Source organism: Nocardiopsis sp. CNZ308 (assembly GCF_004217075.1).
In genome coordinates, this window is the sequence record NZ_SHKJ01000001.1 from 2,589,961 (window position 1) to 2,644,833 (window position 54,873).

Annotated in this window: 58 protein-coding genes and 2 tRNA genes (2 of these 60 cut by a window edge); 32 read left to right on the plus strand and 28 right to left on the minus strand. The window is 70.7% G+C overall.

Annotated elements, in window-relative coordinates:
- Together EV372_RS11210 and pheA are read left to right on the plus strand one after the other, a co-directional pair.
- Positions 1–449, plus strand: the 3' end of a protein-coding gene (locus EV372_RS11210) for a DUF4446 family protein (RefSeq protein ID WP_486483968.1). The gene continues 766 nt to the left of window position 1, outside the view; the window shows 449 of its 1,215 coding nt (coding positions 767–1,215); its start codon lies beyond the left edge, outside the window; the stop codon is at positions 447–449.
- A gap of 101 nt (positions 450–550) precedes the next feature.
- A complete protein-coding gene (gene pheA / locus EV372_RS11215; protein WP_130395958.1) occupies positions 551–1,498 on the plus strand; it encodes a prephenate dehydratase in 948 nt (315 codons plus the stop codon).
- Between the two features lie 134 nt (positions 1,499–1,632).
- Here pheA and EV372_RS11220 read toward each other — a convergent pair whose 3' ends face one another.
- Positions 1,633–1,806, minus strand: coding sequence for a mechanosensitive ion channel (locus tag EV372_RS11220; protein WP_130395959.1), 174 nt, complete (start codon positions 1,804–1,806; stop codon positions 1,633–1,635).
- 111 nt (positions 1,807–1,917) lie between these two features.
- On the opposite strand from EV372_RS11220, the gene serS reads away from it, so the two are divergent.
- Positions 1,918–3,189, plus strand: coding sequence for a serine--tRNA ligase (gene serS, locus EV372_RS11225; protein WP_019610591.1), 1,272 nt, complete (start codon positions 1,918–1,920; stop codon positions 3,187–3,189).
- 98 nt (positions 3,190–3,287) lie between these two features.
- Here the strand turns inward: serS and EV372_RS11230 are convergent, their stop codons facing one another.
- Together EV372_RS11230 and EV372_RS11235 are read right to left on the minus strand one after the other, a co-directional pair.
- Positions 3,288–3,833, minus strand: coding sequence for a bacterial proteasome activator family protein (locus EV372_RS11230; protein WP_130395960.1), 546 nt, complete (start codon positions 3,831–3,833; stop codon positions 3,288–3,290).
- Positions 3,834–3,866: 33 nt separating this feature from the next.
- On the minus strand, positions 3,867–4,841 hold the full coding sequence (locus tag EV372_RS11235) for an NAD(P)H-quinone oxidoreductase (RefSeq protein WP_130395961.1): 975 nt from the start codon (positions 4,839–4,841) through the stop codon (positions 3,867–3,869).
- 180 nt (positions 4,842–5,021) lie between these two features.
- Between EV372_RS11235 and EV372_RS11240 the strand changes: the two genes are divergently transcribed.
- The 3 genes from EV372_RS11240 to EV372_RS11250 all read left to right on the plus strand — a co-directional run bounded on the left by EV372_RS11240 (position 5,022) and on the right by EV372_RS11250 (position 9,184).
- Positions 5,022–7,106, plus strand: coding sequence for a nucleotide-binding protein (locus EV372_RS11240; protein ID WP_253795812.1), 2,085 nt, complete (start codon positions 5,022–5,024; stop codon positions 7,104–7,106).
- A 94-nt stretch (positions 7,107–7,200) separates the two neighbouring features.
- Positions 7,201–8,109: a universal stress protein gene (locus EV372_RS11245; protein WP_130395962.1), complete on the plus strand. Its 909-nt coding sequence runs from the start codon at positions 7,201–7,203 to the stop codon at positions 8,107–8,109.
- A gap of 148 nt (positions 8,110–8,257) precedes the next feature.
- A complete protein-coding gene (locus EV372_RS11250; RefSeq protein WP_197044246.1) occupies positions 8,258–9,184 on the plus strand; it encodes a universal stress protein in 927 nt (308 codons plus the stop codon).
- Positions 9,185–9,236: 52 nt separating this feature from the next.
- Here EV372_RS11250 and EV372_RS11255 read toward each other — a convergent pair whose 3' ends face one another.
- From EV372_RS11255 to EV372_RS11270, 4 genes are all read right to left on the minus strand, one after another.
- A complete protein-coding gene (locus EV372_RS11255) occupies positions 9,237–9,611 on the minus strand; it encodes a VOC family protein (RefSeq protein ID WP_130395963.1) in 375 nt (124 codons plus the stop codon).
- Between the two features lie 72 nt (positions 9,612–9,683).
- Positions 9,684–9,887, minus strand: a complete 204-nt coding sequence (locus tag EV372_RS11260; protein WP_130395964.1) for a hypothetical protein — start codon at positions 9,885–9,887, stop codon at positions 9,684–9,686.
- The gene (locus tag EV372_RS11265) at positions 9,877–10,119 is read right to left on the minus strand and encodes a winged helix-turn-helix domain-containing protein (protein ID WP_130395965.1); all 243 of its coding nucleotides are present in this window, start codon (positions 10,117–10,119) and stop codon (positions 9,877–9,879) included. Before EV372_RS11265 ends, EV372_RS11260 begins: the two co-directional genes overlap by 11 nt.
- A gap of 31 nt (positions 10,120–10,150) precedes the next feature.
- Positions 10,151–10,396 (minus strand): GntR family transcriptional regulator, encoded by a 246-nt coding sequence (locus EV372_RS11270; protein ID WP_026338583.1) that lies wholly within the window; start codon positions 10,394–10,396, stop codon positions 10,151–10,153.
- Positions 10,397–10,565: 169 nt separating this feature from the next.
- Between EV372_RS11270 and EV372_RS11275 the strand changes: the two genes are divergently transcribed.
- Both EV372_RS11275 and EV372_RS11280 read left to right on the plus strand, forming a co-directional pair.
- Complete coding sequence (locus tag EV372_RS11275) at positions 10,566–10,907, plus strand: hypothetical protein (RefSeq protein ID WP_486483969.1); 342 nt, start codon at positions 10,566–10,568, stop codon at positions 10,905–10,907.
- Positions 10,904–11,137 (plus strand): hypothetical protein, encoded by a 234-nt coding sequence (locus EV372_RS11280; protein WP_486483970.1) that lies wholly within the window; start codon positions 10,904–10,906, stop codon positions 11,135–11,137. The genes EV372_RS11275 and EV372_RS11280 overlap by 4 nt, the downstream gene beginning before the upstream one ends.
- A gap of 536 nt (positions 11,138–11,673) precedes the next feature.
- On the opposite strand, the gene EV372_RS11285 is transcribed toward EV372_RS11280, so the two are convergent.
- The 6 genes from EV372_RS11285 to EV372_RS11310 form a co-directional block, all read right to left on the minus strand.
- Entirely contained in the window at positions 11,674–11,913 is a 240-nt protein-coding gene (locus tag EV372_RS11285) for a hypothetical protein (RefSeq protein ID WP_130395966.1), read from the minus strand.
- A gap of 990 nt (positions 11,914–12,903) precedes the next feature.
- Complete coding sequence (locus EV372_RS11290) at positions 12,904–13,515, minus strand: HEPN domain-containing protein (RefSeq protein ID WP_130395967.1); 612 nt, start codon at positions 13,513–13,515, stop codon at positions 12,904–12,906.
- Between the two features lie 10 nt (positions 13,516–13,525).
- A complete protein-coding gene (locus EV372_RS11295; RefSeq protein ID WP_130395968.1) occupies positions 13,526–14,713 on the minus strand; it encodes a DUF262 domain-containing protein in 1,188 nt (395 codons plus the stop codon).
- Between the two features lie 138 nt (positions 14,714–14,851).
- A complete protein-coding gene (locus EV372_RS11300) occupies positions 14,852–15,316 on the minus strand; it encodes an NUDIX domain-containing protein (RefSeq protein WP_130395969.1) in 465 nt (154 codons plus the stop codon).
- A 32-nt stretch (positions 15,317–15,348) separates the two neighbouring features.
- Positions 15,349–15,897 carry a flavoprotein gene (locus tag EV372_RS11305; protein WP_197044247.1) on the minus strand — a complete coding sequence of 183 codons (549 nt, stop codon included), beginning with the start codon at positions 15,895–15,897 and terminating at the stop codon, positions 15,349–15,351.
- Positions 15,890–17,302 carry a helix-turn-helix domain-containing protein gene (locus EV372_RS11310; protein ID WP_130395971.1) on the minus strand — a complete coding sequence of 471 codons (1,413 nt, stop codon included), beginning with the start codon at positions 17,300–17,302 and terminating at the stop codon, positions 15,890–15,892. The genes EV372_RS11305 and EV372_RS11310 overlap by 8 nt, the downstream gene beginning before the upstream one ends.
- A 414-nt stretch (positions 17,303–17,716) precedes the next feature.
- On the opposite strand from EV372_RS11310, the gene EV372_RS29405 reads away from it, so the two are divergent.
- The 9 genes from EV372_RS29405 (at position 17,717) to EV372_RS11355 (ending at position 25,066) form a co-directional block, all read left to right on the plus strand.
- On the plus strand, positions 17,717–18,040 hold the full coding sequence (locus tag EV372_RS29405) for a hypothetical protein (RefSeq protein WP_231391571.1): 324 nt from the start codon (positions 17,717–17,719) through the stop codon (positions 18,038–18,040).
- The gene (locus EV372_RS11320; RefSeq protein WP_047867836.1) at positions 18,037–18,468 is read left to right on the plus strand and encodes a hypothetical protein; all 432 of its coding nucleotides are present in this window, start codon (positions 18,037–18,039) and stop codon (positions 18,466–18,468) included. Before EV372_RS29405 ends, EV372_RS11320 begins: the two co-directional genes overlap by 4 nt.
- Before the next feature lie 226 nt (positions 18,469–18,694).
- Positions 18,695–19,435: a GntR family transcriptional regulator gene (locus EV372_RS11325; protein WP_017568165.1), complete on the plus strand. Its 741-nt coding sequence runs from the start codon at positions 18,695–18,697 to the stop codon at positions 19,433–19,435.
- A gap of 116 nt (positions 19,436–19,551) precedes the next feature.
- A complete protein-coding gene (locus EV372_RS11330; protein ID WP_047867835.1) occupies positions 19,552–19,962 on the plus strand; it encodes a hypothetical protein in 411 nt (136 codons plus the stop codon).
- Between the two features lie 95 nt (positions 19,963–20,057).
- A complete protein-coding gene (locus EV372_RS11335; protein ID WP_130395972.1) occupies positions 20,058–20,312 on the plus strand; it encodes a hypothetical protein in 255 nt (84 codons plus the stop codon).
- Positions 20,309–21,739 (plus strand): FtsK/SpoIIIE domain-containing protein, encoded by a 1,431-nt coding sequence (locus tag EV372_RS11340; protein WP_130395973.1) that lies wholly within the window; start codon positions 20,309–20,311, stop codon positions 21,737–21,739. Before EV372_RS11335 ends, EV372_RS11340 begins: the two co-directional genes overlap by 4 nt.
- 208 nt (positions 21,740–21,947) lie before the next feature.
- Entirely contained in the window at positions 21,948–23,639 is a 1,692-nt protein-coding gene (locus EV372_RS11345) for a replication initiator (RefSeq protein WP_130395974.1), read from the plus strand.
- Positions 23,636–23,845, plus strand: a complete 210-nt coding sequence (locus EV372_RS11350; protein ID WP_013156279.1) for a helix-turn-helix transcriptional regulator — start codon at positions 23,636–23,638, stop codon at positions 23,843–23,845. The genes EV372_RS11345 and EV372_RS11350 overlap by 4 nt, the downstream gene beginning before the upstream one ends.
- A 21-nt stretch (positions 23,846–23,866) precedes the next feature.
- A complete protein-coding gene (locus EV372_RS11355; protein ID WP_130395975.1) occupies positions 23,867–25,066 on the plus strand; it encodes a site-specific integrase in 1,200 nt (399 codons plus the stop codon).
- A 123-nt stretch (positions 25,067–25,189) separates the two neighbouring features.
- Here EV372_RS11355 and EV372_RS11360 read toward each other — a convergent pair.
- A tRNA-Ser gene (locus tag EV372_RS11360) sits at positions 25,190–25,278 on the minus strand.
- 144 nt (positions 25,279–25,422) lie between these two features.
- Here EV372_RS11360 and EV372_RS11365 point away from each other — a divergent pair.
- Positions 25,423–25,881, plus strand: coding sequence for a hotdog fold domain-containing protein (locus tag EV372_RS11365; protein ID WP_130398875.1), 459 nt, complete (start codon positions 25,423–25,425; stop codon positions 25,879–25,881).
- A gap of 260 nt (positions 25,882–26,141) precedes the next feature.
- Entirely contained in the window at positions 26,142–27,284 is a 1,143-nt protein-coding gene (dnaN, locus tag EV372_RS11370) for a DNA polymerase III subunit beta (RefSeq protein ID WP_486484128.1), read from the plus strand.
- Between the two features lie 212 nt (positions 27,285–27,496).
- Here the strand turns inward: dnaN and EV372_RS11375 are convergent, their stop codons facing one another.
- The 3 genes from EV372_RS11375 to EV372_RS11385 all read right to left on the minus strand — a co-directional run bounded on the left by EV372_RS11375 (position 27,497) and on the right by EV372_RS11385 (position 29,518).
- On the minus strand, positions 27,497–28,300 hold the full coding sequence (locus EV372_RS11375; RefSeq protein ID WP_094800287.1) for a DUF2786 domain-containing protein: 804 nt from the start codon (positions 28,298–28,300) through the stop codon (positions 27,497–27,499).
- Positions 28,301–28,387: 87 nt separating this feature from the next.
- Positions 28,388–28,807 (minus strand): hypothetical protein, encoded by a 420-nt coding sequence (locus EV372_RS11380; protein ID WP_130395977.1) that lies wholly within the window; start codon positions 28,805–28,807, stop codon positions 28,388–28,390.
- Between the two features lie 198 nt (positions 28,808–29,005).
- Entirely contained in the window at positions 29,006–29,518 is a 513-nt protein-coding gene (locus tag EV372_RS11385; protein WP_130395978.1) for an NUDIX hydrolase, read from the minus strand.
- Between the two features lie 867 nt (positions 29,519–30,385).
- On the opposite strand from EV372_RS11385, the gene EV372_RS29025 reads away from it, so the two are divergent.
- Complete coding sequence (locus EV372_RS29025; RefSeq protein ID WP_165435980.1) at positions 30,386–30,562, plus strand: hypothetical protein; 177 nt, start codon at positions 30,386–30,388, stop codon at positions 30,560–30,562.
- A 132-nt stretch (positions 30,563–30,694) separates the two neighbouring features.
- On the plus strand, positions 30,695–33,685 hold the full coding sequence (locus EV372_RS11390; protein ID WP_486483971.1) for an AfsR/SARP family transcriptional regulator: 2,991 nt from the start codon (positions 30,695–30,697) through the stop codon (positions 33,683–33,685).
- 9 nt (positions 33,686–33,694) lie between these two features.
- Here the strand turns inward: EV372_RS11390 and EV372_RS11395 are convergent, their stop codons facing one another.
- The 3 genes from EV372_RS11395 to EV372_RS11405 all read right to left on the minus strand — a co-directional run bounded on the left by EV372_RS11395 (position 33,695) and on the right by EV372_RS11405 (position 36,744).
- Positions 33,695–34,552 carry an oxygenase MpaB family protein gene (locus EV372_RS11395; protein ID WP_130395979.1) on the minus strand — a complete coding sequence of 286 codons (858 nt, stop codon included), beginning with the start codon at positions 34,550–34,552 and terminating at the stop codon, positions 33,695–33,697.
- Between the two features lie 202 nt (positions 34,553–34,754).
- Positions 34,755–35,810 (minus strand): DUF4037 domain-containing protein, encoded by a 1,056-nt coding sequence (locus EV372_RS11400; RefSeq protein ID WP_130395980.1) that lies wholly within the window; start codon positions 35,808–35,810, stop codon positions 34,755–34,757.
- A gap of 40 nt (positions 35,811–35,850) precedes the next feature.
- Positions 35,851–36,744: a transposase gene (locus EV372_RS11405; RefSeq protein ID WP_130395136.1), complete on the minus strand. Its 894-nt coding sequence runs from the start codon at positions 36,742–36,744 to the stop codon at positions 35,851–35,853.
- A 596-nt stretch (positions 36,745–37,340) separates the two neighbouring features.
- On the opposite strand from EV372_RS11405, the gene EV372_RS11410 reads away from it, so the two are divergent.
- A complete protein-coding gene (locus EV372_RS11410) occupies positions 37,341–37,859 on the plus strand; it encodes a lytic polysaccharide monooxygenase auxiliary activity family 9 protein (RefSeq protein ID WP_130395981.1) in 519 nt (172 codons plus the stop codon).
- Positions 37,860–38,113: 254 nt separating this feature from the next.
- Positions 38,114–39,655, plus strand: coding sequence for a serine hydrolase domain-containing protein (locus tag EV372_RS11415; RefSeq protein WP_130395982.1), 1,542 nt, complete (start codon positions 38,114–38,116; stop codon positions 39,653–39,655).
- Between the two features lie 226 nt (positions 39,656–39,881).
- Here the strand turns inward: EV372_RS11415 and EV372_RS11420 are convergent.
- Together EV372_RS11420 and EV372_RS11425 are read right to left on the minus strand one after the other, a co-directional pair.
- Positions 39,882–39,955: transfer RNA gene (locus tag EV372_RS11420), tRNA-Pro, on the minus strand.
- Between the two features lie 73 nt (positions 39,956–40,028).
- On the minus strand, positions 40,029–40,949 hold the full coding sequence (locus EV372_RS11425; RefSeq protein WP_130395983.1) for a metallophosphoesterase: 921 nt from the start codon (positions 40,947–40,949) through the stop codon (positions 40,029–40,031).
- A 159-nt stretch (positions 40,950–41,108) separates the two neighbouring features.
- Here EV372_RS11425 and EV372_RS11430 point away from each other — a divergent pair, with 159 nt between their 5' ends.
- On the plus strand, positions 41,109–41,564 hold the full coding sequence (locus EV372_RS11430) for a GatB/YqeY domain-containing protein (RefSeq protein WP_013156293.1): 456 nt from the start codon (positions 41,109–41,111) through the stop codon (positions 41,562–41,564).
- Between the two features lie 93 nt (positions 41,565–41,657).
- Here the strand turns inward: EV372_RS11430 and EV372_RS11435 are convergent, their stop codons facing one another.
- Entirely contained in the window at positions 41,658–44,027 is a 2,370-nt protein-coding gene (locus tag EV372_RS11435; protein ID WP_130398877.1) for a penicillin-binding protein, read from the minus strand.
- 439 nt (positions 44,028–44,466) lie between these two features.
- On the opposite strand from EV372_RS11435, the gene EV372_RS11440 reads away from it, so the two are divergent.
- Complete coding sequence (locus EV372_RS11440; protein ID WP_019610625.1) at positions 44,467–44,790, plus strand: WhiB family transcriptional regulator; 324 nt, start codon at positions 44,467–44,469, stop codon at positions 44,788–44,790.
- 17 nt (positions 44,791–44,807) lie between these two features.
- On the opposite strand, the gene bagB is transcribed toward EV372_RS11440, so the two are convergent.
- Positions 44,808–45,953 carry an ArsA family ATPase gene (gene bagB, locus EV372_RS11445; protein ID WP_130395984.1) on the minus strand — a complete coding sequence of 382 codons (1,146 nt, stop codon included), beginning with the start codon at positions 45,951–45,953 and terminating at the stop codon, positions 44,808–44,810.
- On the minus strand, positions 45,950–46,996 hold the full coding sequence (gene bagA / locus EV372_RS11450) for an ATPase BagA (protein WP_130395985.1): 1,047 nt from the start codon (positions 46,994–46,996) through the stop codon (positions 45,950–45,952). The genes bagB and bagA overlap by 4 nt, the downstream gene beginning before the upstream one ends.
- A 151-nt stretch (positions 46,997–47,147) precedes the next feature.
- On the opposite strand from bagA, the gene sp36 reads away from it, so the two are divergent.
- The 4 genes from sp36 to EV372_RS11470 all read left to right on the plus strand — a co-directional run bounded on the left by sp36 (position 47,148) and on the right by EV372_RS11470 (position 49,620).
- The gene (sp36, locus tag EV372_RS11455; protein WP_013156298.1) at positions 47,148–47,321 is read left to right on the plus strand and encodes a Sp36 family protein; all 174 of its coding nucleotides are present in this window, start codon (positions 47,148–47,150) and stop codon (positions 47,319–47,321) included.
- Positions 47,321–47,782, plus strand: a complete 462-nt coding sequence (locus EV372_RS11460; RefSeq protein ID WP_130395986.1) for a RidA family protein — start codon at positions 47,321–47,323, stop codon at positions 47,780–47,782. The genes sp36 and EV372_RS11460 overlap by 1 nt, the downstream gene beginning before the upstream one ends.
- Before the next feature lie 71 nt (positions 47,783–47,853).
- Positions 47,854–48,732, plus strand: coding sequence for an NUDIX hydrolase (locus tag EV372_RS11465; protein WP_130395987.1), 879 nt, complete (start codon positions 47,854–47,856; stop codon positions 48,730–48,732).
- Positions 48,733–48,813: 81 nt separating this feature from the next.
- Entirely contained in the window at positions 48,814–49,620 is an 807-nt protein-coding gene (locus EV372_RS11470; RefSeq protein WP_019610629.1) for an MBL fold metallo-hydrolase, read from the plus strand.
- Between the two features lie 380 nt (positions 49,621–50,000).
- On the opposite strand, the gene EV372_RS11475 is transcribed toward EV372_RS11470, so the two are convergent.
- A complete protein-coding gene (locus EV372_RS11475; RefSeq protein ID WP_013156302.1) occupies positions 50,001–50,687 on the minus strand; it encodes a Crp/Fnr family transcriptional regulator in 687 nt (228 codons plus the stop codon).
- 289 nt (positions 50,688–50,976) lie between these two features.
- Between EV372_RS11475 and nth the strand changes: the two genes are divergently transcribed.
- From nth to EV372_RS11490, 3 genes are all read left to right on the plus strand, one after another.
- Entirely contained in the window at positions 50,977–51,723 is a 747-nt protein-coding gene (nth, locus tag EV372_RS11480; protein ID WP_013156303.1) for an endonuclease III, read from the plus strand.
- 363 nt (positions 51,724–52,086) lie between these two features.
- Positions 52,087–52,740, plus strand: coding sequence for an NUDIX hydrolase (locus EV372_RS11485; RefSeq protein WP_019610630.1), 654 nt, complete (start codon positions 52,087–52,089; stop codon positions 52,738–52,740).
- A 21-nt stretch (positions 52,741–52,761) separates the two neighbouring features.
- Positions 52,762–53,940 carry a MarP family serine protease gene (locus EV372_RS11490; RefSeq protein WP_130395988.1) on the plus strand — a complete coding sequence of 393 codons (1,179 nt, stop codon included), beginning with the start codon at positions 52,762–52,764 and terminating at the stop codon, positions 53,938–53,940.
- A gap of 277 nt (positions 53,941–54,217) precedes the next feature.
- Here the strand turns inward: EV372_RS11490 and EV372_RS11495 are convergent, their stop codons facing one another.
- Both EV372_RS11495 and EV372_RS11500 read right to left on the minus strand, forming a co-directional pair.
- Complete coding sequence (locus EV372_RS11495; protein WP_130395989.1) at positions 54,218–54,766, minus strand: ATP-binding protein; 549 nt, start codon at positions 54,764–54,766, stop codon at positions 54,218–54,220.
- Between the two features lie 13 nt (positions 54,767–54,779).
- Positions 54,780–54,873 carry the 3' portion of an STAS domain-containing protein gene (locus EV372_RS11500; protein ID WP_013156307.1) on the minus strand. The gene runs 254 nt beyond the window's last position, so the window shows 94 of its 348 coding nt (coding positions 255–348); its start codon lies beyond the right edge, outside the window; the stop codon is at positions 54,780–54,782.

A 54,873-nucleotide genomic window follows, 5' to 3' on the forward strand; every position in this document is an offset into this window, starting at 1 on the left:
TCACCGGAGCTGCTTCGGCCCCGTCCACCCGGGCCGCCTCCACCGGCACGTTCGCCGCGGGTGCCGACCAGGAGGCGGCGGAGGCCGCCCCGGCAGCCCCGCGGGCCCGGACCGTCCCGACGGCGTCAGCCGACACGGCTGCCACGGGCGGGGACCGCGAACCCCGCGGCCTCGTCTCCGTGATCCGCAGGACCATCGGGCGCGCCGGCGCCGACCGTCGGCCCCCCGTCGAGGCCGTGCGGTCGGGTGTCGGAGCGGCGAGGCCGATCGCCTCCGCCAACGTCACGGTGCGGCCCGGGCCCTCCGCCGCTTCGGCGGGGAGCACGGGGACTCCGGCCGCCGGGACCGCGACGGCCGCCGAGCCGCGCCCGGAGGCCCCGACCGACGAGGAGACCGGCGGGGAGGGCACCCGGGAGGCGGAGGCCCCCGCGTCGGAGGCGCGCGGGTGACCGATCCGACGCGGCCCGGACCCCGGTCCGACCCCGGGCCCGGGCCCGCGTCGTGTCCCGAACCGCCGCTCCCGGCGCACCGGTCCGTATAGCCTGGTGTTATGCCCAACCGCTACGCCTACCTCGGCCCCGAGGGCACCTTCACCGAAGCCGCGCTGCGCGACTTGCGTCCGGACGCGCCCGACGAGGCCCGCGTCCCCTGCGAGGGGGTAGCCGCGGTCTTCGACGCGGTCCGCTCCGGCGCGGTCGACGGCGGAGTCGTCCCCCTGGAGAACTCGGTCGAGGGCGGTGTCACCGCGACCATCGCCGAACTCGTCAACGGCGACCCGCTCCTCGTCACTGGTGAGACCGCGGTCCCGGTCGAGTTCTCCCTGTTCGGGCGGGGCGGGACGGTGCTGGAGGACGTCAAGCGGGTGGCCACCCACCCCCACGCCCTCGCCCAGTGCCGGGGCTGGCTCTCCCGCAACCTGCCCGACGCGGACACGCACACCGTCTCCTCCACGGCAGCCGCCGCGCGCGCCGTCTCCGAGCCCGGCGCGCCCTACGACGCGGCCATCTGCGCCGTGATCGCCGGTGAGCGCTACGGCCTGCACGCCCTGGCCTCCGGTATCGGCGACCGCTCCGACGCGGCCACCCGCTTCATCTACCTGTCCCGGCCCGGCGTCCTGCCCGAGCCCACCGGGGCCGACCTGACCTCGCTCGTGGCCTTCATCGCCGACGACCACCCCGGCGCCCTGATCGAGGTGCTCAACCAGTTCGCCGTGCGCGGGGTCAACCTCACCCGGCTGGAGTCGCGCCCCACCGGCGACCGGCTCGGCAGCTACTGCTTCTGCATCGACGCCGAGGGACACGTGGCCGAGGCCCGGGTCGGCGAGGCCCTCATGGGCATCCGGCGGGTGTGCCGGGACGTGCGCTTCCTGGGCAGCTACCCCCGCAGCGGCCGGACCACCGAGAACGACCCGCCGCTGCGGCCCCGACCGGCCACCGACGCCGACTTCGCCGAGGCCGAGCAGTGGCTGGCGCGCATCCGCTCCGGTCAGGTCGACTGAGGCCGGGGCCCGGCCCCGCGCACGGCTCCCTCGCCCAGGCGCGCGAGCGCGGGCGGCCCCGACCGCTGGCCGCCCGTCCCCCGGGCCCCGCTCCCCGGGCCTGGCGGCCTCCGGGGCCCCGGGATCGGCGCTCCTCAGATCCAGGCCGCCTCCCTCGGGGCGCCCCGGCGGACCTCCTCTCCCGCGTCCGCGCGGTCCAGCTCCAGGCACAGCGCCAGCCTCAGCGCGAAGTCCTCAGGACGCGTCGCCCCCAACACCTCCAGCACGCACGCGAGCTCCTCCGCGGTCATCTCGTTCAACGGCTTCACGATCGTCCCCCTCCTCGGTCCTTCATAAGAATGACGAGGTCACCGGCTATCCATGACGCGGTTGCGGAAAAGATGTCGGGAGGATGGGGCCCGGACGGTAACCTGCAAGACGTGATCGACCTTCGCGCTCTTCGAGAAGACCCCGAACGACTCCGCGCCTCGCAGCGGGCCCGGGGGGAGGACCCCTCCGTCGCCGACCGCCTGCTCGGGCTCGACGCCGACCGCCGCTCCGCGCTGTCCCGGTTCGAGACCCTGCGCGCCGAGCAGAAGAGCGTGGGCAGGTCCGTCTCCAAGGCCTCCCCGGAGGAGCGCGAGGAACTCCTGACCCGCGCCAAGGCGCTGGCCGCCGAGGTCAAGGAGGCCGAGGCCGAGGCCGGACGCCTCGCCGACGAGCTGGACGCCCTCCTGTCCGGCGTGCCCAACCTCGTGGAGGAGGGCGCGCCCGAGGGCGGCGTGGACGACTTCGAGATCCTGGAGACCGTCGGCACCCCGCGCTCGTTCGACTTCACCCCGCGCGACCACCTGGAGCTGGGCGAGATGCTCGGCGCCATCGACATGGAGCGGGGCGCCAAGGTCTCCGGGGCCCGGTTCTACTTCCTCACCGGCGTGGGCGCCCAGCTGGAGCTGGCGCTGCTCAACATGGCCATGAACCAGGCCGTCCAGGCGGGCTTCACGCCGATGATCCCGCCGGTGCTGGTGCGGCCCGAGACCATGGAGGGCACCGGTTTCCTCGGTGCGCACGCCGACGAGGTCTACCACCTGCCCGCCGACGACCTCTACCTCGTGGGCACCTCCGAGGTGCCGCTGGCCGGGTACCACTCGGGGGAGATCCTGCCGGCCGACGCCCTGCCCAACCGCTACATCGGCTGGTCGCCGTGCTTCCGCCGCGAGGCGGGCTCCTACGGCAAGGACACCCGCGGCATCATCCGCGTCCACCAGTTCAACAAGGTGGAGATGTTCGTCTACACCCACCCCGACCAGGCGCACGAGGAGCACAAGAGGCTGCTCGCCTGGGAGCGGGAGATGCTGGACAAGCTGGAGCTGCCCTACCGCGTGGTGGACATCGCCGGCGGCGACCTGGGCACCAGCGCCGCCCGCAAGTACGACTGCGAGGCGTGGGTCCCCACGCAGGAGACCTACCGGGAGCTGACCTCCACCTCCAACTGCACCGAGTTCCAGGCCCGCCGCCTCAACGTGCGGTTCCGGGACGAGGACGGCAAGCCCCGCTTCGCCGCCACCCTGAACGGCACGCTGGCCACCACCCGCTGGATCGTCGCCATCCTGGAGAACCACCAGCGCGAGGACGGCTCCGTGGTGGTCCCCGAGGCGCTGCGCCCCTACCTGGGCCGCGACGTCCTGGAGCCGGTCGCCAAGGGCAGGTAGGCGCCCGGCCCCCGGCACCGGACACCCGGGACCGACGGCCCCCGCACCGGACACGCGAGGAGCCCGCCCCCGGCCGGGGGCGGGCTCCTCGCTCGGTGCTACAGGTACGGACCGGAGCCGTGCCGCTCCTCGTCCAGGCCGCCGGGGGCGCCGGGCGCCTGGGCCTGAAGACCCGCGATGCCGGGCGGCAGGGCCTTGCGCATGTTCTCCAGCTGGGCGCGGGCCGCCATCTGCTGGGCGAACAGGGTGGTCTGGATGCCGTGGAACAGCCCCTCCAGCCAGCCCACCAGCTGCGCCTGCGCGATGCGCAGCTCGGCGTCGCTGGGGGCCGCGCCCTCAGCGAACGGCAGGGTCAGCCGCTCCAGCTCCTCGATCAGCTCGGGGGCCAGACCGTCCTCCAGCTCCTTGATGGACGAGGTGTGGATCTCCTTGAGCCTGGCCCGGCTCGCCTCGTCCAGCGGAGCGGCCTTGACCTCCTCCAGGAGCTGCCGGATCATGCTGCCGATCCGCATCACCTTGGCGGGCTGCTCCACCATGTCGGCGAGGGTGCGCGGCTCCTCCGCGCCCTCCTCGCCGTCCCCGTCGCGGTCGGTTCCCATGACCAGGATCCGAGCCTGCTCCTCCGGGTTCTCTGCGCTGCTCATCAGTCCCCTTACGTGGATGTCACCGGCACGCCGTCAACGGGGAAGAAGGATCTTTCCGGTGTGCGCGCTCGTTTCCATGACGCGGTGCGCCTCCGCCGCGTTCCGCATCGGGACCGAGCGGTCGACGACGGGGCGGACGACTCCCTGTTCTACCAACGGCCACACCTGCTCGAGTACTCCCGAGACGATGGCCGCTTTCTCCTCCAGGGGGCGGGAACGCAGGGTCGTCGCGTGGACGGAGAGCCTCTTGGCGAGCATACGCCCCAGATCGGCCTCGGCGCGGCGCCCGCCCATCAGCGCGATGATCACCAGGCGGCCGTTGGTGGCCAGCGAGCGCAGGTTGGCGTCCAGGTAGGAGCCGCCCATGATGTCGAGGACGAGGTCGGCGCCGCCCGCCTCGCGCATGCGCTCGGTGAAGTCCTCCTCCTTGTAGTTGATGAGGATCTCCGCGCCCAGTTCGCGGCAGCGCTCCAGCTTCTCCCGGCTGCCCGCCGTGACCGCCACCCGGGCGCCCAGGGCGCGGGCGAACTGGACCGCGAAGGTGCCGATGCCGCTGCCGCCGCCGTGGACCAGGACGGTCTCCCCGGCGCGCAGGCCGCCGACCATCACCAGGTTGGACCACACGGTGCAGGCCACCTCGGGCAGCGCGGCGGCCTCCACCAGGCCCACGCCCGCGGGGACCGGCAGCAGCTGGCCCACCGGGACGGCGACCTTCTCGGCGTAGCCGCCCCCGGACAGCAGGGCGCACACCCGGTCGCCCACGGACCAGCCCGAGTCCTCGGTGCCGGGGCCGAGCGCGGCGACGGTGCCCGAGCACTCCAGCCCGGGGTACTCGGAGGCGCCGGGCGGGGGCGGGTAGTTGCCCTGGCGCTGGGAGACGTCGGCCCGGTTGGCCGCGCTCGCGGCCACGTCCACCAGGACCTCCCCCTCGCCGGGGACGGGGTCGGGAACCTCGGTCCAGGCCAGGACCTCGGGTCCGCCCGGTTCACTGATACGGATCGCGTGCATGAGCCAGACAGTACCCGGGGAGGTTCCTCGGCAGGCAACGGATTCCTCTGTTCACCTGCTCGTAAGGATGCTTCGGTGGGGCCGGGCGGGTAAGAGTGATCCCAGGGAGCGGATCCCGTCTCTTCCCCGCTGGGGTATTCCTCCCTCCACAGCACGCCCCCTTCAAGCAGGAGAACTCCGGTGGCACACCAGGAACACAACGGGTCGGGTCGAAGCTCTGAGACGGGCCCCGGACCCGCGGCCGGGGAGCACGTCGAACCGGACCGCTCGGCGGGTGACCCGGAGGAGTACGACCCGGACGCCGCCGCGCCGGGGCCGACCGCGCCCGAGCCCTCGCCCCACGACCAGTGGTTCGGCGGCTTCGAGGGCGAGGCGCCGCCTCCGCCGCCCTACGCCAGGCTGCCCGAGGACACACCGCTGCTGGGCGCGGGGCACCATACGCCGTCTCCGTCGGACGGGGCGGGTGGGGCGCAGGGGTTCGGCGGGGAGCCGGAGCGGTCGGCCTCCGGTGCTCCCGAGCCTTCGGGGCTTCCCGCTGTCCCCGAGCCGGAGGGCCTGCCGGAGGAACCCGAGGCTGATGTTCCTCCGGCTTCTTCTGGTGCTCCTGGGATTTTTGGTCCTCCTGAGGCTCCTGAGGACTCCGACGCTCCCGGGCCTTCCGGAACGTCCAGGCCCCTGCTGCCCCCGCGGACCTCCGGGGCCTCCGGGCCCTCGGAGTTCCTGTCGGGTTCGGAGGCCGCCGATACCGCCGCCGCTGCCGAGGACGACGCCGCCGACACCGATGACGGCGAGGAGGAGGGCACGGTCCGCCTGATGCCGGGGGCCGCGCGCAGACGCCCGCAGCGCCCCCAGCGGCAGCGCCTCCAGCGCCCCACCCGTCCGGGCGAGGACCCGCTGGCGCCCCGCAGGCTGCGCCGCGACCCCGACGTGCCCGAACCGGAGCAGCTGCCTCCCCTGGAGAACGAGCGCGACGACGCGCACGGTGGGACCACGGGACCGGTTCCGACGGGGACGGAGACGGGGTCGGGTCCGACGGGGTCGGGTCCGCTCTCCTTCCGGGGCCCCGGTTCGAGCCCCGTCCGGGGACCGGGGGACAACGGGCCCGGCCCGGACTCCGCTCCCCGGTCCGGGCGGGACACGGGGCTGGGCGCGTGGCTGGGCGAGGACTCCGGCCCGTTCCGGTCCGCGCCGCCACCGGGCGAGCCCGTCCGTCCGGCACCGCTCCGGGCCCCCGAACCGCCGTCCGCGCTCACCGGGCCCCGGGCCGACCTCGCGCCGCCACCGCCCCCGCCCGCTCCCCCGGGTTCACCGGACCGGCGTCCCGAACAGGAGCGTCAGACCTCCGACGCGCTCAACGCGGCCACCCTCGTGCGCAACCGGCGCCAGGGCCCCAGCGGCGGGTGGCGCCGGGCCGTGCACGCCGCCACCCTGGGTCTGGTCAACCCGGGGGAGTCGGCCAAGGTGCTGCGCCAGCGCGAACTGGTGGCCCGCGCGAGCACACCCGTGGCGGCCGGGCACCACCGGGTGGCCGTGCTCAGCCTCAAGGGCGGGGTCGGCAAGACGACCACCACGGTCGCCCTCGGCGCGACGCTGGCCTCCCTGCGCGGCGACCGGGTGCTCGCGGTGGACGCCAACCCCGACCGCGGCACGCTGTCGGACAAGGTGCGGCTGGAGACCGCGGCGACCATCCGCGACCTGCTCAACGAACGCCACCTGGTGTCGCGCTACGCCGACATCCGCGGGTTCACCTCGCAGGCGCCCAGCCGGCTGGAGATCCTGGCCTCCGACCGCGACCCGGCGGTCTCCGAGGCCTTCAGCGACGCCGACTACCGGGAGGTCGCCCGGATCGTCGAGCACTTCTACTCCATCTGCATCACCGACTGCGGCACCGGTCTGCTGCACTCGGCGATGCGCGGGGTGCTGGGGCTGGCCGACCAGGTCGTCCTGGTCAGCTCGGCGTCCGTGGACGGGGCCCGCAGCGCCAGCGCCACCCTGGACTGGCTGGAGGCGCACGGCCACGGCGCCCTCGTCCGCAGCGCGGTGGTGGTGCTGTCGATGGTGCGCTCCGACAGCAAGAGCAGCGTGGACTTGAACCGGCTGGAGGAGCACTTCGCCGGGCGGTGCCGCGACGTGGTGCGGGTTCCCTGGGACGGGCACCTGGAGGAGGGCGCGGAGGTGGACCTCGAACGGCTCGCCCCCGCCACGCGGGACGCCTACCTCCAACTGGCCGCGTCGGTCGGGGAGGCGTTCGCCTGGCAGAGGTGATCACGGGCGCGGCGCACGGCCCCTTCCTCCTCCCCACCCTGTTTTCCGGAGCCCGCTTTCGGACAGGGGAGGGACGAGGGGGAAGGGGTTGGGGATGAACACACAGGAACGCCCGCCCGCGGTCGTGGTCGGCGTGGACGGCACGCCCGCCTCCCACGCCGCCCTGGTCTGGGCGACCGAGGAGGCGGCCAGGCGAGGCACACAGCTGCGGATCGTGCACGGCCTCGGGATGCCGGTGGTGATCGGCGCCTACGGGGCGGCCGGGCGCGTGTCCGTCGAGGACCAGCGGGAGGCGGGACACGACCTGCTCACCGCGGGCGCCGCGTACGCGCACCGGGCCAGGCCCGGCCTGGACGTGGCGACCGTCCTGGCGCCGGAGGACGCGCCCGCGGTCCTGCTCAACGACGCCCTGCCCGAGGACGTCGTCGTGGTGGGGTCGCGGGGCCTGGGCGGGGTCCGGGCGATCATGCTGGGCTCGGTCAGCGTGCGCGCCTCCTCCCACGCACCCTGTCCCGTGGTGGTCGTCCCCGACCAGGAGAAGCCGCCGCCGCGGCGCGGCCGCGTCGTGGCGGGCGTGGACGGGTCCGAGTCCTCCCGCCGCGCGCTGCGCTTCGCCCTCCACGAGGCGCTGGTGAGCGGCTCGGAGGTCGTGGTGGTCAACAGCTGGGAGGTGCCGCTGCCCGCGGACACCGAGTCGCTGGCCGCCGACGCCCGGGCCCTGCACGAGGAGATGTTCGACCGCCAGTCCGAGGAGATCGTCGCGGGCCTGCTCGCGGAGGTGGTCGACGAGAGGACCGAGCACCTGGAGATCAGCGCGGTCCGGACGCAGGCCAACCCCGTGGACGCCCTCCTGGAGGCGGGGCGGGACGCGGACCTGCTGGTGGTGGGCTCGCGCGGACGCGGAGGAGTGCGGGGGCTGGTGATGGGTTCGGTCAGCCAGGGGGTGCTGCGGCACGCGCCGGTGCCCGTGGCCGTCCTGCCGCCGCTGTCGGAGGACGAGTGACCGGCGGAGAGGGGCGGACGGGCGGGAGGAACGGCCCGGAGAGGGCGGGCGGCTCGGGGAGAGCGGGCGGCCCGACGCGGGGCCGCGCCGTTCCCGGGAACGGACGCCCTCCCCGGCGATGATGGACAGCGTTACCAAGGGGGGAACCATGCCAAGCAACGAGGAGCACTCGCCCAGGGTCGTGGTCGGCGTCGACGGTTCCGACCACTCGCGGGCGGCGCTGGAGTGGGCGGCCGCCGAGGCGGAGCGCAGGGGCGTGCCGCTGCGGGCCGTCCACGCGCTGGGAATGCCGCTGATCGTGTCGGCCGGCTCCGTGCCCGCCCGCTTCGACCCCACCGCGGAGATCTCGGACCAGGCCGACGAGGTGCTCGCCAAGGCCGCGGAGCACGTGCGCCGTGTCCGGCCGTCGGTGACGGTGGAGACCGAGACCGCCCTGGAGGAGCCGCCGCTGGCGCTGCTGAGCCACAGCCGGACGCACGACGTGCTCGTGCTCGGCACACGGGGCCTGGGCACGTTCGCGTCGGTGTTCGTGGGCTCGGTGAGCATCCGCGTGGCCGCCCAGGCGGCCTGCCCGGTCGTGGTGGTGCCCTCGCACGGGGGCAGTCCCGCGACGACCTCGCTCGGCCGGATCGTGGTCGGCGTGGACGGTTCCAGGAACGCCCGCCGGGCGCTGCGCCTGGCCGTGGACCTGGTGCGGGAGAGCGGCGGCGAACTCGTCGTGGTCAACAGCTGGGAGGTGCCCTACCCCTACGACCCGATCGCGATGACCTCCATGGGATACGAGCCCCAGGAGAAGCTGTTCGACCGCAAGTCCGAGGAGCTGGTGGGCGAGATGCTGCTCGACGTCACCGGCAGGCGGCGCGAGGACCTCGACTTCGAGGTCAGCGTGGTGCGCACCCAGGACAGCCCGGTCAACGCGCTGATCGGGGCAGCCGAGGGGGCCGACGCGATCGTGGTGGGCTCCCGGGGCCGGGGGAGCGTGCGCGGACTGCTCCTGGGCTCGGTCAGCCAGGGCGTGCTGCACCACTCCGAGATCCCGGTGGTGATCCTTCCGCACCACGCCGAGGAGGAGTAGCCGGGGACACCCGTCCGGGCGTCCCCGGACGGGTTCAGGCGCCTTCGCGGATTCAGACGTCCTCGGCGGCGTACTCCAGGCAGAAGGGGTGCCCGGCCGGGTCGGCGTAGACCCGGAACAGGTCGCGGGGGTCGTCCTCGACGACCGCGAGCCTGCGCGCCCCGAGCGCCAGCACGCGCTCCTCGGCCGCCTCGATGTCCTCCACCCAGACGTCGAGGTGCGCCTGCTGGGGCCGCTCGGGGTCCGGCCACGCCGGGGGCCTGTGGTCGGGCGCGTGCTGGAAGGCGAGCCGCGGCCACTCCTCACCGACCACCACCCAGTGCTCCTCGCGCTTGGTGACGGGGAGTCCGAGCAGTTCGACGTAGAAGTCCGCGAGCGCGCCGGGGTCGGGGCAGTCCAGGGCTATGGTGTGCAGTCGTCCGATCATGGCTTGCATCCTGCCCATCGGAGTCGCGACGATGCGCCGACATGTCGACACGTCACCGGAGCGGCGCGCGGGTCACTGCCCGCTGTGGGGCTTCCTCGGTCTGGTGTGACTGCGGATGGCGAACCCCAGACAGACCAGCCAGGTGACGAGGACGTCCCAGGCGAGGAAGGCCAGCCAGCCGCCCAGGCCGGGACCCAGCGCGATCCACGCGGCGCTACATACGACGAGGGCGGCGCTGAGGACCAGGAACCAGGGGCGCGGCCGTTCAGGGCGCATGTCGTGGGGAATCCCGGCCGGTGGACCCGATCCCCGGTTCGGTGCGCGTCAGCCCCCGATTGCGTAGCCCTGCTAGCGCTTTCTGCGCCGTCACGGAGGCTACCTGGAACTCGTCCATGAGCTTGAGTACTGAGGGCACGCGGCTGCCCGGCGGGTACTCGCCCTCCCGGATGCGCCTCTCCAGTTCGTCCGCTATCTGCACCCACCGGGGCAGACCTTCGCGCCATTCCATACTGATAGCCGCATTCCGCCAGTTCGTGAGACTACTTTCGGAACGTGCCCCGCTGGGGCACGGTGAACACCAGCCCCTCCTCCACGAGCACCGCGATGGCACGTCGCACCGTGGAGCGGGCCAGACCGTACTGCTGGGTCAGGTCCGTCTCGCTGGCCATGCGGCGACCGGACTCCCAGTCCCCTCGCGCCATCCGCGCACGCAGGATGCCAGCGAGCTGCTTGTACTCCGTGAGCGGCGCTTCCGGGTCGATTTCTGCGTCAGGGTCGAACTCCATGGACACGAAGCTATTCGTGTCGAGTCAAGCCCACTTCAAGAGATACGTCTGCCGACGTATAGATACAAGGAGATACAAGAAGGTACTATGAAGCTCCCGCGCACAGCGGGACCCCGCGACGCGCGCCAACGCGTCCGGGGCCGTGGTCAACGCTTTCTGGAGCGCCGACATGCACCACCTTATGGATCTGCTGCCCCTGTTTCTGCGCATGCTGCGTCCGGCGCGGGGCCTCCACGCGGCACCGCGCGTCCTCGCCGGAGAACTGCGCGCCGAGGCACGCAGGCGCCGCGCCTCCCGGGTGCGCCGCTACGCCGCCGATCCCGGCCAGGTCGCGAGCGCACCGACTTCCCCTCCGGTCCCCGCTCCGCGCCCGGCTCCCGACGACACCCGGCGTGCCCCGCTGCCTCCGGTCGATCCGCCGGAGGCCCTCGTACGCGGCTACTACCTGGCCCACGAGGCGCGGCGCCAGCCGGTGGGAGACCTCCTTATGGGAATGGGGGCGATCTCGTGAGCACGCCGATTCCGCTGGGCCTGCTCGGGTCCGCATCCGAAGCGGACACCGCCACGGACCTGTACGACACCCTGTCCGAGGCGCTGCGGACGCGGCCGCGTCACGCCGGTGAGGCCTACACGGCGCTGCGCGAGGCCGATCGGCTGCTGTCGCTGCTGGACGCGCACCTGCGCGCGGGCGGGCCGCTGCCCGAGCCGTGGCGTACGGTAGGCGGTCGCCGCGAACGGTAGCGACCGGGGCCTGCGAAGAACACCTGTGGCCGACGAGGACTTCTCGACAGGCTGGCAGAAGGGCTGAGGGCCCTCGGTTCGGCGGGGTCATGGGATATGAACCCACGAAACCCCGCCATGCCGGGGGCCTTAACCACCTGTCGACAAAACGACGAATCGTCTGGTGGTCGGTACGGCGACGGCGGCAGGGGACCACTCCGAGGTGGAGCGAGCTGAGCCCCCGCCGCCGCGTGTGGTCTACCCCTGGTCCCGGTGCGTTCCCGCGTCGTCGCTCGGGGCACCGTCATCCCCACGTCGCCGTGCGACAAGGGCGTCCTCGCGGTCCTGTCTGCGGAACCTGAGGAAGTAACCGAGGCCTGTCCCTCCGAAGCACAGCGCGGCCACCGCATTGGTCCACGCCACCCAGGTCGGCCCGTCCAACGCGAAACGGCCCACGGCCTGGAACGCCCACACCCCGCCAGTCACCAGGTTGCACCAGACGAGGAAGGGCCTCATCCACCCGGTTGGCCCCCGACGCTCAGGCTGGCGAGTCATGACTACGACTCCTCGTACGGGCGGGCGGAGCGGTGGCGTCGTCGCCGGTACAACAGAACCAGCCAGACCACCTCGAGCGTCATCGCGGCTAGAAAGACCGAGGCGCACGACACGAGAAGGACGTAGTTCTCGTTCATCCACGCGGCGGTACCGGTGAGGGCCATGGCCAGCATGCCCAGGAAGGGGCTGAGCAGGTGTACTGGTCGCACGTTGTCGGGGGAGTCGTCAGCGATGGTCCTCACGGAACCTTCCGTGTTCACTGCCGGTGCGGTCCGGTGCTGGCCCGAGCGAACGGTGGAACCGGGTCAGACGACCCGGTTTCACCGGTCCGTGGGGTCGCCGAACGGACCGCGAGCCGACAAGGGGGTGTGTATCCGGTCGCTCTCCCCGAGAACTACCTGTCCCGCTCCGGGCCAAACCGGAATCGCCGATCCGGCGCGGGAAGGCTCCCCGTCTCCGTCGTCCGTTTCCGTTCCCACGACGCCTGGACCAACCCCAGTCCCGGAAACGCTGAGGGCTGATGGGCCCGAGCCATCTCATGGCCCGGACCCATCAGCCCCGGTCGCTGCGGAGGGTGTGGGATTTGAACCCATGAAGTCCCGTTGTGCCGAGGGGCCTTGGTGACCTGTCGACAAACCGACGAAGCGCCTTGTGACCTGCATGGATGTTCCGAGGGCTTCCCAGTGCTTCCGGTCCCTTCCCGGAGCCATGTGCGATGAATGTGCGATGCGACGGGGTGGGCTGCTGTGGCCCTGGCGGGCACAGACGCTCGTTCCTTGGGGCTTGGTCGGCCTAGCGTGTGTGGGCTGGGCCGTGTTCGTTTTGCTCACCTCAACCACGACTACAGCAACCATCTGGAACCAAGTACCACGGTTTCGGGCCGAGGTGCCCGTCAGCGCTGGAGTCGGCCCCCCAAGACGGTCGTAACTCGCTGACGGGTGCCTCGGGACAGGTGAGCACATCCGTCCGTTTCGGGACCAAAAGCCCTGACATACACGCAGGTCATCGGGCACGATGGCCTGACTCGGTCAGTTTTGGCCCCCGCTCTGTCGGGCCTGTCCGAGAGAAGTCCTCTGGTGTGCGGCCTGCGGCCTGCGGGTGCGCTCGGGACCGGGCGTCAGCCCGCAGCCCGAGCGGCGGCCGAAGGCCGCTGCGACGGCGCTTGCGCCGTCGCCTTGATTTCATACAGCACAATTCGGCAGTGCCTATTATTTGACCCTGAAAAGGGGAGTCTAATTTGCCACTTTCGACCCTAGAAGGCTTGTTAGCAAGTGTATTTTTTCGGATACATTTCCAACAAGCTCCTGTGCTTGACGTGGGTATAGTTCCAAGGTTGCAGACTTTGGCACGGAAGAACGGTGAGCCAAGTCGCCTCTTTTTGAACCCAGTGCCTCGAGGTGAATTATTAGCTCGTTGCAGCTATCGGTTACTTCGTCCTCGGTAAATCCTAGAGGGTTGGTGAGTGTGAGAATATTTTTCTTTTTAATTCCGTTATTTGCCGAAATGAGTTTCTTATAGTGGCCGATGGCTGCCATGCACAGATCGTGGTGACTTTTCTTTGCGTAGTCCCCTTGGAGCTTTTTTGAAAAAGAAATAAATAGGTGGGTAAAGCAGGCTCTGATGCTTGGGTCGCCTGCATTCGGTGTAATTGCTCGGGCAAACGAGAGAAATTGGTCCTCTATGAATTCCTCAATGTGGGCGTGTGCGAGAATAACGTAGGAGTTTATTAGCAGGCGGGATCTGTCATCTAACTCATCAGGTGGATGTATGCTCGATATTTCAGGTGTCAAGAAAACAACACGTAATTTTTCTATGTCAGATTTTAGAAGAGCAGAAGGTCCCATCGGATGCCCACTATCGAACGTTGCTTGGAGTAGGGACGTTCAAGCCAAGTACCGTTTCGAGGGATTTAGCCCAAGTTGTAAAACGCGTTTTTGTTGCCTGGAGGCTCTTGGTTGTGGTAGTTACTGCTTTGATGAAATCGGGATCATTGACACAAATATTTTTAAATACGGTCTTCACTTCCTCGGGCTTTTGGAGTGCCTTTTCTCGGACCTCAGGGCTGCTTAGTGTGTAAATTTGAATATCGAAAACAGCTCGGTTAAAAGATCGCTCCCATCGGTTGCCGGACCACTTGTGGCAGGCAGCCTCTTCTCCGAATATCGCACAAGCTGCGGCGATAGCTAGCTCCATCTCATTGAATTTTTTCTCTATTTCTGCTTTCTTTTCTTCCCATTTGTCGTTGTAATATTCGCAGACTTTATCCAAAAATTCTTTTAGATTTCCTCGATATTCGACATCTTCCGTTTGAAAGGCCACGTATCGAGTGAATAGTTCTGCATCCATCATTCGGCGGTCCGGTCCTGGGTTGCCGAGAATAACTTGCAAGTGACGACTCTTGCTGGACTTTTCTTCGGCGTAGTCGGTGAAGCCTCCCGGAACAAGGGCCTGGCGCAGCTCTTGGGGCGACAGGGGAACGCTGCCAGTATTAAGTCTCAGGAACAGTGTGAAAAGGAAGTTCTCGGACTCCCAATTTTTGATTGTTACTGTGCGAATGGTGTGATTTTCAAAAGCGTCAAAAACATCCGGCCGTTCGCTTTCTAGCTTTTGAATATCAAATCCCTTCAAGTCGGGAATTACTGAGAGGGCGCCCAGTTTGTACGAAGTGAATTCCTCATCGGAAGGGTTGCCTTGGCCTGCATAGAACTGACGAAGCGCTAGCAATCTCTGCTTTCCGTCGATGACAAAATAGTGGCCGGGCTTATTTTTCTTTTCGGCTAGGACGATTTGAGGAATGGGGTAGGATAGAATCACTGATTCAATAAAACGGCTTTTAGTGGGAGATACCCAAGCGGATCGACGCTGGAATTTCGGGTTAAGGTCAATCCTTCCTTTCCTCATTTGGGTTACGATTGTTTCAACTGTCCAATCTGTTGCCGAAACAGTTGCATGGGCTGCGCTAAGGCGACCCAAAACGTCATCTTCGCCCTCGCCAGATTCTTCTGAAATGGGTATAGCGATCTGTTCTGGGGTGCTCGACATTCGGTGTGCTCCTTGGCTTATGCCTGGGTAGATGGTTGTAGTGTACTGGTATTTTCCATTGTGTCAATAGCTAGCAGGCGTAGACGTGTACTAGCTGCGGCAAGCCGTGAAATAACTTATAAATCTATTTTATTCTATTCATTTAGCTTCTTTTTTCTGGTTAATATGTACTCCGTTGTGGGTGCGGACGTGAGGGTTATCTGGATTCAAGGCATCCAGTAGGCGAATTGCGTAGACCTCGCCTATGTGCTTCTGGACTTCGTTTGAAGTGAACCAATTGACGTCGGTCGCTTCGGAAGTTGGGCGCTCCTCGCCGCCAGATGGCTTGCAGCGAAAGACCAAGGCCACCACTCCACGGGTCATGTTCTTGTAGACGCCCGTGAGCTGTTCCACCTCAACGTGGATACCGGTCTCCTCCAGGACCTCGCGGACAACACCTTCCTGCGGGGTCTCGTCCAACTCCAGCACTCCGCCCGGTGGCTCCCAGTTGCCGTTGTCCCTGCGCTTGATCACCAGCATCCGTCCGTCCTCGCGGATGACGGCTCCCGCCACGGACACGGAGTGCAACGGGGTTGATGAGCGTCCGTCGCTGTCGCGGTTCATATGTCGCAGACCTGAGTTTCAGTTCTACTGCTCTAGAGAGAGTTCTCCGCCTGGTCTAGAGCAAGCTGCCATGGGAAGGTATCGAACGCGCTCGTTCCGCTTCCGGCTTCGTGAGGGACGAACGCCTCTGGTCCGATCAACACGGACACCTCTTCGGCCCGGAGCTTCCTGACGCTCTCCCGGAACGGCGCTCTGCTGGCGTAGGCGGAGTTCACGAACGGGAGGATGACGGCCGGTACTCCGAGGCCGATTGCTTCATTGACGACGTCCAAGGCGTAGTTGTCGGCGATCCCGTTGGCCAGCTTGTTGATCGTGTTGAAGGTGGCCGGGGCGATGATGATGGCGTCCGCCTTGGGAGAGCGCGGGTCTCCCGGAGCGCGGTGCTGGCTCCGCACCGGCCTGCCGGTCTGCTTCTCCAGCGCCTCGACGTCGATGAAACTCACCGCCGATGGTGTGGCCATGACCTGAACGGTCCAACCCTGCTCTTGGGCCAGATCGACCAGCTTGCCGACATCCGAAGCCGGACCGGCCGCGCACACCACCACGTAGAGAGTCTTCCGCTCACTCACTGAGTCAGGCACCGACCCTTTCCGCTAGTTCGCTGACGTTGTCGTACAGGTGACCACTCGCCCGAGTGCGGATGTCGTTGATCAACTGGTGCACCACCGGGCGGGCGGTCAGCTCCTCGCTCGCCATCTCCTCGGCGTTGCGCAACGCGTGGTAGGCGTGCTCGGTCTTGCCCCACTGCTGGTACGCACGGGCCGCGTCGATGAACAGTGTCACCCGGCGTTCCATGACGTCGATGTTGTCCAACCGCACCTGGCGCGCGTAGTCGATCGCGCTGCCCGCGTCGCCCAACTCGACTGCCGCGCTCACCCGGTGCAGCAGGACGTTGGTCGGCCCGAAGGCGGTCCACTGGTAGTTGAAATCCCCGCCGAGCCGTTCACCCGCGTCACTGGCCTCGTCAAGCAGGCTGAGCGCCTGGCCCCGGTTTTCGCGCTTGGCCGCAGAGACCGCGCCGCTCAGCAGAAGCGACCCGTACACCGACAGGGATTCCGGTGTGGCCTCGTCCGTGGCGCTGTCCACCCGTTCGGCGGTGCTCGTCGCCAGTTCCGTCGCCGCCTTGTAGTGGCGCTCACGCATCAGTGCCCGGGTGAACGCCCTGGCACTCGCACCCACGACCGCGGGGCTCTCGCTCGCCTCGGCCGCGCGCATGCTTCGGTCAGCCGCGAGGTAGGACAAGCCGCGTTCCTCACACTTGAGCAGGAGGCTCGCCGCCACGTGGTACGCCTCCGCCCGAAGCGCGTGCACCCGGGAGAGGTCGTCGTCTTCGACACCGGACACCGCGTCATCCAGACCGCGCAGCAGTTCGGGTAGCCGCTTGGCCACCGCCGTGTAATGGCACGCCTGGTATCCGGCCTTGGCCGCGTGCGTCCGCTTGGCGAGCTCGCCGAGACCCGTCGCCGCTCGCACAGCCGACCGACGACCTCCCGCGTACCTGGTGAGTGCTGCGGCGATCTCGTCCATGTCCAGCACTGAACCTGTGGTGGCCTGGAACAGGGCGGTTCCGGCCAGTCCGACGAATGCGCGACGTCGCACCTTCTCATCCTCCCCCGGGCCCGGACTCCTGGGTGCGGGTCGCCTCGGTGGTGCCGAGGACTCCGCGCTGTCGGATCCAGTGAACGTGCCGGGGTTCTTCGGTGCAAGGCCGAACAGCATCCGCGCGCGGTCGGGCATCCCGAAGCCGTCGGCGATCCGTTCGTACACCTCGAAGGCCGTGACGGTCTTGCGGCCGTTCAGTACCTCACTCACCCGCCCCTGTGAGAGGCCGGTCGCCGCCGAGATCGCCATCTGGCTCGCACCGCCGTACTGGCGCCCGAACCGGAAAAGTGCCTGGACATCGCGCCTTCTCAGGAACTCCGCCGTGTGCTCGCGTTCCCATGCCCACGACGGGATGGTGATCCGGCTCGTCGGGTGTCCCGGCATCGTGACTCCTCGGCGGTGCGAGTGCAGGGGGGACGGCCAGTATCCCCCCTTGTCATCCCGAGGAGGAATGGGTTTCGGGAAACCGAATCGGGATTGTTGGCCTCATGGACAGCAGCAGCGCAACCACGTGCAGGTCATGTCGCGGACGGGGCTGGAAGTCCGTCCGCCCTCGGCGCTTGGTCGTCGTTCGGGTTCCCTCCGACACGGAGCCGACCAGGCGTACCGCGATGTGCCCCTTCTGCAAGGGGACGGGACAGGTCTCCACCATGGCGTCTCCGTCCCACGGCAGTGGTCTCGCCTGCTGACCCATGACAAGACAGACCCCCGCGACGCGGTGGAAGGCGTCCGGGGGCGCGGCCAACCTGAGGAAAGCAGGCTGACGTGAGCGACCTTATCGCCCTGATTCGGGCTTGGGTGACTCTGATTCGACCGAAACGACACGGCAGGCACCACCGCACCGGCCCCCGGGCCTACTACCTGCCCGCACCCGCTCGGGCGGAGCTGTGGCCCGCACCGGACCCCATCGTGATGGACACGGGCGACCCCCGCGCCTACTCCCTCCAACGCGGCCCCTACGCCCACCTGGAGCACCGGCGCCGCGCACAGCGGGCCGAACGGGACCGGCGGGGGATCGACCTGCTGGTGCAGATCGCGCGTTCGACTCCCGCCCTCGACGACATGGCCGAGTTGCGTGACCTGGTGCGCACGGCCATCGCGGTCGGGGCGGTGCGGCGATGACCACCGAACCCTCTGCGCCGATCGCCGACCGGGAGACCCTGACCGCCTGGGCGCGGGAACAGGGCGTGCGGGTTCGGATCTCCTCCGAGGACTGGGACTCCATCACCTACGAAGCCCTCTCCACCGGCCCGGACGGAACCCCTCTGGTGGAGCGGTACCGGTGCGTGCTGCCCGCGTCCCTGGCGCTGCGACGTCTGCGGCTGAGCTACGTCGTCGGGCTCTGCCACGACGCGGGCGGGGCGGCGTGCAACCATGTCCGCCGGGTCGTGCCTCCGGTGCTCTCGGCCTCCGAGTCGGCCGCCCGGCATGACGTGGCGCTGGTCGCGGCGGCGCTGGTGGAGTCCGAGCGCCGGGCGGTGTGCGGGGCGACGGTGGACAACCTGACCGTGTACACCGTGCAGCGCGCCCAGGACTGGCAACCCTTCTGAGGGTCCTTCCTCCGACGCTTCTGTGACCCCCGCGTGCCCTGATGTCTCTTCGAGACCACGGGGCCCAGGGCACGCGGGTCCCTTCTTCGCGGCGACGTGCACGCCTGGGGTGTGCTTCCCGCCGTGTCCTCTGACCAGTGGTGGGGGTTCATATGTGCCCCCACCTGCTGACAGAGACGACCGAGAACAGTAAGCTACTCGACCATACGAGTACTAGAGTCACCAGGTGGACATCATGTCGAGTCTGGAGTTCGCTCCGCCCAAGTACGTGCAGATCGTGCGGGCGATCCAAGAGCGCATCGAGGACGGTACCTATCCGGTGGGGGAGATGCTTCCCTCCGAGTCGCGGATGGTGCGCGAGTTCGGGGCCGGGCGCTCCACGGTCGTGCGGGCCTTGCAGATCCTGAGCATGCAGGGGTGGATCGACCGCGAACACGGACGCGGGTCCTTCGTGCGCGGCGTCCCGCAACAGGGCTCCGAACGCTCCCACGCGGGGGCCAGTGCCTTCGACGCCTCCGAGGAGGCCAAGCGCAACCGCATCCTGACCGCCGGACGCGCCCCGGCCTCCGCCGCCGTGGCCGAGGCGATCGGTGTGCCCGAGGGTTCCCCGGCGATCATGCGTCAACGCCTGGTCCTGGACGAGGGCGAACCGAGTGAGCTGGTCACCCTGTGGTTCCCCCTGGACGTAGCCGAGGGCACCGACCTGGGCGAGACGCAGCCGATCAGCATCGGCGCACGCGAACACGTGCAGATGGTCAAGCAGCTCCGGCCCTCCAAGGTCGTCGAGCGGCTCTGCGCACGCCTGGCCACCAGTGTTGAACGCGAACCCCTGGGGCTGGACGAGGGCACTCCGGTCCTGGGCATCACCGCGCGGATACTCGATGCCTCCGGGGACGTGATCGCCGTCGCTGAGGTGGTGCTCCCCGGTGACCTGCACGAACTGGAGGACTCCTACCCGGCCGTGTAGACGCGGCTCCAAGACCGGCCACATATCCACTTGTCCGGACGAGTGTGGCCGGTTATTCTTAGGCTCCACTCGACCGGTCAAGTAGTTGAGTGAACATCACGAGGAAGGTTGATCAGATGGCTATTCAGGGTGCGTTGCCGGTGGCGTTCGGGACGGTGTTCCCCCACGGTGCGTTCGCGCTTGGGGTGGAGGCGATCACCGACTTCGAGACCAAGCGGCCCCAACTCGACAAGGACAGCGGCTTGCCGTTGTGGGCGGTGGACGTGATCGACGCCGACCCCGAAGCGCGGGGCAAGGCCAAGTCGGTCAAGGTCAAGGTCGCCGCCGAGGTCTGCCCGACCCTGCCGGACGAGGTTCCGGGGTTGCCGTTCCGGCCGATCGAGTTCGAGGCGATGGCGGTCATGCCCTACGTGGACGACTCGGGCCGTCGTCCCCGGGTGGCCTACTCGCTGCGCGCCCGTGGCGTGAAGGCTCCCGGCGGTGCCGCTGGCGGTCGTCGCGCTCCTGCGGCCAAGGATGCCGCCTGACCCCCATGTAAGCGGGGCGGCCTGGTGCTCCAACACCTCGGCCACCCCTGAATCCCTCCTGCGACTGCGAAATCTCAGAAGAGGTGTCTCCAAGTATGTCCGATTACCCCCGTGACCTGTCCGGGCTGAGCGGCCCGGAACTGGTCCGTCTGCTGCTGGACGCGACCAACCCCCCGCCCACCACCGACGCTGAGCGTGCGGAGTTCTTCGACTTCAAGGCCCGGGTGTTCGCCACCCTCGCTGACCGTGAAGAGAGCCCCACCGCCGCGACCTTCGCCGCCCGCGCCCGCTCCGACCGTGACCGGCTCCTGGCCCAGACCGAGAACGAGAACGGCGGTGGCCAGCGATGATGCGCCAACCCAAGATCGGTTCCGCTCAGTCCTCCCCGACCCTGCCCACCCCGGCCCAGGGGGTGCGGTGGACGACACCGATCGTGGAAACCCCCGGGATTGTCGTGCTGGCCTCGTGGATCTGGCGACTGGTGCGCTTCCTTCTCACCCTGCCGTTCCGGTTCCCCGTCATGGTCGCCTGCCTGACCGCCTCGGCGGGGGCCTGGTGGTGGTTCGACTGGCCCGGTCTCGCCTGCCTGTGGGGCGTGGCTGCGGTGGTGTCCCTCATCTGGTGGCGGACCTGGCCGGACTCCTACCGCGCCTGCGTCACGCTGCGTCTGCTGGCGTGGTGGCGGCACCTGTTCGTCTACAAGCGGCACTGGCAACCGGTGCTGGTGATCTCCGGGCTGGCCGAGTCCTACCAGGAACGCCGCTACCTGCCCCGTATCCGCCGCGTCCGGTGCAACTCCTGGGCCGACTACGTCCGCGTCTCCCTCGTCGCGGGAACCTCCCCGGCCGACTTCGAACACCGCGTCACCGAGTTGGCGCACGGCTTCGCCGCACCCTCCTGCCGGGTGGTGATCAATGGTCCCCGGGACATCACGTTGGAGTTCCCCCGCCGCGACACCTTGGCCGAACCCCTGGACGCCCTTCCGGTTCCAGACTCCCCGGACCTGGACGCGCTCCCGGTCGGACAGCGCGAGGACGGCTCGCCGTGGCTGCTGCGGTTGCACGGAACCCACGTGCTCGTGGTCGGGGTGACCGGGGCCGGCAAAGGCTCGGTGATCTGGTCCACCATCCGCGCCATGCTCCCCGCCCTGTCAGACGGCACCGCGCAGGTGTGGGCGATCGACCCCAAGCGCATGGAGCTGGCCTACGGGCGGGACCTGTTCGCGCACTATGCGGACACGGGCGAATCCGCGGTGGCCCTGCTCGAAAAGGCAGTGGCCTCGATGCAGGAACGGGCCGAACGCTACGCGGGCAAACAGCGCTCCCACATCCCGACCACCGATGACCCCTTCGTCGTCGTGCTCCTGGACGAGGTCGCCTTTCTGACCGCCTACCACCCCGACCGGGACGTGCGCCGTCGTGCGGAGAACGCCATCGCCACGCTGACCTCACAGGGCCGCTCGGTCGGCTTCGCGGTCCTGGCGGCGTTGCAGGACCCCCGCAAGGAGGTCATGAACCTGCGCAACCTCTTCCCGGACAAGGTCGCACTGCGCCTGGACGAGGCGTCCCAGGTGGACATGGTCCTCGGTGAGGGAGCACGCGAACGGGGCGCGGAAGCCCACCTGATCGACCCCGCCCTTCCCGGGGTGGCCTACGTCCGCCTGGAGGGCTCACCGGCCCCAGTGCGGGTGCGGGCCGCCTACGTCTCCGACACCGACATCACCGCCATGGCTGAGGGCTACTCGGTGGGCTCCTCCTCCGAGGACGAGGTGGTCTGATGCACGTGGGTTCTGCGTCGATGCGTGTACCAGATGGCCGCTATGCCCATCAGAGCAATCCATGTGCCAAGCCACAGCATTGCTGCCGTGAAGCTGACGAGCTGCGACAGCAACATCGTGGGAAGAGCACCGGATATGCAGGTCCAAAAGATGATGCGTTCGTGTCGCTCCATGCTTCGACCGTAGAGGCTGAACGGGGGTGGCTCTGATGCCGACTCCCACGGGCAAGAGCACTCGTGCTGAGCGTTTGGCCCAACCCTTGGCGAGGGAGGTCGCCGAACAGATCGCTGCCGACAAGGGGGTGTGCATACGGCCGGTCTCCCTCAGACGTACCGACATCGACACGGGCCAAACCGAGGTCATCGACGTTCCGTGCGGGTCCACGCTGGAATCGCGGTGCCCGGCCTGCGCCAAGAGGAAGCGCAGCCTTCGCCGCTCCCAGTGTGAAGAGGGCTGGCACCTGGCCGAAGAACCTGTGGTGGAACCCGACCCGCCCACCGACCAGCAACGCTCCTGGGTGGAACAGCGGGCGATGGTCACCGCCGAACGGGACCGCCTCGCCACCACGGGGGCCGCTGACCCCCAACAGCTTGCGGTGTTGGATGCGGCGATCGCAGACCTGGACGAGGAGATCACCGCCTCCGGCCTTCGGGGCTCGGTCACCCGCTCCGGCGACTCCTCGGGCTCGTCGGGGTCGCGTCGGGTGCGCTCGACCAAACGCCGTCAGGACGTGCCCGACTTGCCAAAACGGCCCATGACGCGCAAGACAGTCGGCCGCGCGTTCACTGATCCTGCCTCGGGCAAGGTGTTCCGGCCCTCGCTGTTCATCACCCTGACGTTGGACTCCTACGGGCGGGTGCGCTCGGACGGAACCCCGGTCGATCCCTCGACCTACGACTACCGCCGTGCGGCTCGGGACACGTTGCACTTCTCCAAGCTGGTGGACCGGTTCGTGCAGAACCTGCGCCGCGTGGCGGGGTTCGATGTGCAGTACTTCGCGGCGGTGGAACCCCAACGCCGCCTGGCCCCACATCTGCACATGGCCACCCGGGGCACCATTCCCCGGGCGGAGCTGCGCCAGATCGCCGCCGCGACCTATCACCAGGTGTGGTGGCCTGCCGCCGACACGGTCCGCTTCGACGGTGACCACCTGCCCGTGTGGGACGAGGACGCGGGGACCTACCTCGACCCCACCACCGGGGAAGTGCTGCCCACGTGGGATGAGGCGCTGGACGCCCTCGATGACGACCCAGACGCGGAACCCTTCCACGTGGTGCGGTTCGGGAAACAGGTGGACGCCAAGGGAGTCGTAGCGGGCTCGGAGGATGCGTCTCGGTGTGTGCGTTACCTGGCCAAGTACCTGACCAAGGACATCGCCGACTGCCACCAGGTGGAGACCATCCGGCAGGAACAGCACGTGGACCGGCTCTTGGAAGCGCTGCGCTTCGAGCCGTGCTCGCCCCGGTGCTCGAACTGGCTGCGCTACGGCATCCAGCCGGACGAGGCCAAGGCCGGACAGCGCTCCGGGTTCTGCCGGTCCAAGGCCCACCGCCGCGAACACCTGGGCTACGCGGGCCGCCGCGTCCTGGTCTCGCGCAAGTGGTCGGGCAAGACCCTGGCCGATCACAAGGCGGACCGGCTCGCCTGGGTCCTGGAAACCCTCGGCGTCGATCCGACCAACGAGGACCAGGGAGACGAGGACAACCCGCGTCCCCCGGCGCTGACCTCGGTCGCCTCGGGCTCCTTCGAATGGGAACTGGCCCGTCCCACCGACCCCGACGTGGCCCCTCGGGAGCAACGCCTCCTCCGCGCGGTGGGCGAAGCCCTCAAACGCCGCACACAGCTCGACGCGGCACGGCGGAACGATCTTTCGGCAACCCACGGAAGAAGGACGGCATGAGTGCGACGACGGCGACCCCAGCCGTTCCGGAACAGCGTCGGGACCACGGCCTGTGGTCGGTCAAGGACACGGCCTCCTTCCTGCGCGTGCCGCCCAAGACGCTCTACGAGTGGCGCTACAGGGGCGACGGTCCGCCCTCCCACCGCGTCGGCCGGTACGTGCGCTACGTGCCCGCCGAGGTCCACGCCTGGGTCCTGGCCCAGTAACCCACGGAAAGGAGACACCCCATGGCTCGCGCGTGGGTCTACGACCGCACCAAGGACAGGGCTTACGCGGAGGCGGTGAGCAAGGCCAAGGCGTCCAAGCGCACTCCGCCCGGCCGGTGGTGGGTCCGCTACTACGACCCCTCCGGGAGGATCAAGAGCGGCGGCGTCTTCCAGAAGAAGCCGGACGCGGAGAAGAAGCGGACCGAGATCGAGAACAGCCTTCACGAGGGCTCCTACCGCAACCCCCACGACGCCAAGGTCACCGTGGCGGAGATGGCCGAGAAGTGGCTCATCACCCGCACGGACATCAAACGGTCCACGTGGTGGCAGTACCGGGCGGTCCTGGACAACCACGTGTTGCCGCGCTGGGGAGACCTGCGCCTCTCGGCAGTCCACGCCGAGGACGTGGCCGTGTGGGTGGCCCACCTCCAGAAGCCCCGGGACGAGGGCGGTAGCAACCTGGGGGCTTCGCAGACCCGGCACGCGCACGTCGTGCTGTCGATGGTCCTGGGCTGGTGCGTCCCCCGGCGCATCCCCTTCAACCCGGCCAAGGGCGTACCGCTGCCCAAGCCCAGCGAGGCCGAACACGTCTACCTCGACCACGCCCAGGTGGAGGCGCTGGCCGACGCCTCCCTGACGCTGCGCACCAAGTACGGGCAGGAACTCGCCTCGGCCCGTGTGAGCCGGGTGCTCGTCCTGCTCCTGGCCTACACCGGCATGCGGTGGAGCGAGGCCGCCGCGCTGCGCGTGGGGCGGGTGGACCTGGACAGGAGGCGTATCCGGGTCGTCGTGACCTTCGCCGAGGTGGACGGCAGGCTCGTCGAACAGCCTCCGAAGAACGGCAGGTTCCGGACCGTGCCGGTTCCCCGGTCCCTCGTCCCCGAACTGCGGTCCTTCGTGGAGGGACGTCCGGTTGACGCGCTGGTCTTCACCACCAGGCGGGGCGCCCCGCTGCGCATCCGGAACTGGCGTAACCGTGAGTTCGCCCTGGCCGTGAAGGCAGCCGGGCTCGACGGCATGGGGCTGACCCCCCACAAGCTCCGGCACACCGCCGCGTCCCTCGCCATCGCGGCCGGTGCGGACGTCAAGGTCGTGCAGGCGATGCTCGGCCACAAGACGGCGACCATGACCCTGGACCGGTACGGGCACCTGTTCCCGGACCGCCTGGACGAGGTGGCCGACGCGATGGACGCCGCCCGTCGGCGGGTCCTCGCCGCCTGACCGGTGAACGGCGAAGGCCGGTGGCTCCCCGGGCCGTGTGCGATGAATGTGCTACGGGCCCGGACCACCGGCCTTCGCCGCGTTCCGTGGAAGGCTCCCACCTGGGGAAACTCCCTTGTTCTGCGGAGGGTGTGGGATTTGAACCCACGAAGTCCCGTCAAGGACTTGGTGCTTTTCAAGAGCACTGCACTCGGCCGCTATGCGAACCCTCCCCGCGGAGAGCGAGTCTCCGCCACGTCATGGTAGCCCACACCCCTCCGCCCGCGCGGCCCGCCCGGGAACACGTTTCCATCCACCGGCACCCGTGGGGTGGCGCCCATAGGTTACTCGGAAGTAACATGAGCGCCATGGCACACATGAACCCCGAGGCGGCGGAGGCGGTCAAGGCCGGTTTCCTGGCCGCGGTCCCCTTCGTCCGGACCCTCGGCCTGACCTTCACCGAGCTGGACCACGGACACGCCGTCATGCGCCTGCCCGACAACGCCGACCACCACAACCACGTCGGCGGCCCCCACGCGGGCGCCATGTTCACCCTGGCCGAGTCCGCCTCCGGCGCCATCATCATCGGCACCTTCGGCGACCAGCTCGACCGCGCCGTACCCCTGCCGACCACCTCCACGATCGACTTCCTGAAGATCGCGACGGGCGACCTGACCGCCGAGGCCGTCCTGGGGCGTCCGCGCGAGGAGATCATCGCCGAGCTGGACGAGGGCAGGCGCCCCGAGTTCCCCATCGACGTCGAGCTGCGCACCGAGGACGGCACCGTCACCGGCCGCATGAGCATCATCTGGACCCTGCGCCCCAACCGCAAGTAGAGCCACTGGAGCCCACGACCGTCACGTTCCCGGCCGGGCCTGCTCGCGCTCAGCGCCCGGCCGGAACTCCCGCCGGTGTCGGCCCCGTCCCGCCCTCCGGCCCCCGCCCTCCGCGGGCCGTGCCCGGTCAGCGCTTCGCACCGCCTTCTCCCAGGTCGGACCGCACCCGCGGTCGCGTCCGAAGGGGGCGAATGTCGTCACCACTGGGTACGTTGTCGGCAACGACAGCGCTACGAGGAGGCCTCACCGTGAAACTTCGTGTGGACCGCGACGCGTTCGCCGAGGCGGTCGCCTGGACGGCCCGGGCCCTCCCCACGCGGCCCGCCGTCCCGGTGCTCTCGGGTATCCGTATGGAGCTCTCCCCGGACGGCGCCTCCCTGCACCTGTCGGGGTTCGACTACGAGGTCTCCACCTGCGCCTCGGTGGACGTCCTCTCCGAGGAGCCCGGCGCCGCCCTCGTCCCCGGCCGCCTCCTGGCTGAGATCGTGCGCAACCTGCCCTCCGGTTCGGTGCACATCGACAGCGACGGCCCCAAGCTGCGCATCGTCGGCGGCGCGGCGCGCTTCACCCTCATCACCATGCCGTTGGAGGACTACCCCACCCTGCCCGGCATGCCCGGCCGCATCGGCTCCGTCGCCGCGGACGCCTTCGCGGCGGCCGTGCGCCAGGTGGCCCCGGCGGCCAGCCGCGACGACACCCTGCCCATGCTCACCGGCGCCTACCTCGACTTCAGCGGCGACACCCTGAGCCTGGTCGCCACCGACCGCTACCGCATCGCCGTGCGCGAACTGTGGTGGAGCCCCGAGGACCAGGGCCTGGACGCGGCCGCCCTGGTGCCCGCGCGCACGCTGAGCGACACCGTGCGCGGTCTGCTCACCAAGTCCAACGTGGACATCGCCCTGTCCACGGCCAGCGGCGGCGAGGGCGTCAGCCTCTCCCCGGGCGAGGGCATGATCGGCTTCGAGAACGGCGAGCGCCGCACCACCACCCGGCTGATCGACAGCGAGTTCGTCAAGTACGCCGCCTGGTTCCCCAAGGAGTTCTCCGCGCGCGCCGAGGTGGCCGTGGCGCCCCTGGCGGAGGCGGTCAAGCGCGTGGCGCTGGTCGCCGACCGCAACACCCCGCTGCGGCTGGCCTTCTCCGAGGGCGAGGTCGTGCTGGAGGCGGGGTCGGGAGAGGACGCCCAGGCCGTGGAGGCGATCGAGGTCGGCTACGAGGGCGAGCCCCTGCGGCTGGCCTTCCGTCCCGACTACCTCATGGACGGGCTGGCGGGCGTGGAGACCGACACCGCCTACCTCAACTTCACCGAGCCGACCAAACCCGCAGTGTTCACCGACGTGCCGGTCAAGGAGGGGGAGAACCCCTCCTTCCGTTACCTGGTTCAGCCTTTGCGGGTGTCCTGATAAGAGGTTATGGACCCATTCTCAACCGGGCCGCCACCTTATCCACAGAGTTATCCACAGGATGCCGTTCTTCCTGTGGATAACCCCGGGTAATCGCCCCCAGGAACACCTGAACCGCCCCGATTGAACTCTCGCATTCTCCCTCTGACATGCGAGAACAACAATCGGGGCGGTTCTGTGCACAGCCTGTGGACAACTTCGCGGAGAGGGGCCTACTCGCCCTCGTTCAGCACGGACGAACCACCGCTTCCCACCGGTGTGTCCAGCCCCAGTTCGGCCTGGCGCCCCCGCCGGTAGCCCGCCCGGTACCCCGCGGCGCTGTGCGTGCGCTCGGGCCGGTGCTTGCGCAACTGCGGGAACTGCTTCTGGAACTCCTCGCTCACCCGGTGCACGTCGTTGAGCAGCACCAGCTCCGCGCCGCGGGAGGCGTCCACGCTCTCCCCCGGCCCGCCCGAGCCGCCCGGCGAGGCCATCTCCTGCAACCGCGCGCGGAACTCGCGGATGCGCTCGGCCACCGCCTGCCCGTAGGCGCGCACGAACGACCGGTAGTAGCGCTTGCGCTCGGTCTCCAGCTCCGAGCGCGTGTAGTTGCGCAGCTCCCGGATGTCGGCCACGTGCGACGAACTCATGAACTTCGCCGAGGCCTCCATCTGCATGGAGATCGACGGCAGCAGCATCCGCAGCGCGTCCAGCGCGCTCACCGTGCCCACGAGGATCATGACGCGTTCGGTGTTCTCGGAGTTGTTGCCCCGTACCGCGGACTGGCAGCCGTAGGCCGCGGAGATGTCGGCCAGCGCGCGCACCCGTGCCTTGCCGTGGCCCCCCACCCCCGAGACGGTGTAGTCCATGCGGCTGATCGCGTCCGGCGCCTCGCCCCTCTCGGCGCGGGCCTCGGCCTCCGCGATCGCGTGGCGGGTCATCAGCTCGGCGGCCTTGGCGGTGAACGCCTGGCTCTCGGCATCAGTAACCGCGGGGTCCTCCGCCATGCGGAGGAGCCCGCGGACCCGCTCGACCATCTTCTGACGAGCAGATTCAGTCATCGGCGCCCGGTTGTCTCCCCTAGGTGAGTATCTGCCTTCCACCATCGGCGGAAGATACCGAGCCTAGGCGTTCTTGTTGCCGACCACCATCGCGATGAGGCCAACGGTGATCCAGATCGCCGCCGCGACGAACAGTCCGCCGAACAGTCCGCCGATGATCGAGCCGGTGAAGATGCTGACGAGGGCGTACCCCGCGCCGCCGATTCCGGCGGGCACGGCCGCGTACCGGAACGGGTAGGTGGCGGCGTAGCGCTTGCCCCGGCGGTCGGCCTTGCGGCTCATCACACCGCCCACGCCGCCGATCAGTGAGAAGAAGACCACCGCCGCGGTCAGACCGGAGGCGATCGCGCCCAGGCCCGAGCCCAGGTTGAGGAGGAAGAAGAGGGCACCGCCGGCGGCACCCCCCAGCACCGAGGTGGTCCAGGGCCAGATCATCGTCGCCGAGGCGACGGGAGTGAATGCGTTACCGCGCTCCAGCGTCATGTCCACTGCTCCAGTCCAATAGCGTGACGACCGCTCTGCACCGGGCCGTCCCCTCCAGCATGCGGGGCCGGAGCCCGGAGCGCATCAGGGATCCGCCCCTGACATTCCCCCGAGACCGCCCTCCGGCACCCCGCCCGGACTCCCGGTCCGGTCCGGGGAGGACGAGTGCGCGGAAGGCCCCCGCGCAGGGTCCAACGCTCAACCGGTCGTAGAAGTGCCCGGAGCGCCGCCGTTCTCCGAGAAGGCCGAGACCAGGTTCGCGTGCAGGTGCGGCCACGCGGCGCGGAACGGCGGCAGCAGCGGGAGCGAGTCGGCGGAGTCCACCGGCACCCAGCGCACCTCCTTGCTCTCGGAGTTGCCCGGCCGGAACGGCGTCAGCCTCGGCAGGCTCGCCATGAACGTGTCGTAGCGCCACACCGTCAGGTCCTCCTCGTGGACGCCCAGGAGGCTGTACCCGTCCAGGTCGCCCTCGACCTCCTCCTCGAACTCGCGCACGGCGGCCTCCAGGGGTGTCTCGTCCCGGTTGCGGGCGCCTCCGGGGATGCCCCAGGTGCCCCCCATGTGGGTCCAGCCCGCACGGTGCTGGAGCAGCACGTGGCCCGCTCCGGCGGCGTCGGTGGCGTACAGCAGCAGTCCGGCCGCGCCGTAGATCCCCCACCTGCGGGTTCCGTCCGGCAGGCTCACCCAGCCGTTTCCGTCGCCCTCCAGCATCACGTCCTCCAACTTCGCGCCCTCCGGGACCGCCGCTGCCGTCCGATCGGCATGCTCACTAGCAACCTATGGCCCGACACCGGGCTCGCGCAGCCCTCCTCCCGGTGTACGTGCCCGGCGCCACAGGGAGTTCCCGGCGGAGGGCGCGCCCACCCGGGACCTCCGGGCCGTTCGGGCGTGTCGGGATCTCCGAGGGGCGCCGGTCCCGGGGGCGTCCTGCACGCGGGTGGGGGAGAAAGAACGCAAGGGGCACGAAGAGCTTCGCAAGGGGACACCCGTCGCGTCCGGGGCGCGGGCCCGCCGGGGGACGGGAACGAGCTTGCCCTCCTGAGTCCGGGGATTTCCCGGATTTCGACGATGAGGGGAACGTTTGGTTTATCCCCGGCGTTTTTCGGAAGGTTGGAGAGGAAACGGAATCCGGCCCCGCGGAGGGCGTTCTCCCCCATTTCGAAGGCGCGCCCCCGGGCGGCGGGCGCGTGGTGCGTGACGGCCGGTGCACACCAGGTGAACGGGCTCTGACCGTCCGCAACCGGCCAACCGCTGGCCCCGGCGGGCTCCGGTGGTCAATGATGGCGCGGCCCCCGAACCGCCGCCGCCACACCGATTTCAGCGCTGAAAGAAGACTGAAAGCGGAGTGGAAGAGGATCTCTCTAGTGTGGAACACGTTCGACGCGTTCGGACCCGCGAGAGGACGGCTCGCGGGTCCGACACAGTGCGACGTTCGTTGGACACATGCCACCCGTGGTGTGCTTTGAGGCGGAACCCGCCACGGGTGGCCAGTCCGCCGGAAGGCGGGGTCCGTTGATGCTTCGTAGACGTAGGGCTACCTTGCGGCTCTACGCGAGTGCCGTGAGAAGAGGAGTCCGAGTGCCGAAGATGCTGACCGTGGACGAGGAGTTCGAGGCGATCGTCGCCGGCGACCTCCGCGAGGTGCGCGCGGACAAGATGCAGCCCTACCAGGAGCCGGACCCCTCGAAGCCGGTTCCGGCCGCGCCGCCCGTCGAGAGCGCGCCCGCCGAGAAGAAGCCCGCCGAGGAGAAGTAACTCCTTTTCCGGGTAGTCCAACGGTCACTCCGAGTACCTGCGTGGAGGGGGGTACTCGGAGCCGTTGGCATGTCCGTATTCCCTATTTCCGGCCAATGGCCCTTGCTAGGGTTGCTGATTGTGGAATTCGGCGTGCTTGGCCCCATTACCGTCTGGTCCGACGGCCGACCCGTTCCGGTCGGCGGTCCGCGCCAGCGCTGTGTGCTGGGCGCGCTGCTGGTGCACCTGGGGCGCGAAGTCACCATCGACCAACTCATCGGTTACCTCTGGAGCGACGATCCGCCCCGTACCGCCCGGTCGGTGATCCAGGTCCAGATATCCCACCTGCGCCGCAGTCTCCCCGGCACCATCGCCACCACCCCCGGCGGGTACACCCTCGACGTCGACGCGGACTCCGTCGACCTGCACCGCTTCCGCAGGCTCCGGGACCGGGCCGCCTCGGCCGAGCCCAAGACCGCTGTCGACATGCTGGAACAGGCGCTGGAGTGCTGGCGCGGAGTCCCCTTCTCCGGTGTCGGCTCCGAGTACCTGGACTACACCGTCGTCGCCCCCCTCCGGGAGGAGCGCTGGTCCTGCGTCGTGGCCTGGGCCACCCACGCCCTGGAACTGGGCAGGCACTCCGATGTGGTCTCCCGGCTGACGTCCCTGGTCAGCGAGGAGCCCTTCAGGGAACGGCTGCACCACCTGCTCATCACCGCCCTGTGGCGCGACAACGAACGGGCCAGGGCGCTCTCCGTCTACGAGGAGTTCCGGGCCAGACTGGCCGACGAGCTGGGTGTCGACCCCGGTCCGGAACTGGTCGCCCTGCACACCCGGATCCTCCAGGAGGACTTCTCGGAGGAGGGACCGCAGGACCTGTCGTCCGGGGAGCCGGGAGCGCGTTTCGTGGTGCGCAACGACCTCCCCCGGGACCTGCCGGACTTCACCGGACGCCAGGAGTCCCTGCGGCGGTTGGACGAGGTGGCCCGTACCGGAGACGACCGCGCCCAGGTCTGCGTCATCACGGGCAGCGGCGGCGAGGGCAAGACGACCACCGCGGTCCGTTTCGGTTATGAGGCGGCCAAGCGCTACCCCGACGGACAGCTGTTCATCGACCTGTACGGGTACACGACCGACAGGGAGCCCCTCGACGCCATGTCCGCGCTCGGCGCCCTGCTCCGCGCGGTCGGCGTCGAGCCCGAGGCCGTGCCCGAGTCCCTCGAAGAGCGCGCGGCGCTGTGGCGGGCCACCCTCATGGGGCGCAGGGTCCTGGTCATCCTCGACAACGCGTTCAGCTACGCCCAGGTCAGCCCGCTCCTCTCCTCCTCTCCGGGGTCGATGACCCTCATCACGACCCGCAACGAACTCTCCGGGCTCAGCGGCGCCCGCTTCCTCTCCCTGGGCGTGTTCGACGAGAGCTCCTCCCTGGAGCTGCTCGGACGCGTCCTGGGAGAGGACCGCGTACGGCGCGAACCCGATCAGGCCCGGGAGATCATCCGGATCTGCGGCGGCCTCCCCCTCGCCCTGCGCGTGGTGGCGGGACGGATGCTCAGCCGCCCCAGGTGGTCGTTCGCGCACGTCGCCCGCCGACTCGGCGAGCAGAACCGGAAGTTCCGCGAACTCCAGGTCGAGGGGCAGAGCGTCGAGGCCGCCATCGACCTGTCCTTCCAGAGCCTCAACCGGGACCAGAGCCGGACCTTCCTCCTGCTGGGCCTGATGATCGGCAGCACGATCGACCTCGGCGGCGCGGCCGCCCTCCTGGACGTGACGGTGGAGGACGCGGACGACATCCTCCAGGAGCTGGTCGGGGTGTGCCTGCTGGAGGAGCCCCAGGGGGACGTGTACCGCCTGCACGACCTCATCGGGGCCTTCTCCCGGGACCGTGCGGCCATGCTCCTGTCCGCCGGGGAGATCGACGCCGCGAAGCTCCGTCTGGCGGAGCAGTACATGGCCACGGCACAGCACGCCGCCGACCTCCTGGGACCGCGCGCGCACGACGACGAGATCGACGTGAGCCGGGGTTACCGCACCGAACTCTCGGGGAGGGAGGACGCCGAGAACTGGTTCACCCTGCATCAGGAGAACCTCGCCGAGACGATCGAGTACTTCGCCTCGCACGGCAACGGCGAGTACGCCTGGCGTATGGCGGACGCGGTGTGGCGTTTCTACGCCCTCCACGGCCAGATGGGCCTGCTGATCAGCTCCCACCAGCGGGCGCTCCAGATCAGCGACAAGCAGGGGAACCGGCGCGGACGCGCGGTGACCCTCATCGGGCTGGGCATCGCCCACTGCCTCTCGGGGCGCTTCGACGAGTCGCTCGCCTTCCTCACCGAGGCCCGGGAACTGCTGACCGCGATCCACGACAGCAGGGGGATCATCCGGGCCCTGGCCAACCTGGGGATGGTCTACGAGCGCGTCGGCCGGCTCGCGGACGCGGCGGAGTCCATCCAGGGCGTGCTGGACTACGCGGTCCAGCTGGGCGACACCCGCCTGGAGGCGTTGCAGTGGGGCAACCTCGCCGTCCTGAAACAGACGCTCGGCGCGTACACGGAGGCTCTCCACTGTGCCCAGCAGTCCATGGAGAAGGCCGTGGGCGAGGGTCAGAAGGTGACCCGGTCCCACGCCAAACGGGTCATGGGGGAGGCCCGCACCGGGCTCGGAGAGCTGGACGCGGCCTTCGCCGACCTGAACGAGGCCCTGGAGCTGTCACACGAGCTGCACCTGGTGGGCAACCAGGTCTACATCCACAACTCCCTGGGGCTGGCCCACCGGGCCGCGGAGCAGTGGGAGCGGGCGATCGAGTCCCACACCACGGCACTGGACCTGGCCGAGCAGCACGGGCGCCGCAGCGGTGACGCCGAGATCCGCCTCGACCTGGGGATGACCTACGCCGCCGCCGGGCGCCACGGCGAGGCCCTGACCGAGCTGGAGAGGGCCCGCGCCATCGCGGTGGAGCGCAGCGAGCGCCACATGGCCGCCCGCGCCGCGCTCGCCCTCGGGCTCCTGCCCGCACCGGTCATGGCCGCGGACCGGGCGCGGGGGTTCCTCAGCGAGGCCGAGGAGGTCTTCGCCGAGTTGGGGCTGGCAGAGGCGGAACAGGCCAGGAAGGCCCTGAAGGACCACCCGCCCGCGTCCCTCGGCTGACGGCCGAGGTCAGTCCCGGCCGACGGCTCCCCCCGCCCCGCGGCGCGGAGCCGCACCGGGCCCCGAACGGCGCCGCGGCGGCCCCAGCCAGCGCGGCCCCAGGGTTCCGCGCCGCATGGTCCACAGGCACAGCGTGGCGGGCAGGACGCGCACCGGCCGGGGGACGTACGGGTACACCGCGCGGGTCGTCCGCACGATCCGGTCGAAGCGGCGCTGGCGCGCCCGCGACCACGGGATCGCGAACCGCCCGCGCAGGTCGGGCGGGAGCAGCCCGCCGGTGAGCAGGAGCTGGACCCGCATCAGCGGGCGCAGGGGCGCGCTCGCCGGGTGGAACAGCTGCCCGGTGATGGCGCGGGCCTCCTCGCCCACGTCCAGCCGGGCCAGGGAGTCCTCCCAGTAGGCGGTGAACTGCTCGGGGGACGCCGGCCACTTCTCCTCGGGCAGGCCCAGGGCGGTGGCGAACGCCGAGGCCTCGCGCAGGTGCAGGGCGCGCTCCTCCTCGCCGAGCTCGCCGAACACCATCGCGTGCAGGCGCGAGGAGCTCTGGAACAGGGTGGCGGCCACCCACAGCAGGAGGTCGTCGTCCAGGGCCCGGTACCCGGGGCCGTTCACCTTGCGGTGCAGTGCCCGCACGATGGCGTGCAGGCGCTTCTTCTCCTCCTCGGTGCCGTAGACCGTGCCGTACACGAAGTAGAGGGTGCCGAGCAGCCGGTCGAACGGCCGGGAGGAGAAGTCGCTGTGGTCGTGCACCCCGCGGGCGACGCTGGGGTGGGCGATCTGGAGCAGGACGGCGTACCCCGCGCCGCCGAGGACGCAGGCCTCCGCGCTGATCCGTCGCAGAGGTGATCGGTCGGACGGTCTGCCCATGCCTGGGATCGTACGGCACCCGCCCGCGCGGGCGGGAGGGCCGCGCCCTCGCGGGCGTGCCCGCGGTGGCGGGGCGGGTCGGGCGTGTGCGGGGCCCGAGGAGGGGCGGGAGGGGACCCGTCCCCGGGATGAGCCCCACCCGTCCGAGCCGCGACGGTCACGGGGCTCGGGCGGAGGCGTCTTCTGCCGGCTGGGACGTGGCTCACGGCCCCAGGGCGCGGAACACCTCCGGCCGGGTCAGCGCGTCGGTGTTGTCCGCGAACTGGTCGACCGCGCCCACCGGCGGCCGTGCGGCCAGTTCGGGGTCGGTGACCCCCGCCAGCAGGGCACGGGCGAACCGGGCCGCGTCCAGCACCGGCCAGGGGCGCTCGTGGAACGGACGGGGCCGGGTGTCCGGGGCGGCGGCGAGGCCGGTCCGGTTCTGCCGCTCGGCCACCAGGGAGGACGCCTCGGCCAGGGCCGCGGCGTCCGCGTCCAGCGCCCGCGCCAGGAGCGGGGTCAGCTCCGCCGCGCCGGGCAGACGGGCGAAGGCGCTTCCCAGCCACTTGGAGTAGGGCGGGTAGCGGCGCTCCAGCAGCAGCGCCAGGCGCATGAGGTCGCGGACCACCCGGGCCGCGACCACCCGCGCGCCCAGGCTGTTGCCCACCTCCGCGCAGCGGCCGACGAACGCCTCCTCCTGGGACACGCGCTGCCACTGGCAGGCCAGCACGTACCGCCACACGTCGTCCGGGTACCAGGCCAGGCGCGCCCTGGCCCGTGTGAGCGCGCCGACGCCGTCGTGGAAGACGGCTCCGCCCACCACCTCGGCCAGCCGCTGGGTGGGTGTGGCGAGCCAGTCGGCGGTCCCCACCCCCTCACCCGGGTCGAAGCCGAGCAGGCCCCGCAGCCAGTCGCCGGATCCGCTGACCTCCACCCGGTGGCGGCCGTCGGGCGCGTCGGCGTCGGGCCGCCAGGTCTGGGGAGGGCCGTCGGTGGGGCCGAACCGGACCGGCCAGCCGCGCACCCGCTCGGGCAGGCCCTCGGAGAGCACGGCCAGCGCGCGGTCGCGCTCATCGGGTTCGTCCACGAAGACCTGGAGCCGCGGGCCCCAGCCGTGGTCGGTGGAGCGCTCGGTGTCCAGTCCGAGGACCTCGGACCCGGCGCCGAGCAGCGCGGCGGCGTGCGCGATCGGCCCGGGCCCGCGGGCGAGCAGGGGCGCGACCGCGTCCGTGTACAGGGCCCGGGACAGTTCCAGGCCGGGGAGGAAGACCGGGGGCACGTCCGAGAGCCTAGATCGTTGATGGGAAAATGTGTCCTGGTCAGTGGTCGTAAGCGATCAACGACCGCTTGACCGGGGCACCCACCAGCCAGTTGTGCCAGATCGCCGCGTTCAGCGCCAGAACCCGCTGGCACACCCGGGCCCAGAGCCCCTCGCTGGTACGGGCGTTGTGACGCTCCAGCCCGAGCTGGTTCTTCAACGTCCAGATGATCGCCTCCACCCGCTGACGCAACCAGGCCGGGAACACCCCGGTATCGGCCTCGTCCCTGCGCGCCGGGCGCACGAGCACATGCCCCAGGTCCGCCGCGGCCTTTTCGATACCGGCCCCGGCGAAACCCTTGTCGCACACGATCGGGCACGGCCCCTGCGCGCACCGCTGGACGTGGAGCAGGTGCAGGGCCTGCTTGCGCTCGTCCAGCTCCTTGGGGTTGGCCAAAGAGAAGGAGACCACCGCCCCGTCGGTGGTGGTGATGAGCATCAGCTTGGACCCCCAGTAGAACCGGTGGTGGGAGGCGTCGCGCCCGTAGCCGCACATCTCGCCCAGGTTCGAGCGGTCCACGGTGGTGCGCGAGGCCCCGCACGGCACGGGGGTGCCGTCCATCAGCCGCAGTTTCTCGTGCCAGGTGGGGGTGTGGCGGGCCAGCCAGCCCGCGGCGGTGAACAGCAGCGGGGCCAGGTGGGTCAGGCGCCGGTTGTACTCGGACTGGTGCGGTAGGCGGCCGAAGAGGTGACCGATCCGGGTTGGTGCCAGACGCAGCCAGCGGCGCTCGTCGTCACAGCGCAGCAGTACCTGGGCGGTGGCGACGCAGATGAGTTCGGCGTCGGTGAGCAGGGGTGGGCGGCCCGGGCCGGTGCGTGAGTTGGCCGAAGGGATCACGTCATCGTCCAGATGGACGTAGAGTGCTGTCAGAAGGGCGTCAAGGTTGGTCGTCACACACCGATCCTCGACGCCCTTCGTCATGGGCGCAGGCGTTTCAGGAATTTCCCATCAACGATCTAGGGCCCGGCCTCCGCACGCGGCCACGCGTTTTCCGGCGCGGGGACCCGCCGCCGGGCCGCGCCGGAGCAGGGGTAAGGAAGATCTATCCATCTGGTTAGGTCCGGTCCAGGAGCGGGTCGAAGGGCCGATGGTCCACAACGTTTTACGTCAGACCAGGGAACGCTACTGTAAGGTGTCTTTCCAGTTCGCGGCGCAAATGACGGAGGAAGTGCCGTCAGTACCAGTGCGGGAATGCGTTCGCCCGGTCGAGCCGTCGGCGCGGTGGTACGCCGTCCCCCCGCGCAACAGGGGTATTGACGTGTAGTGACAGGGTCTTTACGGTCTACCGACAACAGGTGGAAGGAAATTCCGGGGACGCCCGGAATGGCCGGGACAACGCTGTCCGGTGTCCGCGGGGGAAATATCCGAGCCCCCACGGGCGCACTCCACTTCCTGGGCCGGAAAACGGTCCGGGTCACCCCGCTACGAATCCCCCGCACCGTGCCGCGAGGCCGGACGGGATCGTGACCCGAAGAGAAGGGCCCCGTTCAATGAAGACCCTCAGAAGGATCCGCTCCGCCTCAGCCGTCGCCGCGGCCACCGCTCTGATCTTCACCCTCATGCCCGCCAGTGCGGCCAGCGCGCACGGCTACGTCTCGGCGCCCATGAGCCGCCAGGCGCAGTGCGCCGCGGGCATGGTCCAGTGCGGCGGCATCCAGTGGGAGCCGCAGAGCGTGGAGGGCCCCAAGGGCCTGATGAGCTGTTCCGGCGGCAACTCCCGGTTCTCCGAGCTCGACGACGACAACCACGGCTGGCACGTCACCCAGGTCGGCACCTCGGTGAACTTCACCTGGACCCTGACCGTCACGCACGCCACCGCCAACTGGGAGTACTTCATCGGCGGACACCGCGTCGCCAACTTCGACGACGGCGGGGCGCGGCCGAACTCGACCGTCCAGCACAACGTGGACCTGTCCGGCTACAACGGCCGCCACACGATCCTGGCCCGCTGGAACGTCGCCGACACCGGCAACGCCTTCTACGCCTGCGTGGACGTGAACATCCGCTAGGCAGACCCGACGCTTCCCCCGGCCCGGTTCCCCGCACCCGGGCCGGGGCCGCGGCGCTCCCGGCCCACGAGGCCCCTGTCCGCCCCCGGACACGACGAAGGCCGGTCCCGTAGGACCGGCCTTCGTGCTGGTCGGGGTGGGCCCCGCCCCACCTCCGGAACGGGGCCCACCCGTAGTGCTCCGCCGTGGTCCGCGGCCGTAGGTTCGGGCGAGCCCGGATCACCGACGACCCGGCCGGAGACGAGGAGACCCGAGTGACCGCGTCCGACCCCTCTGCCCGACACCGTCCGCGCGGACCGTGGCGGTGGGCGATCACGGCACTGACCGCCGTCCTCGTCACCGTCGGCGCGGCCGCCGTCGCTCCGCGCCCCTACGAGCTCGGCGCGGAGTCCGACGGGGACACGGAGCTGGTCGAGCGCGTGCGCGGGGGGATCACCGACACCACGGGGTACCACGGCCTGTCGGTCGCGCTCGTGGAGACGGACGGAGACGGGGGACTCCGCGTGCGCACGGCGGGGCTGGGCAGCACCGGGGCCAACCGGGAACCGGTGGGGGAACACACCCGGTTCGGCTCCGCGTCGGTCGCCAAGGTGCTGCCCGGCATGCTGCTCGCCGACATGGTGGACCGCGGTGAACTCGCTCCGCACGCCCGGGTCGGCGATCTCCTGGAAAGCGTCGACTTCGCCGATCCCGTACTCGCCGACGTCACGGTGGAGGAGCTGGCGACGCACACCGCGGGCCTCTCCAGGGAGGAGACCAGCCTGCTCCAGACGTTGTGGCAGTTCGCGGCCAAACGCCACCCGGACCCGCCCGGCTCGGTCGAGGAGTTCCTGCGGACCGTGGCGGAGGACGTGCGGGTCGATCCCGCGCTGCGAGGCGGCAACCACTACTCCAACACCGGGATCGACCTGCTCGGGCACGCCCTGGCGGCGCACGCCGGGACCAGTTACGCCCAGCTCGTCCGGGAACGGATCCTCGACCCGTTGGGGATGGAGGACAGCGCGATCCGGACCACCGGTGACGGCGCCCCCTTCGAGGTGCACAACGCCGATCTCGGGCGACCCCTCGTCCCGGAGGGCTCGGAGGCCTCCGGTCCGTCGGGAGGGCTGGTCACGACCGCGGGCGACCTCGGACTGCTCCTGGCGTCGGTGATGGAGGGCACCGCCCCGGGGGCCGCGGCCGTGCGTCCCGTGGCGCCGGGGGACGTCGAGCGCCGCGAACAGGGCCTCGGCTGGTACGTGGAGACGCTGGGAGGGGTGCCGATCACCGGCCACGGCGGCAACGCCACGACCAACGGCCACACGGCGTGGATCGGCTACACCGGTGACCGGGGAGCCGTGGTCCTGTCCAACACGCACCGGTTCAGCGAGGACATCGGCATCCGCCTGCTCGGCGTCGACGAACCGAGCCCCGACAACGCGGCGGGCGAGAGGATCTACGCGACCGCGACGGTCCTGCTCGCTCTCACCCCCGGTCTCCTCGCCCTGGGGTTCGCCTCACGGCGGCGCCCCGGCCGCTGGTGGCGCCGTCCCACCGACCGCCTGGGACTGGTGTCCCACTGGGTCGGCGGCGCCGCGGCGCTCACGTACGCGTTCCTCGCCGGATTCTGGCATCTGGTGACCCCGTGGGCGTGGGTCGCGGGTGTGCTCCTCCTGGCCGCCGCCGTCCTGGTGGGGGCGTACCGGTGGCCACTACTCCCGACCGCGAGGGGCGCACGGCCGTGGGTCCGGTGGTCGCTGGCGGCTCCCGTCGCCGCGGGGAGCGCGGTCCTCCTGCTCCTGCTGGCCTCGGTCTAGCGGAGGCCGGGGCGGCGGTCGGCCCGGCCGGGACGTGGGGACCGGAGGGCCGAAGGCGCTCGCCGCGCGAACCGGGCGGGTAGCTTCCGACGCACCGGTGACGCACGGAAGCCGACAAGCCGACGGTTCCGGCCGTGCGCTCCGAGGGTGCGGAGCGGCAGGGGGAAGCCCCGGACCCGCGAAAACGAAGAACGGGTGCCCACCTGTGTGGACACCCGTTCCTTTGTCGGGGTGGCGGGATTTGAACCCACGACCTCTTCGTCCCGAACGAAGCGCGCTGCCAAGCTGCGCTACACCCCGAAGCAACGTCCACAAGTCTAGCGGACGCCCGGGAGTGCTCGCGCACGGTTTCCGGCCGGAGCGCCGAGGAGGGTCAGGAGGAGGCCACGAGGTCCAGCAGGGAGGCCTCCGGGCGGCAGCAGAACCGCACCGGGGCGTACGGGGAGGTGCCCAGGCCGCCGGACACGTGCAGCCACGCGTCCCCGTACTCGTGCAGGCCCCAGGCCCGCCTGCGGTCGATCCCGCAGTTGGTGACCAGGGTCCCGTAGAACGGCAGGCACAGCTGGCCGCCGTGCGTGTGCCCGGCCAGGAGCAGCTGGTAGCCGTCGGCCGCGAACCGGTCCAGGTTGGACGGCTCCGGCGAGTGCAGCACGCCCAGGCGCAGGTCCGCCGACGGGTCGGCCGGTCCGGCGACCTCGTCGTACCTGTCCAGCTTGATGTGCGAGTCGTGCACCCCGGCCAGCGCGACGTCGAGTCCGCCCGCCTTCAGCCCGCCCCTGCGGTTGTTCAGGTCCAGCCACCCGGACGCGGACATGGCCTCGCCCAGCTCGCGCCAGGGCAGGTCCGGCGTTCGGCGCTTGTTGTAGTCGTTCTTGCTGGTCCGCCACAGGTAGCGGGCCGGGTTCTTCGGCTGCGGCGAGAACAGGTCGTTGGACCCGTACACGAACGCGCCCGGCCGGTCCAGCAGGGGCCCCAGGGCCTTCGTGAACGGCCCCACCGCGTCCGGGTGCGCCAGAGAGTCGCCCGTGTTGACCACGAGGTCCGGCTCGTGGGCCTCCAGCCCCCGGATCCACTCGATGAGCATCTTCCGGTCGGGTGTCAGGTGCGCGTCGGACAGGTGCAGGATCCGCAGCCGCGGGCTGCCCGGGGGCAGCAGGGACAGCTCGTAGCGGCGCAGCCGGAACCAGTTGCGCTCGATGACCGAGGCGTAGACCAGTCCCGCCGCTCCGACGGCGCCCGTGATCGCGGCCGCGCGCCCCACCCGGCGCAGGATTCGTCTGTTGTCGGCGCCCATCGCCCTCCTTCGTCGTCACAGAGATCGTCGCAGATCCACGGAGCACGCGTGCGCGAATGCCCCGTCGCGGGCCGCCTGAGCGGTGTGAGCCGCGTCCGGGCGGCGTCGGCGCGCGCAAACCGTTGGTGGCCCCGGCGCGCCCCGCCGTAGGATCGGCTCATGTCCGAACTCAAAGCCCGCCTCAAGAACGACCTGACCACCGCCATCAAGGCGCGCGACAAGGTGCGTACCGGCACCCTGCGCATGGTCCTGGCCGCCATCTCCACCGAGGAGGCCGCCGGCAGCACCTCGCGCTCCCTCGGCGACGACGAGATCACCCGTCTGCTCACCCGGGAGGCCAAGAAGCGCCGCGAGGCCGCCGAGGCGTTCGACAAGGGCGACCGGCCCGAGCAGGCCGCGGCCGAGCGGGCCGAGAGCGAGGTCATCTCCGACTACCTGCCCAAGCAGCTCACCGACGAGGAGCTGTCGTCGCTGGTGGCCGAGGCCGTCACCGAGACCGGCGCCGAGGGCCCCCGCGCCATGGGCCAGGTCATGAAGGTCGTCAACCCCAAGATCGCCGGCCGGGCCGAGGGCGCCCGCGTGGCCGCCGAGGTCAAGCGCCAGCTCGCCGGATGACCTGACCCGGCCCGGCTGTGCCCCACCCGGCAACGGCGGGGAACGCGAAGGGGCGGCGGTGTACGCACCGCCGCCCCTCTCACGTGTCGGGCCTCAGTCGTCCTCCCGGCCGGGGGAGTTCGACGCGGGTGCGACCGGGAACCAGTCCTCGTCGTCCTCAGGCCCGCTCGCGGTCCCGCCGCCGCTGCTGAGGAACACGTTGACCGTGGCCCCCTCCGGCAGCCGCGTCCCCGGGTCGGGGTTGACCGCGGCCACGGCGCCCTCGGGCTCGGGGGAGCGGACCCGGGTCGCGGACACGTTCACCGTGTAGCCCGCGGCCTCCAGGACGCTCACCGCCTCCGGCTCGGACCGGCCGATCACGTCCGGCACGCCGCCGTCGTCGCTGGCCGGGCTGGCGTCCTCCTCCGTGCGGGGGGCCGACGTCGAGCCGAACTGCGACGGCGGCGACGGCAGCTGCTCGACGTCCAGGCCCTCGTGGGCGCCGCGCATGGTCGCCTGCCAGATCGGGCCCGGGATCGTCGCCCCGTACACCACCCCGAAGTACCGGTCGCCGATGGTGACGTTGCGCAGCGGGTACTGCTGCGGGCCGCGCGGGTCGCCGACGAAGACCGCACCGGCCATCTGCGGGGTGAACCCGGCGAACCAGGCCGCGGCCGAGCCGTCGGTGGTGCCGGTCTTGCCCGCCGCCGGGCGACCGATGCCGAGGGAGGCCGCGGTGCCGCCGTTGAAGGGCTGCTCCAGCAGGTAGCTGACCCCGTCGGCCACCTCCTCGTCGATCACCCGCTCGCACTCGGGCTCGATCTCGATCGTCTCGTGCGCGTGCTGGTCGATGATCTTGGTGATGGCCTGCGGCTCGCACAGGATCCCGCCCGAGGCGAAGACCGAGTAGGCGTTGGCCACCCGCAGCGGGGAGACCTCCTCGCTGCCCAGGGTGAAGCTGCTGTTGGCCAGCGAGCGCTCGTTCTCGGTGAACAGCGTGCCGTCCGCGCGGCGCAGCCCCAGGTCCTCGGCCATCTCCATCACGTCGCAGATGCCCACCCGCGCCTGGAGCTGGGCGAAGTAGGTGTTGGACGAGGCCCTCGTCCCGGTCATCATGTTGTGCGTGGTGTTGGAGTTGGTGTCGCCGGAGTTGCTGGGAGACCAGGGACTCAGGGAGCCGCCGTTACAGCTGCGCTGCCCGGAGACGGTCACGCTGGCCGGTGAGTTGAACGAGGTGCCGAACGGCATGCCCTCGGCCAGCGCCGCCGCCAGGGTGAACGCCTTGAACGTGGACCCCGCCTGGAAGCCGCTGCTGCCGCCCCGGTCCGCGTCGGTGGCGAAGTTGATGGAGGTCTCGCCGAGCTTGCTCTCGTCGGGGCCGTAGTTGCGGCTCTGCACCATGCCCAGGATGTGGCCGGTGCCCGGCTGGATGACCACCTCGGCGGCCACCTTGCGGGACTCGTTCTCGCGCGGGACCCACTCGTCCACGGCCTCCTGCGCGGACACCTGCGTCTGCGGGTCCAGCGTGGTGTGGATCTGGAGTCCGGCGGTGCGCAGCCAGCGCGCCCGCTCGGTCTCGTTCTGGCCGAAGCGCTCGTCCTTCTCGATCTCCTGGACCACGTAGTCGCAGAAGAACGGCTGGTCGCTGGGCACGCAGCCGTTGGGCGGGGTGGAGACCTCCACCTCCATCGGGACCTGCTTGGCCTCCTCGGCCTCCGCCTCGGTGATCGCGCCGGTGGCCACCATGCGGTCGAGCACGACGTTGCGGCGGTCGGTGGTCTGCTCGGGGAAGAAGCGGGGATTGTAGAGGTAGGGGTAGCGCACCAGGCCCGCGATGGTGGCGGCCTGGTGCAGCTCCAGGTCGCTGGCGGGCACCTGGAAGAAGTGCTGCGCGGCGGACTCGACCCCGTAGGCGCCGTCGCTGAAGTAGGCGATGTTGAGGTAGCCCTCGAGGATCTCGTCCTTGGTCATCCGCTGTTCCAGGGCGACGGCGTAGCGCAGCTCCCGGATCTTGCGGGCGATCGTCGTCTCGGAGGCCTCCTCCAGCTCCTCCTGGGTGGTGGCCGCCTCGATCTGGACGTTCTTGACGTACTGCTGGGTGATGGAGGACGCGCCCTGGGTGTCGCCGCTGAGCGTGCGGAGCGCGGCGCGCAGCGTGCCCGACACGTCCATGCCGCCGTGCTCGTAGAAGTGGGCGTCCTCGATGGCGAGGATCGCGTCGATCATGACCGGCGAGACGTCCTCGATCTCGACGAGTTCGCGGTTCTGGTCGAAGATCTCCGCGATGACGCCGCCCTCGCTGTCATAGATCGTCGATCTCTGAGGAGGCGGCGGAGTCTCCAGATTGCTGGGCATCTCCAGGAAGCCGCTGGCCACGTTGCGCGCCGTGATGCCCAGTCCCCCGACGGCGGGGAGCGCGAGAGCGGCGACGAGGAGTCCAGCGACGACGCCGACGCCGACCAGTTGGCTGATTCTTTGAAGCAATGTCCCCTGACCCACCCCATCAGACTAGGTGACCACGTACGTGCGAAGTGGTCCGATGTGGAACGGATAGTGCGCGAACGCGCGGAAATGACCCGCGTACCGCGGGCTGTGCCCCCATGCCATCTTTTCATGCCTATCGCCGGCCGGGCACTGACCGGTTCGGCGGCGCGGCACGCCCACCCCGTCCGATGCGGAGAGCCACCGGGCCCCCACGCAATGGCCCGAGCGGGCCATATTGGTGGGACGTGAGGGGGGTCCATCAGGTTCTGTTGGCGCGGCGAACGAATCCGTAACTTCTAGGCAACAGGGGTGGGCGTCGACCACCGCACCCCACGCGGCAGCGGGAGCCCACGGTGTTCCCCTCCGGCCGGGGCGCGCGCGTGCCCCGGACACCGGATCCGCTGGCGCGGGGACCGGGTGCGCACAGGGGAGTAGAGGCATGTGGACCGACCAGTGGACGACCAGGGCGCTGTGCCGGCGGGTGGACCCCGACGCGCTGTTCGTCCAGGGCGCGGCGCAGCACCGCGCCAAACTCATCTGCCAGGAGTGCCCGGTACGCACCGACTGCCTGACCGACGCCCTCGACAACCGGGTCGAGTTCGGCGTCTGGGGCGGCATGACCGAACGCGAGCGCCGCGCCCTGCTGCGCAAGCACCCCGGCGTCACCAGCTGGGGTCCGCTCCTGGAGGAGGCCCGCAGGGAGGGTGACGTCGACCTCGCCAGCTACGCGGCCGAGCACGCCGAGCGCACCTCCGCGGCCTGAGCTCTGGCAGGGCACTACTACCGTCCCCGGCCCGCCAGCTCCTCGCCGACGTCGCGCAGCCCCGCCAGGTCGTGCACGTCCTCCGGCAGGGCGGCCACCTCGGCCACGCGCACGCCGCCGTGCTCCGCCAGCAGGGCGTCCCGCAGCCGGACCTCGCGCCCGCGCGTGCGGACCCTCTCCGCGTGCAGCCGCAGAGCCGCCGAGGCCGGCGTCCGCGTGCCCGAGCGCTCCAGAGCCTCCGCCGCGGCGACCGCCTCGCGCGCGTCCAGGGACCCGCCCGCCCCCTCGGGCAGCGGATGCGTCCGGTTGACCACCAACCCGGCCAGCGGCATGGCGTCGGTGGCCAGCCGCTCCACGAAGTAGGCCGCCTCGCGCATCGCGTCCGTGTCCGGCACGGCCACCACCACGAAGGCCGTCCCCGGCGCCTGGAGCAACCGGTAGGTGCGCTCCGCGCGCTTCTGGAAACCGCCGAACACCGTGTCGAACGCGGCTACGAAGGACCGCAGGTCGTCGAGGAGCTGGGCGCCCACGACCTTGCTGACCGCCGAGGTCACCAGGTTGAACCCGGCGCCGATCAGCCGGAAGGCCCCCGTGCTGGCCGGGGCGCTCAGGAAGCGGATCAGCCGCCCGTCCAGGAAGCGGCCGAGCCGCTTGGGCGCGTCCAGGAAGTCCAGCGCGGACCGGCTGGGCGGGGTGTCCACCACGATCAGGTCCCAGTCCCCCGACTGGCGCAGCTGGCCCAGCTTCTCCATGGCCATGTACTCCTGCGTGCCCGAGAAGCTCGTGGAGAGGGTCTGGTAGAAGGGGTTGGCCAGGATCTGCCGGGCCCGCTCGGGGTCCGCGTGCTCCCTGACGACCTCGTCGAAGGTCCGCTTCATGTCGAGCATCATCGCGTGCAGGCTGCCGCCCGACCCCTCCGGCAGCGGGACCGGACGCGGTGTGTCGTCCAACGACTCCAGACCGAGGGACTGGGCCAGCCGCCGGGCCGGGTCCACGGTGATCACCACGGCCCGCCGCCCGCGCTCGGCGGCGCGCAGTCCCAGCGCCGCGGCCGTCGTGGTCTTGCCGACCCCGCCCGCGCCGCAGCACACGATGATGCGCGTACCGGGGTCGTCCACGAGGGCGTCCACGTCCAGGCGTCCGGCCTCCACCGCCGCGCTCACAACCGCACCCCCTGCCCGGCCAGCCGCCGCGCCAGGGAGTCCAGCGCGGCGCGGTCCACACCGCCCTCCAGGAGCGGCAGCTCCAGCAGCGGGCGGTCCAGCGCCTCCAGGTCCGAACGCATCCGGCGCTCCAGCCGCATCCGCAGGGCGTGGGCGCGCAGTTCTCCGGCCAGCGCCGTCGCGAGTTCCCGCGCGTCATCCAGACGCGCCTCCTTCAGACCGGCGGCCAGCGCGTCCAGGTCCGTCTCCCCCTCCGCGGCGGCGGCCAGGTCGGCCTCGTCCAGCAGCGGCCGCCGCACCATGTTCACCAGCACCGCGCCCACGTTGAGCCCCAGCCCGCCGACCTCGGCGATCCCGTCCCGGGTCTCCTGGACGGGCATCTCCTCCAGCAGGGACACGAAGTGCACCCGGGTCTGCCCCGAGCGGATGACCTCCATGACCCGGTCGGCGTGGTTGCGGATCGGCCCCACGCGGGCCAGCCCGGCCACCTCGGAGTTCACGTTGAGGAACTGTGCGATCCGGCCGGTGGGCGGCGCGTCCATCACCACCGCGTCGTAGTGGAAGGGGGCCGTCGGCGCGCTCTCGGCGGACCTGCGGCGGCCGCCCCGGCGGCGCCGCACCGCCTCGGTGGCCTTGCCGGTGAGCAGGACGTCGCGCAGCCCGGGGGCGATGGTGGTGGCGAAGTCCACGGCTCCCAGCCGGTTCAGGGCCTGGCCCGCCCGGCGCATCCCGTAGAACATCTCCAGGTACTCCAGCAGCGCCGCCTCGGCGTCGGCCGCCAGCACGCTCACGCTGCCGCCGCCGGGCGCGGCCATCATCTCCCGCTCCTCGTAGGGCAGCGGCGGACTGCCGAGGAGGGTGGCGACGCCCTGGCGGCCCTCCACCTCGACCAGGAGCACTCTCGCGCCGCCGGAGGCCAGCGCCAGCGCCAGCGCGGCGGCGGCCGTGGTCTTGCCGGTCCCGCCCTTGCCGGTGACGATGTGCAGTCGCGCTCCCGCGCAGGCCTCCCCCGGAGGCTTCGGTCCGTGCTCGCTCTCGCTCACTCCAGGCAGTCTATGCGGGCGTTCCAAGCGGGGTCGGGAGCGGTGCCGCGGTGGGCACGGGAGGGCACGCGGATGAGTAAGGTGGCGGCGTTGACGTGCGGCGCCCCGCCGTGGGGCGGTCCGCCGGTGAGCGAGCAAGGGTGAGGGACGCATGAGCAAGTGGGAGTACCAGACGGTGGCGCTGCTGTCGCACGCCACCAAGCAGATCCTGGACAACTGGGGCGCCGACGGCTGGGAGCTCGTCTCCGTCGTGCCCGCTCCGCTGCCGGAGGGCACCGACCCCCGCAACCAGCAGTACGTCGCGTACATGAAGCGGGAGCTGTGATGGCCACCCCCGAGGAGCGGATCGCCGAGCTGGGCCTGACCCTGCCCGAGGTGGCCGCGCCGGTCGCGTCGTACACGCCCGCGGTGCGCAGCGGCGACCACGTCTACGTGTCCGGCCAGCTGCCGTTCGTGGACGGGAAGCTCCCCGCCACGGGCAAGGTCGGCGCCGAGGTCACCCCGGAGACGGCCAAGGAGCTGGCCGCGCGGTGCGCGCTGAACGCGGTGGCCGCGGTGCGCGCCGAGATCGGCGAGCTGTCCGGCGTGGTCCGCGTGGTCAAGGTGGGCGGCTTCGTGGCCAGCACCCCCGACTTCACGGGACAGCCCGGCGTGCTGAACGGGGCCAGCGACCTGCTGGCCGAGATCTTCGGCGACGCCGGTGTGCACGCGCGCGCCGCCGTGGGCGTGGCCGCCCTGCCGTTGGACGCGCCGGTCGAGGTTGAGATGATCGTCGAGGTCCGCTGAGCGGGTCGCCCTCTTTCGGTGCGGTGACCCCCGTTTCGCGGCGCTCTGTCCCCGAGGAGGAGGGTACGCCGATGCGCGACGTCCCGGCAGGCGACGGCACTGGGAACGGGGGCTCCGCGCCGGGCGGCGCCGTCGAGCCCCGCCCGGCCGCCACGGTCATGCTCCTGCGTCCCCGCGGCGGCGTCCGGGACGGGGGCGCGGACGGCCCCATGGAGGTCCTGCTCATGCGCAGGGTCCGCTCCATGGGGTTCGCTCCGGGCGCCTACGTCTTCCCCGGCGGCGGGGTGGACGCGCGCGACGCCGACGGCGACCTGCCCTGGACCGGCCCGGGCCCCGAGGAGTGGGCGCGCACGCTGGGCACCGACGTGCGCATGGCCCGGGCGCTGGTGTGCGCCGCGGTCCGCGAGACCTTCGAGGAGACCGGCGTCCTGCTGGCCAGCGAACCCGGGCGCGCGGGCGGGGAGGCCATCACCCTCGACACATCCTCCGAGGAGTGGGAGCGGGACCGGCTGGGACTCATCGACCGCTCCCACTCCTTCACCGGGGTCCTGGCCCGGCGCGGCCTCGTGCTCCGCTCGGAGTGGCTGCGCGCGTGGTCGCGCTGGATCACCCCGAGGGCCGAGCCGCGCCGCTACGACACCTGGTTCTTCGCGGCCGAGCTGCCCCCGGGGCAGGCCTCGCGCGACGTGGGCGGCGAGGCCGACCTCACCCGGTGGACCGACCCCGCCGCCGTCCACGGAGAGTGGGAGGCGGGCCGGATGCCGATGCTGCCGCCCACGGTCGTGAACTGCGCCGAACTCGCGGACTGCCGGACCCTCCGGGGAGTACGGGAGGCCCGACGGGATATCGTCCCCATTGAGCCGGTTGTCCGGGAGGTCGGCGGCCAGTTGCGCGTCGTCGCGCCGAACGGGGTGGACTACCCCCTCCCGAAGCCCGACGCGACTCCCTGAGGGGCCGCCGGGCAGCGGGGCCGCGCGTGCCGGAGGCCCCGGCCGCTCCCCGGTCCGGTTCGGCGAGCGAAGCGAGGTGCGATGAGGATCGACGGTTCCGGAACACTGCGCGCCAGCTGCGTGCTGTGTCCCAATCCCGGCCCGATGACGCTGGAGGGCACCAACACCTGGATCCTGAGGGAGCCGGGCGCGCGCGGGGTCGTGGTCGTCGACCCCGGCCCCCACGACGAGCGCCACCTGGAGCGCGTGGCGCGGACCGTGCAGGAGCAGGGCGCCCAGGTGCTGATGGCCGTGGTGACCCACCGCCACCCCGACCACGGGGAGGGCGCCCGGTACTTCTCGGAGCTGACCGGCGCCCCGGTGCACGCGGTCGATCCGGGGACCAGGGTCGGCGGACGCGGCCTGTCCGACGGAGAGGTCCTGGAGGCCGACGGCCTGCGGGTACGGGTCATCGCCACCCCCGGCCACACCGAGGACTCCGTCTGCCTGATGGTCGAGGCCGACAACACCATCCTGACCGGCGACACCGTCCTGGGCCACGGCACCACGGTGATCGACGGCGACGACGGGCTGGGCCCCTACATGGAGTCGCTGTACCGGCTGCGCTCCCTCGTGCGCGAGCACGACGTGCGCACCCTGCTGCCCGGCCACGGCCCGATCATCACGGCCCCGGCGACGGTGCTGGACTCCTACGTCGACCACCGCGAGTCGCGCCTGGGGCAGGTCCTGGACGCGGTGCGCGCGGGGGCGACCGGGGTCGAGCAGATCGTCGACCGCGTCTACCCCGACGTCACCGAGCAGATCCGGTTCGCGGCGGCCTCGTCGGTGCGCGCCCAGCTGCGCTACCTCTCGGCGCGCGGCGAACTGCCCGAGGGCGTCGAGACCTAGACAGTGTTCTTCGGACCTTCCGCTTCGCCCCGTCCCACCCGTCGCCCGCCACCACCCTCAACGGACGCCTGCGGCGCGGCCCTCCCACGGAAACCCGCCTCCGCCACCTCCAGAACCCCGTGGGCGCCCGAACCGGCCCCCACAGCTGAGCCCGGTTCAAAAAACAGACCCTGGTCGGCAAGCGCTCCCCCGACCCCGGGGCCGGGGCGCGGCGGCCTCCCGGACCCGGGGGCGCCGTGAACCGGGCGCGGACGGCTCCGGACACGGCTGTGGCCGCCCACCCCGCAGGGGGAGCGGCCACACAGCGTTCAGGCCCGGGGAGCCCCGGCACGGGGCGCGAACGTCAGCGCCCCCGGGAGTCCCCGCCCGAGGGACGCGGTCTAGCGGGCGCGGCGGCGCATCCGCTCGACGTCGAGCAGGACGACGGCCTTGGCCTCGATCCGCAGCCAGCCGCGCAGGGCGAACTCGGCGAGGGCCTTGTTGACCGTCTCACGGGAGGCGCCGACCAGCTGGGCGAGCTCCTCCTGGGTGAGGTCGTGGTGGACGTGCAGCCCGTCCTCGCCCTCCTTGCCGAACTTGTCGGCCAGCTCCAGCAGAGCCTTGGCGACGCGGCCGGGCACGTCGGTGAAGACGAGGTCGGCCATCACGTCGTTGGTCCGGCGCAGACGGGCGGCCAGCGCCTTGAGCAGCTGGAGCGACACCTGCGGGCGGCTGGACAGGAACGGGCGCAGGTCGTCGTGGCCCAGTCCCGCGAGCACCGAGTCGGTGACCGCGACGGCGCTCGCGGTGCGCGGGCGCGGGTCGAACAGCGACAGCTCGCCGAACATCTCGCTGGGGCCGAGCACCCCGAGCAGGTTCTCGCGGCCGTCCACGGCCGTGCGGGTCAGCTTCACCTTCCCGCTGAGGATGACGTACAGGCGGTCGCCCTCGTCGCCCTCGCTGAACAGGGTCTGGCCGCGGCCGAGACGCACCTCGTTCACCGAGGAGCGGAGTGCGGCCGTGTCCTCCTCGTCCAGCGCCTCGAACAGAGGGGCCTTCCGCAGCACCTCGTTGATCTCGTCCACCACACGTCCTCCTAAAACCTGACCGCCAACAGTGTGACGTATATCGCACCCGGGTGTGAAACCAGGTCGTGATCCCGGCTTGTCCGCCGAGAGACAACTGCCCACAACAGCCGACGTCAGCCCCTGCGATCCTAGCCGTCATCAGTTCTGTACCAGGGCTGTCCGCGCCGCGCCACCGGACATTGGTTACATAGCCCCGTCCGCCGACGGTGGCGCGGACCCGCTCGCGACGGCCGCGCGAGCACGGCCGCCGGGCCGCGGTCCGCTCCGTCACCGGGACGCCTACCCTGTGATGATGCCCCGTGACACACCAGACGCGACCGAGCCGACGACCACGCCCACCGGTGAGAGCCGGCTCGCGCTGGTCCGCCGCGCCCGCAGGATGTACCGGGAACTCATCGAGCTGTACCCGGACGCCCACTGCGAACTGAACTTCACGACCCCCCTGGAGCTGCTGGTCGCGACGATCCTGTCCGCCCAGTGCACGGACAAGCGGGTCAACCAGGTCACCCCCGCCCTCTTCGCCCGTTACCCCGACGCGGAGGGCTACGCCTCGGCGCGGCGGGAGGAGTTGGAGGAGATGATCCGCTCGACCGGCTTCTTCCGGGCCAAGGCCAACAGCCTCATCGGACTCGGGCAGGAACTGTGCGAACGGCACGGTGGAGAGGTTCCGAGGAAACTCTCCGACCTGGTCAAACTACCCGGTGTAGGACGAAAGACCGCAAACGTACTGCTCGGTAACGCCTTTGATGTGCCCGGTATCACCGTTGACACCCATTTCGGGCGGCTCGTCCGTCGTTTCGGGTGGACCGACGAGGAGGACCCGGTCAAGGTCGAGCACGAGATCGGCGCGCTCTTCCCCCGCCGGGACTGGACGATGCTCTCCCACCGCGTCATCTGGCACGGCCGCCGGGTCTGCCACTCCCGCAAGCCCGCGTGCGGGGCCTGCGGCCTGGCCCGCCTGTGCCCCTCCTTCGGCGAGGGGCCCACGGACACCGCCACCGCGACCAAGCTGCTGCGGATGCGCTCCTTCTCCTGAGACCCGCGGGCCGCTCGGGTGCGCGGGGCGCGGACCCGGGCGGGCGCCCCATCCTGGCGCCCGGCCGCGCAGGGGCGGCCGGGCGCGCATCGGGAGCAGGCGCCGGAGGTTTGTACCCTGATCACGTGAGTGTGCGCACATCGTCCCCGTCGCGGGCATCCCGGTCCGCGGCGCCCCCTGTGACGGCGGTACCCCCGCCCGCCGGTGCCGGAGGAGGTCCGACGACGTGACGACTCCCCGGGAACGACGCGCTCCCCCGCGCGGCGCTCCCCCGGGCGCGGGCCCCGCGGCCCCGCGAGGAGCCCGGCGCACGGCCCCTTCGACCCACCGACGGCGCGACGACTCCCGGAACAGGTTCCCCGCATGAACTCGATCCCGCTCTGGCTGGCCGCGCTCGCGGACGCCGCCGAGACGATGACCGTGCCGCCGCCCATGCGGCCGCCCGCCGAGGGAGGGCGCGAGTCCGCCGTCCTCATCCTCTTCGGCGAGGGGCCGAGGGGCCCCGACCTCCTCCTCATCCAGCGCAGCGAGGGGCTGCGCCGCCACGCCGGACAGCCCGCCTTCCCCGGCGGCCGGATCGAGCCCTCCGACGCCTCCCCGGAGGCCGCGGCGCTGCGCGAGGCCGCCGAGGAGACCGGCCTCCTCCCCGAGGGGGTCGACGTCGTCGGCCGCCTCCCCGAGCTGTACCTGAGCTTCAGCGACTTCCGGGTGGCGCCCGTCCTGGGCTGGTGGCGCGAGCCCAGCGAGGTGCGGCCGACCGACCTGGGCGAGGTCGCCGCGGTCTCCCGCGTGCCCGTCGCCGACCTCGCCGACCCGGCCAACCGGGTCAAGGTGCGCTACGGGGGCGGGCCCCGCTGGGGGCCCGGCTTCCGGGTGGAGGGGATGCTCGTGTGGGGCTTCACCGGCGCGGTGATCGACAGCCTGCTCGCCCTGGGCGGCTGGGAACTTCCCTGGCGCGACGAGGGTCTCACCGAAGTGTTCGAAGCAACCCCGCAGGGCCTGCGGCCGGTCGGTTAGCGCTCACTCTTGGAGGGCAATGTGCTCGACGTGATCCTGGTCGTCCTGCTGCTGCTGTTCGCGGTGACGGGGTACCGACAGGGTTTCATCGTCGGTGTCTTCAGCTTCGCGGGCTTCGTCGGAGGGGGCGTCCTCGCCGCCCTGACGGCCCCGGCGCCCATCCAGGCGTGGGTGGAGGACCCCGGCAGGCAGGCGCTGCTGGCGATCGCCGTGGTGTTCCTGTCCGCGGCGCTCGGCCAGTTCCTGCTCTCCTACCTGGGCACCTTCGTCCGCAACAAGGTGACGTGGGACTCGGCGCGGGTCCTGGACGCCATCGGCGGCGCCCTGATCAGCGGGCTGTCGGTGCTGCTCGTGGCCTGGTTCATCGGCAGTACGGTGGCCAACTCGGCGCTGCCGTTCGTCGCGGGCCAGGTCAGGGACTCGCGCATCCTCCACTCGGTGGACACGCTGATGCCCGAGGCCGCCCACAGCGGGTTCTCCACGTTCCGCCGGATCGTGGACCAGAGCGCCTTCCCGCAGGTGTTCAGCGGCCTGGGCACCGGTGAGCTGGCCGAGGTGGCGCCGCCGGACCCGGACGTGCTCACCACCCCGGAGCTGATCGAGTCGAGCCGCAGCGTGGTGAAGGTGCTGGGCACCGCGCCCTCGTGCCAGCGCCGCGTGGAGGGGACCGGCTTCGCCTACGCGGAGGACCGGATCATGACCAACGCGCACGTGGTCGCCGGGGTCACCGACGACCTGCGGGTGGTCACCCGGGAGGGCTACCAGCTCGACGCCACGCTGGTGCTCTTCGACGCCCAGCAGGACCTGGCCGTGCTGCACGTGCCGGGCCTGGACCTGGAACCGCTGGAGTTCACCTACGAGGCCCCGCAGGGCGGTGACGCGGTCGTGGCGGGCTTCCCGCGCAACAGCGGCTTCACGGCCGTCCCGGCGCGCGTCCGCGCCCGCCAGACGGCGCAGGGGCCGGACTTCTACCACTCCCAGCAGGTGAGCCGGGAGATCTACCAGGTGCGCGCCGTGGTGCGCCCGGGCAACTCCGGCGGCCCGCTGCTGTCGCCGGACGGCACCGTGTACGGGGTGGTCTTCGCCGCCGCCACGAACGAGCCCGAGACGGGCTACGTGCTCACCGCCGACGAGGTCGCGGAGAACGCCCAGGGCGGCCTGGAGAACAACGAGCAGGTCTCCTCCCAGGCCTGCGACTGATCGCGTGGCTGCGTTGTCCACAGGCCGGATGCGGGGCTTTCGGGGGCGCGCGGGAGGCGGTTGACTGGATGTACAGGGGGCCCGGGGGCACGGTCGGCACCGTGCTGCCCGCCTTCGCTCCGGGCCCCGCGCCCACCCCGGGGGCCGCGGCCGCGTCGGTGCACGCCTCGCGGCCCCGCCGGGCCTTCCCGGCGTGACGGGCGGCCCGTGACACACCGAGGGCGCCTCCCCGCGGGGAGGCGCCCTCGTGAGCGTTCGGACACCGGCCCGGCCGACCCTAGTTGGAACTCGGGTCGGGCGAGGGCTCCGTGGCCAGCGGCCAGCTCATCCGCACCACGGTCCCCCGGTCGCTGGGGTCGATCTTCACCTCGTCGGCCAGACCCGTGATGACCGCCAGGCCCAGCCCCGGGGAGAACCCGGAGATCCCGCCGGGAGGGGTGTCCTCACCGTCGAGGAAGAGCCCGTCGAGCAGGGACGGGTTGGAGGGCTCCTCCGTGTCCTTGGCGGGGGCACGGTCGGAGACGACGACCTCGAAACGTTGCGTCGCGCTCCCGTTGGCGCGCAGGATGCTGCTCGTGGCGTCGGTGCGGGACTCCGACGCCGGATCAGGCCCGCTGCCGTCGATCAACTGGAGCAGGATCGGCTGTGTGGGGCAGTGCAGCTTGTGCGCCGCCACCGCCCGGGAACACGCCTCACCGACCGCCAGCCTGATCTCGTCGATCGCTGAGGCGGCGATACCCGCCCGCCGCGCCACGGTGGCGGCCATGAGCCGCGCCGTGCGCACGTGAGCGGGGAGCGCGCTGATCGTGAGCGTGATGGTTGCCATCGCTCGCTCGGGGCTACTTCGCGGAACGCTTGTCGATGGCTTCCTGCACCGAGTCGTGGATGCCGAAGACCTTGGTCAGACCGGTGATCCGGAAGATCTTCAGGATG

What these genes read in the sequence shown, in the direction of transcription:
- pheA (WP_130395958.1), top strand. Translation starts at nt 551, where the DNA reads ATGCCCAACCGCTACGCCTACCTCGGCCCCGAGGGCACCTTCACCGAA.
- EV372_RS11230 (WP_130395960.1), bottom strand. Translation starts at nt 3,833, where the DNA reads ATGAGCAGCGCAGAGAACCCGGAGGAGCAGGCTCGGATCCTGGTCATG.
- EV372_RS11235 (WP_130395961.1), bottom strand. Translation starts at nt 4,841, where the DNA reads ATGCACGCGATCCGTATCAGTGAACCGGGCGGACCCGAGGTCCTGGCC.
- EV372_RS11245 (WP_130395962.1), top strand. Translation starts at nt 7,201, where the DNA reads ATGAACACACAGGAACGCCCGCCCGCGGTCGTGGTCGGCGTGGACGGC.
- EV372_RS11250 (WP_197044246.1), top strand. Translation starts at nt 8,258, where the DNA reads ATGCCAAGCAACGAGGAGCACTCGCCCAGGGTCGTGGTCGGCGTCGAC.
- EV372_RS11255 (WP_130395963.1), bottom strand. Translation starts at nt 9,611, where the DNA reads ATGATCGGACGACTGCACACCATAGCCCTGGACTGCCCCGACCCCGGC.
- EV372_RS11260 (WP_130395964.1), bottom strand. Translation starts at nt 9,887, where the DNA reads ATGCGCCCTGAACGGCCGCGCCCCTGGTTCCTGGTCCTCAGCGCCGCC.
- EV372_RS11265 (WP_130395965.1), bottom strand. Translation starts at nt 10,119, where the DNA reads ATGGAATGGCGCGAAGGTCTGCCCCGGTGGGTGCAGATAGCGGACGAA.
- EV372_RS11270 (WP_026338583.1), bottom strand. Translation starts at nt 10,396, where the DNA reads ATGGAGTTCGACCCTGACGCAGAAATCGACCCGGAAGCGCCGCTCACG.
- EV372_RS11275 (WP_486483969.1), top strand. Translation starts at nt 10,566, where the DNA reads ATGCACCACCTTATGGATCTGCTGCCCCTGTTTCTGCGCATGCTGCGT.
- EV372_RS11290 (WP_130395967.1), bottom strand. Translation starts at nt 13,515, where the DNA reads ATGGGACCTTCTGCTCTTCTAAAATCTGACATAGAAAAATTACGTGTT.
- EV372_RS11295 (WP_130395968.1), bottom strand. Translation starts at nt 14,713, where the DNA reads ATGTCGAGCACCCCAGAACAGATCGCTATACCCATTTCAGAAGAATCT.
- EV372_RS11300 (WP_130395969.1), bottom strand. Translation starts at nt 15,316, where the DNA reads ATGAACCGCGACAGCGACGGACGCTCATCAACCCCGTTGCACTCCGTG.
- EV372_RS11310 (WP_130395971.1), bottom strand. Translation starts at nt 17,302, where the DNA reads ATGCCGGGACACCCGACGAGCCGGATCACCATCCCGTCGTGGGCATGG.
- EV372_RS11320 (WP_047867836.1), top strand. Translation starts at nt 18,037, where the DNA reads ATGACCACCGAACCCTCTGCGCCGATCGCCGACCGGGAGACCCTGACC.
- EV372_RS11330 (WP_047867835.1), top strand. Translation starts at nt 19,552, where the DNA reads ATGGCTATTCAGGGTGCGTTGCCGGTGGCGTTCGGGACGGTGTTCCCC.
- EV372_RS11335 (WP_130395972.1), top strand. Translation starts at nt 20,058, where the DNA reads ATGTCCGATTACCCCCGTGACCTGTCCGGGCTGAGCGGCCCGGAACTG.
- EV372_RS11340 (WP_130395973.1), top strand. Translation starts at nt 20,309, where the DNA reads ATGATGCGCCAACCCAAGATCGGTTCCGCTCAGTCCTCCCCGACCCTG.
- EV372_RS11345 (WP_130395974.1), top strand. Translation starts at nt 21,948, where the DNA reads ATGCCGACTCCCACGGGCAAGAGCACTCGTGCTGAGCGTTTGGCCCAA.
- EV372_RS11350 (WP_013156279.1), top strand. Translation starts at nt 23,636, where the DNA reads ATGAGTGCGACGACGGCGACCCCAGCCGTTCCGGAACAGCGTCGGGAC.
- EV372_RS11355 (WP_130395975.1), top strand. Translation starts at nt 23,867, where the DNA reads ATGGCTCGCGCGTGGGTCTACGACCGCACCAAGGACAGGGCTTACGCG.
- EV372_RS11365 (WP_130398875.1), top strand. Translation starts at nt 25,423, where the DNA reads ATGAACCCCGAGGCGGCGGAGGCGGTCAAGGCCGGTTTCCTGGCCGCG.
- EV372_RS11375 (WP_094800287.1), bottom strand. Translation starts at nt 28,300, where the DNA reads ATGGTCGAGCGGGTCCGCGGGCTCCTCCGCATGGCGGAGGACCCCGCG.
- EV372_RS11380 (WP_130395977.1), bottom strand. Translation starts at nt 28,807, where the DNA reads ATGACGCTGGAGCGCGGTAACGCATTCACTCCCGTCGCCTCGGCGACG.
- EV372_RS11385 (WP_130395978.1), bottom strand. Translation starts at nt 29,518, where the DNA reads ATGCTGGAGGGCGACGGAAACGGCTGGGTGAGCCTGCCGGACGGAACC.
- EV372_RS11395 (WP_130395979.1), bottom strand. Translation starts at nt 34,552, where the DNA reads ATGGGCAGACCGTCCGACCGATCACCTCTGCGACGGATCAGCGCGGAG.
- EV372_RS11410 (WP_130395981.1), top strand. Translation starts at nt 37,341, where the DNA reads ATGAAGACCCTCAGAAGGATCCGCTCCGCCTCAGCCGTCGCCGCGGCC.
- EV372_RS11425 (WP_130395983.1), bottom strand. Translation starts at nt 40,949, where the DNA reads ATGGGCGCCGACAACAGACGAATCCTGCGCCGGGTGGGGCGCGCGGCC.
- EV372_RS11430 (WP_013156293.1), top strand. Translation starts at nt 41,109, where the DNA reads ATGTCCGAACTCAAAGCCCGCCTCAAGAACGACCTGACCACCGCCATC.
- EV372_RS11440 (WP_019610625.1), top strand. Translation starts at nt 44,467, where the DNA reads ATGTGGACCGACCAGTGGACGACCAGGGCGCTGTGCCGGCGGGTGGAC.
- sp36 (WP_013156298.1), top strand. Translation starts at nt 47,148, where the DNA reads ATGAGCAAGTGGGAGTACCAGACGGTGGCGCTGCTGTCGCACGCCACC.
- EV372_RS11460 (WP_130395986.1), top strand. Translation starts at nt 47,321, where the DNA reads ATGGCCACCCCCGAGGAGCGGATCGCCGAGCTGGGCCTGACCCTGCCC.
- EV372_RS11465 (WP_130395987.1), top strand. Translation starts at nt 47,854, where the DNA reads ATGCGCGACGTCCCGGCAGGCGACGGCACTGGGAACGGGGGCTCCGCG.
- EV372_RS11470 (WP_019610629.1), top strand. Translation starts at nt 48,814, where the DNA reads ATGAGGATCGACGGTTCCGGAACACTGCGCGCCAGCTGCGTGCTGTGT.
- nth (WP_013156303.1), top strand. Translation starts at nt 50,977, where the DNA reads ATGATGCCCCGTGACACACCAGACGCGACCGAGCCGACGACCACGCCC.
- EV372_RS11485 (WP_019610630.1), top strand. Translation starts at nt 52,087, where the DNA reads ATGAACTCGATCCCGCTCTGGCTGGCCGCGCTCGCGGACGCCGCCGAG.
- EV372_RS11495 (WP_130395989.1), bottom strand. Translation starts at nt 54,766, where the DNA reads ATGGCAACCATCACGCTCACGATCAGCGCGCTCCCCGCTCACGTGCGC.